Raw genomic sequence first — 57,671 nt, 5'->3', positions numbered from 1 at the left:
ATATTCACAATGAAGCCTTTTTAGTATTTACTGCGCATCAAAAAGTATTCTTAAAACATATAGATAGGATTGAATTTGTACATATTTTCAAATGTGCAAAACTCAGCTTTTCCCAAGGTGACGCTTTTATCTTCCTGTGTTAACTCATCATAAAAGCCAGAAAGCATCATTGTTAATTCGTCATTCTGTTTCTCATTAGGTATTTTGCAAAAATAAGCTAATGTAATATGGAACTTATATTCATCATGCCCTGGATGTTTGATATTAGTTAATTGAGATAATTTGTCTCTCAGATGTCTCAAAGGTTTTTTAACTAAATCTTTTTCAACTAAGCCAAGGCCAATTGTTCCAGAGGCAAATTTTATGGATTCAACATACATTTCTTTAGGAGCAGTCGTTAATTTACTTTCTTTTAATGCATTTATAATAAAGGTATTTGAATCATCGAGTGATTCAATTCCTTTTCCTTTAGGAAAATTAAACTTACCCTCTATTTTTGAAGTACTATCAAAGATAGTCATGTGATAACTATCTACGGGCAGCTGCGCAATTATTTGATTGTGGTTATTAAATGATTCTAATACGTCATAAAATTTTACTAATTTATTAAATAGACTAGATTGCCTATCGAGATGGCAGATAATTGTATTTCCCGGAAAAAAAAGGACATCGCCTTCTGCATTAAATTTGTCTGTAGAGAGTGTAATCGAATCTGTAATCAACATATATTACCTTTTAAGATAAGTTACTCAAAAACTAAATATATAGCATTAGCTTTTGAGTAGTAAAATAATTGAATAAATTTAAAGTAACAGGCATTTCCACTGAGACTAAAATTATTTCATCATGACTTTGGTAACGAACTGTTTTTTCAGTTCAGCCCCATATTCAGCGGAAAATCCTAAAACTTGATTATTTGGGTCAAGTTGATTTTTGATCATTGGTACGGTACCAAATTCGGTATTAAGCTTTTTCTGAGTTGCTTCACTAGTCAACCAATTGATAAACACTGCAGCAGCAGCTGAATTCTTCGCATTAGCTGGCATTGCAATAATGTTACCTCCACCGAGCATGCCAAATTCTGGTACGTAAAATTTAAGTCGTGGAGTAATTGCTCCTGCCTTTTGTAGACCTGCTAAATGGTCTTCCCAAGCAGGCACAAGAATAAACTCTCCATCATTTAAGCGAGTGATGCTATCCGCACCTGAGCCTGTTAAGACTATGTTTTCTTTATTGTCTACAAACCATTGCCAAGTTTTAGACCAATTAGTAACAACTTTAGGATCTACAGTAGTACTAGAAAAATCAAATTCTCCACTTGTTAAAACAGTGGCTCTTTGAATAAATGCATTACCTGCTCCACCATTATTAGGATCGTTATACCCAAACATATAAGGGTTATTTTTGATCCAGGAATTGAGTTCATCAAAAGTTTGCGGAAGTGACTCTTCAGATATTCTGTCAGGATCGTAAGCAATGCCTGTTTGATTTCCCCAAAATGCTACGGCATATTCACCTGTATCAAATCCTTCTATGAAATTGACTTTATCACTATATTCAGGGATCCAATTGAGTCTGGCGATGGCTTCATTTTTTTGAACAATAGGAAAGCGGCTAGTGGCTAAAGCGATTACATCAATTTTTCCTATCTTATCATTTTTTTCCGAGAGCAATTTGTTGAATTGAGCATCGATTGTACCTTCAGCAATGTTAACTTTGATACCATACTCATTTTCAAATTCTTTAACGAAATCTCTCCATCTTGGTTGTAAATACCAAACATTAAAATTTATTTCTCCTTCATCTTTAGCCTGGCTAACTACTTCATCCCAACTTTTGTTTGCAAGAGAGTCTACATTTGCTTGTGAAGCTAGTGGAAATAATATGGTTAATGTAATCAATGAAATTGCCTTTTTAACTATTTTCATAAAAAAACTCCTTTGGGTTGAAAAATACGCAATATTTAGCCTTTACCTGTCGATTGAGCTAAGTAGTTACCTTTTAATAGACGTTCAATAAAGATCATTAAAATAACATTTGGTATGACTAAAATCATAGAAACCACTGCAGCATCAGGCCTTATAAATGCATAACCAAGAAATGAGTATAAAATTGTGGGAACAGTAATCAAATCTGGTGAACCAATAACAAAAGAGATCCCAAATTCTTCAAGGCTAATGACTAGGCAAAAAATCAAAGCGGCTAAAAAACTTGGCTTAAGAATTGGTAAGTAAGCAGTTTTGAATGTTTCAATGGGTCCTGCCCCTAAATTTTTACTCGCATCAATTAAATCTTGAGGTACTGATTTAAATCCTGCTGATAGTATACGAATTGAATAGGGCAGCGTAAGAACCGTATGCCCGACAACAATCCCAATAAAAGGATTTGTTATATGCAGTGCTTTGAGAATAGAGTGAAAAAATATAGCGATTATCATTGTTGGGATCACTAAGGGGATTAATGTGATTAATTCCGCAATATGCTTGCCCTGAAAAGGAATCCTACCAAGCGCGTAGGCGGTTGGCATAGCCAATATAAAACTCAACATAGCTACAACAGGCGCAATGGTATAGCTATTCATAAGCGCTGTTGATAAAGCCGTTTTATTCCAAACATCTATCCATCGATTAAACGAAAGCACTTTAGGAAAAAGATCAGGATAACTCCATGGATGATTAGGATCTACTAAAGACCATAAGACAGCCATGCCAAAGGGAATTACCAGCCAAATAATATTAACGACGATAAAAAATATCCAGACTATTTTGTTGACAAGTTGTCCATTTTTAGTAGCTGAGGTTAAACTATTATTCATTTAATCGCTCCTTTTTTAGTTGACAAAGGAGTAAATATGACTGAAATGAGGACGGAAACAATCGCTGTAATGAGCATGATTGTAACGGCGATAACAGCTGAACCATTCCAGTTATCATATTCCATGGCAGTTGTCTGCATTAATCTGGCTAATGAATAAGTACTTCTAGGTCCAGCGATGGCTGAAAATGCAAAATCTCCTAGTGCACCAATAAAAATTAGAATGAATGCTGCTTGAACAGCGGATAATGTCATGGGAAATATTACGTATTTGAAAATATTCCAACGTGTAGCACCTAAATTAGATGCAGCATCAAGTACATCTCCACGAATTGAATTTACAGAACCACTCACTAAAATAAGGGCAAAAGGTAAATTTTTCCAAATTTGTAAAATTATTACTGCCCAACCAAATTCATCATTTTGCATTCTTATTGGTCTATCAATAATTCCAATAAAAACTAAAAGCTCATTGATGATCCCATGGTAGGCAATAATATTAACAAATAAAAAAGCAGCAACCAGCCCAGGTACAAACATAGGTGCCCTTAGAGTGCCTATGATAACTTCTTTATATTTCATCGGTCTTCGCAACCAAATTGCCAATGGATAGGAAAAAATGATTGAACCCAGCGCACCAAGCAAAGATACTTTGATTGAATAGAATAGAGAACGATGGAATACAGTATCGCTCAACATGTTTATCCAATGATTGAAAGAAAATTGGTTCTCACCGGCTAGATTGAAAAAGCCAAGGCTTTGGGCTATCACTATATAAAATGTGCCCCCCATTAATAATAAGATCGCACCTAAACCTGGAAGTAGAAGAAGAAAAGTCTTGATTTTTTTCATATTAACTTCCTTGTCTTACAGGTTCTAAAAAATGAATGGCATTTTCTGTTAATCTAAAGCATGCTTTGTTTGACTGAGATAAGTTTGGTTTAAGTTGGAATTGAACTCTAAAGGAAGATAAACCTTCACCACATCGTCCAAATCCTTCAGTAGTACTGCCCATAAATGCTAATTTTTCAATATCGATATAGCAAAAATTTTCAGGCATACCACTTATATTTGCGACGGGACCATCTTCTATATAGTGAAGATTTTCAGGGCGCCAGCAAACATACACCTCTTCAGCCCTAGGTGATATATCCGAATAGACATAAAAATTACCTAACTCGCATGCAACGTGATAATAGTTTGCAGAGTTTGCTTTTTTAACTTTTGCTTTGACTATATTTGCAGCGCCTATGAAATCTGCCACAAAACGAGAAGTTGGCCTAAAATAAATATCTTCGGGTTTTCCCATTTGTTCAATACTCCCTGCATTGAGAACAATAATTTTATCTGACATAGCTAGCGCTTCTGACTGATCATGCGTAACATAAATAGATGTTAGATTATATTGTTTTTGCAATTCTTTGATTTCATAACGGACGCTTTCTCTTAGCTTTGCATCAAGATTAGATAAAGGTTCATCAAATAAAATGACATCAGGTTGTGTTATCATCGCTCTTGCAAGGGCAACTCGTTGCTGTTGTCCGCCTGAGAGTTGACTGGGCATTTTTAGTTCTTGTCCTTTAAGACCGACTTGCTGAATCACTTTTTCAAGACGTTTTTTTTGTTCACTAAGAGCAATTTTACGTTGTTTTAGGCCAAAGCAAATATTGTGTGAAACATTTAAATGAGGAAATAAAGCATAGGATTGAAAACACATGGCAGTATTTCTTTTTTCTGGGGTAAGATGTGTGACTTCTTTTTCTCCTATTTTAATTCGTCCACTGTCAGGTTGATGGAAACCACCAATCATTTTGAGTAGAGTAGTTTTCCCGCATCCGCTTGGGCCTAAAAGGGTAACGAATTCACCTTCATTTGCAGTAAAACTTATCTCTTTGGCCGCATAGAAGTCGCCAAAAGTTTTAGTCAATTTATCTACGACTAGTTTTGCCATTATTATCCCTCTGCATTATAAGTAAGTACCTACTCAATCTAATAACCTAATAATTAAATAATTAAATAATTAAACTATTAAGGTTTATTTTACTTTTAAATATATATTTAATTCATATTTTCAATATTAAGTTTAATGATTAAATATTAAATTAATGTGACAAAGTTAAAGTTTATGAGTTAAAGTTATTAAAAGATTAGAAATATTCAAGGGGTAATGTATCAATAATTTAGAAAAGCCCTGAACGAAAAATGGTATAATAAAAAGTGTTTCAACTATTTTATACCTAAGGCCAAATAGATATGCTGAATTTTGAATTAAGAACAAGTCAAAGATTATTATTAGATTTAATACGCAATTATGGCCCTGTGACTAGAGCTGAATTAAGTCGCATGTCTAATCTAACCGCAGGAGCAATTACTCAATATTGTCGAGAACTTATGCACCTTGGGTTAATTATAGAAGGTGAGCGAATTCTTGGTCAACGTGGTCAACCTTCACTTCCGTTGTCATTAAATCCAATAGGAGGATGTGCGCTTGGCATATCATTCAGTCCCAACCAATTGGATTTATCAATTGTAGATTTAGCAGGTAATAAGATCATTACCGTTTCTGAGAGCCATCAAGAAAATCAACCAATTGAATATACATTAAAAAAAATACGAATTATTGTTCATAATACATTAAAAAAAAGGCAATTATTACACTCAAGAATTTTAGGTATTGGATATGCTGTTCCTGGATATTTAAAAAAAGATGGTCGCAAACGGTATTGTGTATCTTGGTTATCCTCTTGGCGTGATCATGATTTGACTGAGCTGTTTACTCAAAATTTAAATTACCCTACTTGGGTAGAAAATAATGCCAATGCTGCTGCAATAGGAGAGTATTATTCTAAGGATTGGGATAAGATTAAAGACATGGCTGTGATTGATTTAGGATATGGTATCGGAGGAGGTGCTATTCTAAATGGACACTTAGTCTATGGTGGATTTTTAAATGCAGGGGAAGTAGGAATGGCGTTTCCTTTAGGTACACCGAGGCCTTCGCTTAAAAATTTGATACAGTATTTGGTTGATAATGGATTAGAGGCATCGAAAGTGAGTGAATATGTAGAGTCTGGTCATCCTCTAGTGGAGAAATGGCTAATGGCAAGATTACCCCAAGTTGAGCAAGTTGTTTTAGGTTCTTTGCAGTGGCTTGATCCAAAACTGATTATTCTTGGTGGGACCTTACCAATTCAACTTATTGATAGGATGACTATGCATTTAAATGAAAAATTTTCGCACTCCTTTGAAATTGAAAAACCTGTCGCAAAAATTGTAACGTCTAAACAAGGTTCTAAAAGTGCATCTTTAGGTGCAGCAAAAATTCCCATATATCATACCCTAAATTCGATTAATCAATTTAAATAAGCTGAAATTAAATAGAAAAATTCAATGGGAGTAAACTAAATCGAATTTGTATATTTGATCTCATGTCTGAGTAGTTTTTCTTTTAAGTCTAGTCCCCCGGCATAACCTGTCAAGGAACCATTTTTTCCTATAACCCTATGGCAAGGAAGAATGATTGAAATTGGGTTTGCTCCATTAGCCGAAGCTATTGCTCTAATCGCTTTAGGGTTTTTTAACCAAATAGATTGTGTGTGATAAGAGATAGTTTTGGCATAAGGGATGCAGTTTAAACTTTTCCACACAGTCACTTGAAAAGCACTACCAATCAATAATATAGGTATATTAAATGTTTTAGAATTTCCACTGAAGTATTGATCTAATGCTAATCGGGTCTTTTCGAGAACTGGACTCTTTTCATTCTTTTTTGCTTCTTTCTTATACAATGTAGTTAATGTTTTTTCACTATGCGAAGTAGTTTCATTACAAAATCCAACATAACAGAGATGTTCATCTAAAGAGGCTAATAGCATTTTGCCAAATAAGCCCTCATAGTAGCAATAATCAAAAAGTCCATTCACTTCATTTTTTGGGATAGAATGAATGTTTTGAATTAGAGCATTTTGTGGATCTAACCCTATCTCACTGGGAGTGAGTGTGAATTTTTTCATTAGTCTCTCCAGTTTAAACTTTTTCCTATTATAGAATAATTTATGCATGAAAATTAACATTATCAAGTGGAGCAAGAGTTTATGACGCAATTACCAAATGAAATCATTTTTTTATTCTTCTTGATTAACTAAAGGTCGCAGTTTTTTTGCAAGGAATTCTCTGAAATCTCTCATTAGACTAAAAAGAACTGGGACAAAAATGAGACTGAGTAAAGTTGAAGATATTAAGCCGCCAACCACTGCAACTGCCATAGGTGCTTTAAATTCTGTATTGAGTCCTATTCCTAAAGAGATAGGGATCATCCCTGCAAGCATAGCAAGAGAGGTCATAATGATAGGTCTAGCTCTTACTTGGCAGGCTTTGAGGATGGCTTCTTGCTTAGTATAGCCACGATCTAAAAGTTCAAGCATATAATCTACAAGTAAAATTGCATTTTTATCTGCAATACCCATCAGCATAAGCATTCCTATCATTACTGGCATACTAAATGCAGTATCAGTGATCAATAATAAAAGGAAAGCGCCTCCAATAGATAGAGGCAACGCGGCCATACGTGTTAAAGGTTGTAGCCAATCTTTATAGAGCAACACCTGAACAATATAGACAAGCAGTAAACCTGCACCGATTGCTAAGAAAAAATTACGTAGTAGTTCAGCAAAAACTTCTGAGTCCCCACTTCTTGTCAGAGTTATTCCCTCTGGTAAGTTTTTTACACTTGGTAATTCAAAAAACTTGCTTTCTGCTTCACCTAAAACGACGTTGTTTAAATTGGCCTCAATAGCAATTTTTTGAATACGATCATAACGCTCAATGACTGTAGGGCCTAAATTAAATTCAAATGATGCTATTGCAGATAAAGGTACACTGTTGCCATTGGCTGTTTTGATAGGTAGATTATGGAGGATCTCGATATTTTGTTTATCTGCAGCAGGCAAACGTACTCTAATCGGTAATTGTCTACTTCCTTCGCTAAATTTACCTAAATTAGCTTCAATGTCACCCAAAGACGCAATATTTAATGCTTGCCCAATTTGGACCGGGGTAATACCTAAGGAAGCCGCCTTTGCATAGTCAGGCGTTACTGTCAGTTCAGGTTGTCTTTCACTGGCACTGGTATTGACACTGATAAGCTCAGGTAAAGTTCTCATCTCTCTGGCTATATTCTGGGCAGTTATGGTTAATAATTCACTGTTGCTACCAATAAGATTATAGGAAAGATCTTTTCCCCCCTCAACTTTACTAAATTCTACTTTGACATCAGCTAATGCTAATAAACTGGGTAAAACATCACTTTCAAATTCACGCTGTGATAGCGTTCTTTCGTCAGCTGGTAATAGTTTGATATTGATTTCACCACGATTGACATTTTGCGAAGAAACACTCGTGATGGTCGAGACAACCTCTTCCCGTTTCTCTAAAATGGCAGAAATTTCTTGCATGATTGCATCGGTATCTTTGGCACTTACTCCTCTCGGTAATTGAACTGATAACCTTGATTGCCCATAATCACTGGCAGGAATAAAATCAGAAGGAACATATTTCGCTAGCCCAAATGAAAAAAACATTACCAAAAAAGCAAGGCTTACTGTTTTGGCTCTATGGGCTAGTGTCCAACGCAATATTGATTGATATCGCTTCATGATAAAACCTTGCTTTTCTTCATCATGTAGATATTTAGGCATTTTTAAGAAATAGGCACAGAGCATAGGCGTTAAAAGTCTGGCTACTACTAAAGAAAAAAATGCGGATATGGCCACGGTTAAACCAAATTCTCTAAAATACTGCCCCGCAATACCATCCATAAAACTTACTGGTACAAATACTGAACAAATCACCATGGTGGTCGCAACAACAGCAAGACCAATTTCATTTGCTGCTATAACAGAAGCTTTAAAAGGTTTAAGACCTTCTTTCATGTGTCTATGAATATTTTCAATTTCTACTATTGCATCATCAACAAGTACCCCTGTGACTAAGGAAATCGCAAGAAGACTGACCATATTTAAAGAAAACCCCATCATATTCATAAAGATGAAAGTGGGTATAATAGATAAGGGGATAGTAATCGCAGCAATAAAAGTTGCTCTGATGTCTTTTAAGAAAATAAAAATAACTAGAATTGTCAGTATCGCTGCTTCAAAAAAAGTATATATGGTTGAGTCATAGGTGGTTTGAGTAAACTCAACCATTGAGAGGGCCAGTGAAAATTTAAGGTTAGGATTTTTGGCACTCAACTCACTGATTTTTTTTGCAACTGCATCACCAACATTAATATCACTAGATCCTTTAGAACGTGTGATACTGAAAGTAATTACTGGTAAGTTATTCTGACGAGTTAGGTTACGTTGTTCAATAGTACCATCAACTATATTACCTAAATCAGTTAATTTTACCTGTTGATCATTATTAAGATGAATCCAAAGATTTTCCAGTTCTTCAATTGTTTTCTGGCTACCAAGTGTTCTTAATGTATATTCCTGATCGCCAACATTAAACCTACCGCTTGGCATATTAATATTGGTACTTGAGATTTGCTGGCTAACTTGAGCTGCGCTGATGCCATAGGCTGATAATCTTTCTGGGTTAAGAACTAAAATAATCTCTCTATCAATTCCTCCATTTCGGCTTACACTTGCAACGCCTGGTATTGCAAGTAGTTCTCGGCTTAGCGTATCATCAATATACCAGCTAAGCTCTTCTTGATTTAGTTCTGAAGAACCTAGGGTATAAATGAGGATAGGCTGAGATTCCGCTTCAAGCCTTTCGATAACAGGATCTAACACATTATTAGGTAGTTCAGAACGAATCTTACTAATTGCATCACGGGTATCATTTACCGCTCTATCAATTTCGGTGCTCATATAAAATTCAATCATAGTGCTTGATGATCCTTCACTGATGGTTGAATTGATATGCTTTACTCCAGTTATACCTGTCACTGCACCTTCAATTTTTTGCGTAACCTGCGTTTCCATTTCAGAGGGGGCAGCCCCTGGTTGATTGACATTCACCACCACAATCGGAATTACAAGATTAGGTAATTGGGTAATAGGTAAAAACTTAAAACTGATGGACCCTGCGACGATAAGGACGAGAAAAAGCACCAAAGGAGGAATAGGGTTTCTTATTGACCAAGTAGATAATGGCATTGGCATTGTATTTTTCCTTTAGTTCAGTAAATCAGTATTTTTTGTAGCTGAGTTAACAGGTTGAGGAGTGATTAAATCGCCTTCATTCACTAATGACCCCGCTCTAAGTAATATTTTAGATTTTGTTAAATCATATTGATTACTATTTAATTCATCAGATAAAAGAGATTTATCCAGTTCGATGATAGTTTGTGTATCTTGTCTTAATATTTCTTTTACATAAATTTTTTCAACGCGATTTTTATTATTTACAGTCCAAAGATATTGCCCTTTTTCATCTAAAAGAATAGATGTAGTTGGAGCGATAATGCCTTTTTGTTCTGCTAAGTTAATGCGAGCTGTACCAAACAAACCAATAGGATGAAATTGAGACTCATCAAATGAAATATAAATATTTGCTGTTCTTGATGTATTGTTAATGAGTGGCTCAATTCGTCTAATTTTTCCTTTAAGTAAAGAATTATGGCCACTTAGAGACAGGCTAACTTCTTGATTGATTGCAAAACGTGTTAATTGATTTTCAGGAATATTTGCTACAAATTCCGTTTCTTGGTTAACAGCGACTGTGAACATTGCTTCATTTAGGCTTGTAAGCGTGCCAATATCTTTATTTCTAGCAATAACTATTCCATCCACAGGTGATGTCAATTGAGCCTTTGAAAGCATAAGTTTTGCATCATCTAAACGGGCTTTTGCTGATTTGAGTGCAATTTGTTTACTAGAAAGTTCTTCTTGACTTATTCCACCATTAATTCCTAGGCGACTTTTTCGATTGTATTCATCGAGTGCTTTATCGTAATCACTTTGTGCTTGTTCTTTTTGATAGATAAGTGACTGATTGTCTAAATGAGCGAGAATATCTCCTTTAGAAATTTTATCACCTACATCCACTTCAATAGATAAAATTCGTACTGAATTAATTTCAGGCGAAAGTTGTGCTAATTGTTTTGCTCTAACTTCACCGATAAATTCATAACTAGGTGTGATAGAGCCTTCTAGAAGGGAAGATACAGAAACTTTTATTGGCGGCGGTAATGGGGATTCGTCTTGTGGGCGATTATCTAGATATCTAAAGATCATAAAAATAATAAGGAGAAGAATAGCCATTACCCCGGACCATGAAATAATTCTGTATGTGAGACTTTTGGGTTTAGTCATTGGCAAGGTTTTTTGGGGGGATTTTTGGTGCATGATGAGAAAACATCCTTTAGTAGTGTAAGTAATTTTTTGTCATATTTGTCATAAATGTTTAATATTATAAACCATTATTGCATATTATACTCTTCTTAAGTTTGATTTAATAATTACAATTGCATTAAATAGTTTTTAAAGAGACTTTTTAGCCAGCTTAGCGGATAACTTAGTAAAAAGCCTTTAAACCCTCGCTCAATAGAGCAAGGATATAATGACGCTAACTTTGTGAATCTTATGGTTGCAGATATGATTTAAGCTTTTCCATTATTACATTTTTAGCACTACAAGCAATGATAGGATCGTGACTAGAGTAGACCAAAATTACACTTTTTGCGTAAATGTACATTTAAAAGATGTACAAGATGGCTACTAGTTGATTTCAGATTATTCACTATGATATTTACTGAGCGTTTCAGCGGATAAAGCAAGCTATATGACCCTAGCTGGCTTTTGCATCCATTTCTAAGATGTCAAACGGTCATAGGAAAGCGCTAAGCGCCATTAACAGAACAGGTTATTACGGAGGTGATCAGGTTGGACATTGGCTTATCTCATTACCTTACCACTTCTAATGGCGATAACATACCCACTCCATGCTAAGCCCTAGAAGGCCTGAAGCATGTTGTAAAAAGTCGAACAATGGTTCGCAAGTTTTAAAACAAGCCATTGTTGCGGTCATATGAAGACTAATAATCCCTTGCATAATAGTTGCTGAGTTTTCCCTTTTTGCGATAAAGAACTTGAAAGGACTTCAACGAGACGTCAGTAGTCACTAGAGATTTGTGCTTGAAAAGTGATGTATAAATTGCAGGTAAAAATAAATTCAGGAAATTTAGTTGTTGCTTGCATGAATAAATATGCATAAAATGTGGGTAAATATATTTTTAATGTTGTGTGTTTTAAATGTATCAAGATATATAAAATAAAGATATAAAGTAATCAATTCAATAATTTCTAAGCATAATGACAAAAAATTTCTTAAAGAGGCTTTATTGTGAAAAATAAAATGTATCGTGTAAGAAGTACGGAATTAGTTCAAGGATTTAGACATTCTGTCCCCTATATCAACGCTCATAGAGGGAAAACCTTTGTCGTTATGCTCAGTGGTGAAACCTTGATGAATAAAAATTTTGTGAACATATTAAATGATATAGGTATGCTGCATAGTTTAGGTATTCGATTAGTGATTGTTTATGGTGCAAGACCACAAATTGAAGCTAATATAAAAAAGCAGGGAGATATACCGCACTATCACAAAAATATTCGGATAACAGACAGTAATACCTTAGAAATAGTAAAACAAACAGCTGGAATGTTGCAATTAGACATTACCTCTGAACTATCGATGAGTGTTAATAATACTCCTCTACAAGGTGTTCATATTAACGTAGTGAGTGGAAATTTTGTTATTGCTCAACCGATTGGAGTGGACGAGGGAGTAGATTATCAGCACTCTGGAAAAATCAGGCGAATAGATACCGAGGCGATTAACCATCAATTGAATAATCACGCAATTGTCCTTATTGGCCCTGTGGCGGTTTCAATTACAGGGGAAAGCTTTAACTTAACAGCAGAAGAAGTTGCCACTCAGATTGCGATTAAACTAAATGCGGAAAAATTAATTGGGTTTTCCAATCAGCAAGGAATTAGTGATGAGCATGGACATGTTATTTCAGAGATTTTTCCTGATACGGCACAAAAATATCTTAGCCTACTCTCAGATGAAATAGAGTCATTAAAAACACAGATGGATTCCTTTGAAGAGTTAATGCACAAAGAAAATACGCTAAGATTTCTTAATGCAGCTGTTGCAGCATGTAAAAAGGGGGTGAGGCGTAGCCATCTTATTAGTTTTCATGAAGATGGTTCTTTATTACAAGAATTATTTTCTAGAGATGGTATCGGTACCCAGGTAGTTGAGCAAAGTGCTGAGCAAGTACGTCAAGCAACGATTCATGACATTGGTGGGATCTTAGAATTAATTCGACCGCTTGAAGATCAAGGTATTTTAGTTAGGCGCTCACGAGAACAATTGGAAATTGAAATTGATAAATTTACTGTTGTTGTTCGTGACAATTTAAGCATTGCTTGTGCAGCTCTGTATGGATTTGAAGATGAAAAAATGGGGGAAATGGCTTGTGTTGCAGTTCATCCAGAATATCGTAACTCCTCACGGGGAGATATTCTTCTAGAGCATATAAAAAATAAGGCAAAAAAACTGGGATTAGAGAAAATTTTTGTATTAACAACAAGTAGTATTCACTGGTTTCAAGAGCGGGGTTTTAAGCCAGCTGAAATTGATGATTTACCCTTTGAAAAGAGAAAACTATACAATTACCAGAGGCGTTCAAAAATTCTCATATTTGATTTAAATATTGAGATATAATTATTCATCTTTGCAAAGTGTAAGTATACTAAATAATATTTTTATTGGGCCAAAATTTATTTACTTTCGCTCTTTTAATATTTAAACAAAGGGATAATTTTATGAATAATATTGATATTGAACAAAGAGAAATGTTTCTTGAAAAAGTCATACTAGATGCAGGTAAACTTGCCTTAGAAGGTTTTAATTCATCGTCAGAAAACAGTTTCACTTTAAAAAAAGGACAAGATTTCTTAACAGAAACTGATTCGAAAGTAGAACAATTTATTCGAAATAGTATTCATCAGACATTTCCAGATGATTCAATATTAGGTGAGGAGCTTGGAGAGGATAGCAGTGCTCGCAAAAATGATAATCTTTGGGTTATTGATCCTATTGATGGCACTGCGAATTTCGCAAGAAAAATCCCTCATTTTTGTTGCACCATTTCGTTTGTCTATAAAGGCAATACCGTGCTTGGTGCAATATATAATCCTTGCTCAAATGAATTATACTTTGCGAAAAAAGAGGCATATTGCAAAAAAAATGGTGAATTAATAACAGTCTCAAATATCAGTGATCTTGATGCTGCGACGATAGAGTTTGGTTGGAATCGCAATGTCTCTTTTGCAGATTATTTGTCTACTTATCAGCAACTTCTTGAAAAAGGGTTTAATGTAAGAAGGGGTGGTTCAGGTGCACTAGCTCTCGCATGGGTTGCTGAGGGACGGACAGATGGCTATCTAGAATTGAGTATGAATTCTTGGGACTGTTTAGCAGGACTATTAATGATTCGTGAAGCAGGAGGGGTGACGGGTGACTACCCAAGTTCATTAGAACAAATTTTTTCTCCAAGTGTCGTTGCTGGCACAAATGTACATATGATAACTCATGTAGCTGAAGTATGTATAAAGCCAATCAAACTATTCAATTTAAACTCAAAAAATTAGTCTTGGTAGGGTTTTTACTGTCATCAGTTTTATACAAGTTAGCGGAGAAAATTAGCAGTTGAGAAAGGTGTTATTAACTCCCTTATTCAGCTATCGTCATATGAAATGAAAATAGCTGTCTTTAAAATCAATTGTTTTTAATTGACTTTTTTCACGAACTCAGACTTCAGCATCATTTGACCATGCCCATCAACTTTGCAATCAAGATCATGATCGCTATCTACTAAACGGTAGATTTTAGCTTTAGTACCAATTTTGATGACAGTTGAGCTTCCTTTTACTTTAAGATCTTTAATAAGGGTTACCGTATCACCATCATTTAATTGAGTTCCATTAGAGTCCTTAATGATCAAAACATCTTCATCTGTTTGAGTGCTATTTTCATCCCATTCATAAGCACATTCAGGGCATACGAACATATTGTTGTCTAAATAAGTATATTCTGAACTACATTTTGGGCAATTAGGTAAAGTATCTGACATTATTTATTCCTTTTTACTTAAACATTTAAAAATGTAACTTGAAATTAAGTGTATAGTCTAAGTCTTTAAGCTTAATAAGTAAAGCTAACCATAGATAAGGCCAGGTATTACTCTTTTATTTTGCGCGCTTACTGGGTGAGCATTAATATATTTTATCTATTTATACGTTAATATTAAAAGCATCAGCTAATTTTTTAATATAATTTGTATCGTTACACATAATTTTTCCTGGTTCATCAGAAATTTTAGCCACAGGCTTTCCATTGCAAGTGGTTAATTTAATGACAATATTATGTGGTTTTATTGTGGGTATATTACAAGTTAGTCTTGTGCCTATGCCAAAACTGGTTTGTATTCTACCTAAAAAATGGCGATAAATAGAAAGTGCTTTCGTGAGATCTAAATTATCAGAAAATACCAATTTTTTATTTTGGGCGTTTATGCTTAATTGTTGATAATGAGCAAGTGCTTTTTCTCCCCAAGTAATAGGATCACCAGAATCATGCCTTAATCCCTGGAATTGACTTGCGAAATTAGCATCAAAATCCCTTAAAAATGCATCCATATTGATACAATCAGTAAGCGCAATAGGAAGCTGTGTAGGATAAATTTTAAGCCATTGACTTAATGCAAATTGTTGAGAGGTTTCTAGACTTGGGGCAAGTTGCTGATGCGCTTGAAACCATTCATGAGCTTGTGTGCCCACCGCGTTAAGATTATGTTTAAAAGCGAAGAATAAGTTACTTGTTCCACTGAAAAAATTAGGGCTATTTTCAATCTCAAACTCTTTTAGGGTTTCAATAATGGTATTTTGTACTTCAAAAGAATATCGCCTTCTAGTTCCAAATTCTATCAACTGAAAGTCAGTCAGTGGAATATTTTCTTTAGTGGATTCATCGACTAATTCATTAAGATTATTTATCAACTTGTCTTTAGCGATTAAAATTATATCATTTTGATTGATTGTCTGGACTGCCTTGTGGGCAACCTCGCTTATAATAGCTAGTAGAGGGACTTCCCACAAAATGGCTTCTACCCATTTTCCTGAAATGGTAAGAATTAACTTACCTCCTTGGTTAGCAATTTTTATTTGATTGGGGTTAAATCTAAATGATTTTAACCAAGTCAGATACTCGTCATTAAAAATATTTAGAGAGAGTAAATAATGATATTCTTCTTCATTCAAATGGACATCGGCCAAAAAATTGATTTGCTCAATTATTAAATTAACATATTCACCTAAATTTTCATTATTGCGACAGCGAAATTCAGCGGTGATAACTGTGTCAGGATATAAATGATAAACAGCTTGTTGCATAAATAATTTATAAGCATCTGTATCAATTAGAGATTTAATAATAGGAAACATAAGCGGTTTTTTGGCTCCAAAAAGTTTACTCAATCAAACAAAAGCCTATTATCCACTAAATTAAGCTTGAATACCATCAAGTAAGTAAAAAGTTTTATGTTTATTTAATTATGCCCATAAGTCTAAGTCGCTTCTTTCATGAATTTTGATTATTTTTCCTAATTCCATTTCAATGGCGTAATCACACATATGAGCGATAACATCTCTGTCATGACTGACCAAAAGATAGCTCATATTCAGATGAGCTTTTAATCTATTTAGTAAATTAAGAATGCTTGCTTGAACAGGCATATCTAGAGCTGACGTGGGTTCATCAAGCAGGACTAGTTTTGGTTCTAATAGAATGGCTCTTGCAATTGCTATACGTTGCCTTTGTCCTCCTGACAGTTGATGAGGGTAGTATGCTAATAATTTAGAGGGTAGTTCAATAATGTCTAAGAGAGATTGTATTTTTTCTTCTAAATTTTTCTTATTAATACCTTGCACTTTTAGGGGTTCTGTGAGAATAAAATTAATAGTATGGTTAGGATGAAGGGAGCTATAAGGATCTTGAAAAACCATTTGGATATGATGAATGTGTTGACCAAGCGTTGGTTTATAGAGATTATTTTCGAAAAAAAACTGGCCTGAATAGTTTTTATAGAGTCCAGCTATTACTCTTAAAAGTGAGGATTTACCGCAACCTGAAGGGCCAAAAAGACCTACTGTTTGTCCTTTATTTATGGTGAAATTTATGTCGTGTACCTTTGGTTGATCATCATAAAAAATATTAATGGATTGGGCGCTTAAAATCGGCATAATGTCTTTGTATTCCTATTTTTTTATCTATTTTTAAAGTGTATCCAAAGAGGTGGGAAGTGATTTTTGGTAAGTTTGACTGCTAGGTTTACAAGCCCAAAGGAGTTTAGTGTAGTGATTTTGACTTTTTACTAGTAGGTTTGCATCCCCACTATCGACAATAGAGCCAGATTTCATTATATATATTCTATCAGCATATTTTTTTACTGAAGGAAGATCGTGACTGATAAGTAATAAGCCGATATCATTTTTTTTGCATCGGTTAACAATGAGTTCTAATATCTGGTATTTTAAATCATAATCTAGCGCTGAAGTTGGCTCATCTGCAATAATCAATTGTGGCTTATTTAATAGGGCCAAAGCTATCATAAATCGCTGTCCCATTCCTCCAGACAATTTATGTGGTTTTACATGTAATATTTCATGTGATAACCCAATGTCATCTAGTAGCTGATAATAGTAAAGAAGTTTATTTTTTCCTGTAAGAGAACCTAAATAAGCATAATCAAGTTGTGTTAATAAATTTAAACTGGGATTTAATGCATATTTAGGTTCTTGCATTATCATCGATATTGTTTTTCCTCTTAACTGACTAATTACATTCTCTTGAAGTAAATTCACAGCATGATCTTCAGGAGAGCTAAAATATTCAATTTGTCCATTATAAACACTAAGTGCTGGATTGAGAATTCCAATTAGTACTTTAGCTAAAGTCGATTTCCCAGAACCTGATTCACCAATGAGACAAACAATTTCTTTGCCAATATTCATTGAAACATTATCGAGGATAAGTGAGGAAGAATGACTACTCTTATAAGTAGATTTAATACGATTGATACCAATAGAAAGGTTAGAAATAGAAACAAGATTAAAAGTATTTAGTTTGTTATCTTTAACATCATTATTAATTCGGTTTTCCATAAAAAATTATTCCTATTGGGTTACAAATCGACTATCGATACGGTCTCTTAAAGACTCTCCAATAAGCACGCATAGCAGACTGGTGAGGATGATAAATAGACTTGGAAACATAACTACCCACCAATGGGATGTTAAGAATTCAGCATTTTCAGCTACCATCCCTCCCCAATCAACATTAGGTGGTTTAACTCCTAGTCCCAAATAACTTAAACCCGCGCAAGTGATTAAAATAGCTGCTAAATCAATAGCTAATTTCACGAATATTTGCGGTAGGCAAAGAGGAAGTAAATGAATCCAAAAAATTCTATGGGCTGAAATACCCAACATTTTACTGGCTAAAATAAAATCACTTTGTGAAATATTTTTTATAAGTGTGTTAGCTAGTCTAGCGTAGGAAGGCCAACTAGTCAGCACAAGGGCGATAATAACATTGAAAACACCATTACCTAATATTGCGACAAAAGCGAAAGCAATTAATAATCTCGGCAGAGCCATTACTATATCCGTGAATCGCATTAACAATCGACCAACCCAAGATGTTGATTGTCCACTATAGACACCAATCACTACACCGATGAACACAGTAAAAATACCTACGGTGAAGAGTATGATTACCGTCGGCCTTAATCCAAAAATTATTCTAGATAAAATATCACGCCCAAAACCATCAGTGCCTAGCCAATGGGTTAAATTAGGGGCACTTAATCTGGCTGATGCATCCTGTTTTAGAGGATCGAAAGGTGCTACCCACGGAGCAAAAAAGGCTATAAGTATTAATAAACCTAGCAAAGAAAGATACACATAAAGTGGATTTAAAGGGATATATTTCATAAGTTATAAAGTCATCATTTAGAGTTCGCTGTTAATTTTTCAGTTGTCATATTTATCGCAATAAAGCAGCCACCAATAATTAGGGTCCCGCCAATAATCGCATTATGATTACTAGCCAAGAAAGCCTCTTTAAGGTAGCGTCCCATTCCTGGCCATGAAAAAACGACTTCTGTTAGGACTGCTCCTTCCAATAAATGAGTAAAATGTAATGCGATGATTATAATGAGTGAATTTTTTATATTTGGCATAATGTGCCTAAATAAAATTTGCCAATTCGTATTTCCTGTCACTTTAGCGAGTACAACATACTCTTTGGATAATTCTTCTAGGGCAGCACTTCTTGTCATACGACAAACTGTACATAAGGTAAAATAACTTAGCAATGAAACAGGAAGGGTAAGATGAAGTATAGCATCCATAAAAGCGCCTTCAACAGGACTTCTGAGACCATCAATTAAACTGATATGAGTCCATCTAAAATCAGTGGGAAACTGATATTCAATTGACATGGACCATTTACCACCAATAGGAAGCCAATCTAGATGAGCATAGAAAAGCGTGATAAATATCACACCTAGTAAAAATGCTGGCATAGCGATACCAGGTAAAATGAAAAGACGAATTAAATTATCTACAAAATTATTTGCTTGACGAGCGCTTAGCAATCCTAAACCTATTCCGATTAGAGAACCGATTATTACGGAGAGAATTGTGATTTCTAAAGTTGCTGGAAAAACTTCAAGAAGTTCTGTTAATACTGGTTTTTGGCTGGTATTTGAAATCCCGAAATCTCCAGAGAGAATCTGAGTTAAATAATTATAAAATTGAACAACCAACGGCTTATCCAAGCCTAATTCTGTTTTGACTTGATTATACGTTTCCTCACTGGCCTTATCACCAACAATTTTGATGATCGGATCAATGGGAGATGCCTGTTGTAGGGCAAAAGTAAAAGCAAGCAAACCTAGTAAGGTGAGACATAAAATTCCCAGTTGCCAAAAGGATTTTTTAATCAAATTTAATAAGCTTAGCATGCTTTACTACCTTTATATTAAAGCGTTAAAAGAGATTAGTTACTATATAACTATTCTTTCAATATTTTATCGTAATAGACCATATCTGCATTCAGGCCTTGATAATAACCTTTCACGGATGGATTGATGGCAACACTGTTATTGGCTTGGATAAAAAATAAGAATGGGGAGTTATTTCTAACTTCATTTTGAATTTCTCTATATAAGTTGTTTCTCAATGAATTATCAGATGTTTGGACCGCTTGAGCAGTTTTTTTGCTTAGCTCAGGTATTATCCATCCGTTGGTTTTAGCAGTGCTTGAAACATTTTCATCATAATATGCAAATGTACTGGCATTAGAATGTGCATCGAAATAATCAGGAATCCAGAAGCGAATTGCCGCTTCGTGCTCTTTATTTCGTATTTTTGCATACAATTGATTGGTTGCAGCAGGTAATAATTCTAAGTCAATGCCACCTTCCTTAAAACTAGCCTGCAGGGCTTGTCCAATTTGTAAAAAAGGTGGTCTATTTTCTACATCTAATTTGATGCGTATATTTTCGAGATTAGCAGCCTTTAAGATCTCTTTTGCTTTTTCTGGATCGAATTTGAAAGGTAATTCATTAGAAGCAAAAGGAAATCCATTCGGTAAAAATGATTGATGAGCTTCATATTGTCCATTTAATAATGTTTTTGTTAACCCTTCATAATCAATAAGATATCTGCTTGCTTCCCAAAGTGCGGGATCATTAAGTACAGGATTTTGACTATTGCCCGCATTAAAAGCGATATAATTCAATTCTGCAGAAGGAAATTGTAATATGGTTGCACTTTTAGTTCGTTCAATTTCAGCATACTGATCTGTAGATAGATTACGGGCAATATCAGCATCTTTTTTTTCTAGTAGAAGCTTTCTAGCTGTTGCATCGGGTACATTTTTAATGATGATGGTTTTTAATGTAGGTTCATTTTTAGATATCAATGGACTATTTTCAAAAACGATGGCACTTTGTGGATTGTAAGATTTTAGAATGAAAGGACCACTTCCAGCTGCATTAGCATTTAGCCATTCATTACCATAATCATTTCCTTTCGCATTTTGACTGACTATTTTACTATCAACTATTGATGCAATAGGGGAGGTAAGCACGGATAAAACCACGGGTGCACCTATGTCTGATTCCCAATGCAATTTAACGGTTTTATCATCTATTTTAGTGAATTGTCTATCGATATTATCTGGAGTATAGCCCAATACTCCTAAAATAAAAGCCGGTGCCTTGTTGAGTTTAACTGCACGTGTCAAAGAATAAATTACATCATCAGCTGTGATAGGATTATTGGACGCAAAATTCGCATTTTCATCCAAATAAAATGTAATTGTTTTATTTTGTGGATCTACATCGTATTTTTTTGCTAAGTCTAATTCTAGTTCATTTGGATTTTCTCGACTTGCATTAACTAATTTTTGATAGAGGCTAGGTAGTGTTTGAATACTAGATAATTCGAAGCTCTGAGCAGGATCGATACTGATAATATCATCTAACGGTTGAACAATAATCAGCGTATCTTTGGGTGTGTTGGCATATGCAAAATTGAAAGTGAATCCACTTATTATTAATGAGGATAAAATTAGGTTGCGAAAATGTTTAGTTGTAATTTTATTTTTTGACATAAAAACCTCTGGTATATTGTTATGAATTAATCGATTTAATTGATGTTCGAATGACTATAGGAAATTAGGCGAAGAATGTGAAATAACTTAATTTCATCTATTAGAACTAAAATTCATGTTATTGTGCAAAAAAATAAATCAAGTCAGTTAAAGTCACAATAAGAGTAGACAACTCATTTCATCTACAGGTGGGTATGTTACAATAAGCTGACAAAATGGACCTATATTTCATTTAAACGCAGTGCTAAGAGAATGCCTGTTACAATAATACAAACGAATATCAAATGATATATCATAAGATATTCACCAAGAGTTCAGCGAGAAAATTCCAACCAGATAAAAGGTTATCTTATAGTTTCTATCAATTACCTTCTTATCATTTGGATAATTCACTAAAAAGAGAGAGAGTCATGCAATCTAAAGTATCCCAGCCAAAATATAGAAAGGATTACCAAGCGCCTTCTTATTTTATCAATGAAGTTTATTTAACATTTCAATTAGATGCCAATTTAACGCAAGTTTGTTCCTTAATGCGGATAAAAAAAAATACTTCTGCCCCATGCGATTTAGTATTAGATGGTGAGCAAATTCAGTTAATCGAAGTTATTATTAACGATGAGATATTCACAGGATATACAAAAACAGCTGAACAGCTAATTATACCTGCTGAAAAATTATCAACGTTAGGGGATGAGTTCGAGTTATCAATTCGTAATCATATTGCCCCTGCTGCAAATACTTCTCTTGAGGGACTTTATCAATCAGGTGATGCTTTATGTACTCAGTGCGAAGCAGAAGGTTTTAGACGGATCACCTATTATTTAGATAGACCAGATGTATTAGCTAAATTTACAACTCGCATAGAAGCCGATAAAACGTTATATCCTTATCTGCTATCTAATGGAAATTTAATTGATTCTGGGCTTTTAAATGAATATCAACATTATGTCGTATGGGAAGATCCCTTTTTAAAACCAGCTTATCTGTTTGCTTTAGTTGCAGGAGATTTTGATCTGCTTGAAGATAAATTTTTGACCCGAAGTGGTAGGAGTATTGATCTTCAACTTTTTGTAGATAAAGGAAATTTGGATAAAGCTGATTTTGCGATGCAATCCCTTAAAGCCTCAATGAAATGGGATGAAACACGTTTCTCATTAGAGTATGATCTAGATATTTATATGATAGTTGCTGTTGATTTCTTTAATATGGGAGCTATGGAAAATAAAGGATTAAATATATTTAATTCTAAATTTGTTCTGGCCAAAAGAGATACGGCAACAGATATAGATTATCAAAATATTGAAGCGGTTATCGGGCATGAATACTTTCATAATTGGACAGGAAATCGTGTCACCTGCCGTGATTGGTTTCAACTCAGTTTAAAAGAAGGCCTGACTGTCTTTCGTGATCAAGAATTTAGTGCTGATATGGGCAATAGATCGCTTAAAAGGATTAATGATGTAAGACTTCTTCGTACTGTGCAATTTGCGGAAGATGCAGGTCCTATGGCTCATCCAATAAGACCAGATAAAGTGCTGGAGATGAATAATTTTTATACTGTTACAGTTTATGAAAAAGGTGCTGAAATCATCAGGATGCTCCATACTTTACTTGGAGAAGCATTATTCCAAGAAGGGATGAAAATTTATATAGCTAGGCATGATGGCCAAGCGGTAACATGCGTTGATTTTTTAAATGCAATGCAACAAGCATTAATAAATGCTGGACGTAAATTAGATTTGTCTCAATTCGAATTATGGTATAGCCAAGCAGGTACTCCAGAAGTGAATGTAGTTGACTCATTTGATGAAAATTCTGGTGTTTATCAAATGACAATCACTCAACACATTCCTGATACGAATGATCAAATCAATAAGCAACCAATGATGATCCCTCTAGTAATTGATTTTTATGATGAAAAAGGAGAGCAGATTGCTATAAACCCAAAAGGAGCAACACAAGAATCTTATATATCTCAAAGTAAATTATTACTTGTAACGCAAAAAAGTCAGGTATTTACATTCACTGGATTAAATACCAAACCCACTGTAACTTTTTTGAGGGATTTTAGTGCACCGATTAAGCTTCATTACGCCTATACCCATTCACAGCTGTTGATGTTAATGCAAAATGCCGTTAATGCATTTGAGAGATGGGATGCAGGACAGAAGATTTTTTCAACGATTATTAAAGATGCCTTGAGAAGTGCAGAGCAGGGCAAACCGTACGTAATCCCTGAATCTTTAATCACTATTTTTAAAGGCGTGCTTCTGGATGTAAACCTTGATGTAGGATTAGCAACCGAATTATTAACTCTACCTACAGTAAGTGAAGTAATACAATGGTTTGATGTGGCTAATCCGTTGCTCATAGATAAAACTCTACTCTCAATACAAAGTCAGTTAGGATTTGCATTAGAAGATGAATTTTTGGCACTATTCCATCGGTACCGACTAGAAAATTATCAAATAAATGCAAAAGATGCAGCGCAGCGTGGATTTGTCAATCTATCACTAAGATATATAGCATATGGTGTGGTACTTGATTCTGAAATTAAAGCACATTTAAACTACTATCATCAAATTAAAGACTGTACGATGGGAGAGGATGACGACTCAATTAATCAACTTTCTCTTACTATCATAGATAATTTAGTAAAACTGCATTTTAATAAAGATAATATGACAGATAGAATAGCGGCACTTAATATAGCAGTGCAATGTCAACTTCCTTGTCGAAAAGAACTTTTAGATACTTTTGAACATATGTATTTTGAAGAAAGTTTAGCAATGGATAAATGGCTATCAGCTCAAGCATTATCAAGAGATAAGAATGTATTGACTCAAGTAAGAGCATTAATGAATCATCAAGCATTTTCAATGCAAAATCCTAATCGCATCAGAGCATTAGTTGGAGTATTTAGTCAGTATAATCACCAAGGATTTCATGCAAATGATGGAGAGGGATATCAGTTTTTAGTTGAAGTTTTAACTACACTAAATACTACAAATCCACAAGTGGCTTCAAGGTTGATTGAGCCTTTATTACATTTCAAGCGTTTTGGCGGGGAACAATCATTTTTGATGAAAAATGCTTTAGAAGCGTTGGCAAAATTAGATAATTTATCTAAAGATTTACAAGAAAAAATCTCTAGTGCATTATTAATTTAGATATTATTATCTGTGACACCAGTAAAAATGTGTCACAGATAGATAATTGTAGTCTAAATATCAAACATGAATGTAAGTAGTAAGAAAACAATTTAAATTATAGTCTTATTTCTTTGTTAGAACTTAAGTAAAGAATACTCGAGTTCTTTGATATGAGGTTTAAAGTAGTATTTTTCTGCTGGTGTTGAAATAATAGCATTACTTTACTGCTTATCTAAATTTTTTAAATCTGGATTCTAGAGCTATTAACTGATTAATTCTTGCTTGAGCCCTTGCTTTATCATTTTTACTTTGCTCATAAGTTAAAGATTGCTTCAACAGTGTGATCGCTCCTGATAAATCACTTCTTAAAGCATAATTTTCAGCTCTTGCCTGCAATTCCAATGAACGATTATGTATTTTAGCTGCACTCTGCGCAAGTAATTGCCAAATATTAGGATCGTCTGGTGTCTGACGGGCTATTTGAAATAATAACTGATTGGCTTTTGCATATTGTTTTTGCGATAAATAGGCGTTAGCCAAATTAATTTGTAAGATATGATTACTCCGCAATGAAGGTGTTTTAAGAAGTGATTCTATTCTAGTAACAGCCCTTTGACTTTCTCCAAGGCCAATATCAATATCTGTCATCGCATCAACAAACCATAAATTTGTAGGTGATGCTTGATACATAGGATTCAAAATATCATAGGCTTTTGCAAATTGATTCTTGTCCATTAATTTAAGGGCTGAACCATAGCTATGGGCATTTTGCGAAGCTACGGAACCTTGTGCTAGTGTATCAAAAGCAGTTTTATTCTGTGGATTATTGCCTGCATAAATAGCGAGTACTTTTGCTTTAGCAAAATAATAATCTTCGGATGAAGGTCTATCTTGTTCAGGTAATTGATAAAGTCTACTTCTAGCATCAGCAAGACGACTGTCGGGTAATGGATGTGTCAATAAAATCTCTGGTGGTTTACTGGTAAACCTAGCATTATCAGCCATTTTTTGCATGAAATTATTCATTCCTCTGGCGTCAAAACCAGCCTTTTGTAGGATGTTTACTCCGATATTATCTGCTTCTCGCTCATTGCTTTGTGTAAAAGTTAATCTTGATTGTTGACTACTGGCCATACTACCAGTCACTGTAGCCATTCCCGCATTAGGATTTGACATACCAATAAGTACGCCTCCTAATACACCAGCCCAAGTCAGGGGAGCTTTTCTTTTTTCATCTTCCATCGCTCTCGCTAAATGGCGCTGGGTAACGTGGACAATTTCATGTGCTACGACTGAAGCCAGTTCATTTTCATCGTTAGTTTCTCTAAATAGAGCTGAGTGCAAAACAATATGTCCACCGAAAAAAGCAAAGGCGTTGATATCATCATTTTTGACTAAATGAAATGTAAAATTTGCATTATTACTGTCTGCATGACTAGCTAGTTTATTACCTAACTGATTAATGTAAGCGGTTAACGTCGGGTCATAAATTAATGGGGTGTTAGCCCTTAGCAAGCGAATATAAAAGTCACCCATCTCATTTTCTTGATCTTGACTGAGCGTGCTAGTCGCAGCAGTACCAATTTCAGGCAGCTGCTGGTTTTGAGAAAAAACGATGAATGGATTAAGTAATAAGCCCATGATACCAAGTGAAAAAGTGATTTTTTTTAGGCTGATGCGATTAATTTTCATTTCAGACTCCTTATATTTCAAAATGTAAAATGGGATGTTTAGAACATTTAATTACTTAATAAAAGACTGTCATCATCAAGTGTTTCACCCCTTACTTTTTCAAACATCTGCAATAAATCATTTACCGTGAGTCCTTTGCGATCCTCTCCGGCTACGTCGAGCACAACTTTGCCTTGATGAAGCATAATCGTTCTATGACCATGATCTAATGCTTGCCTCATACTATGAGTTACCATCATCGTCGTAAGGCCACTTTCATTTACAATACTATCCGTTAAAGCAAGAACGAATGCTGCGGTTTTAGGATCTAGAGCCGCTGTATGTTCATCGAGTAATAAAATTTTAGAGGGGCGCATTGTCGCCATAAGAAGACTTATGGCTTGTCGTTGTCCTCCAGAAAGCAATCCTATTCTATCTGATAATCTATTTTCTAAATTAAGTTCTAAGCGAGAAAGGATTTTTTTAAATTCTTTACGAAGTGTATGGTTACTTGCAGGACTCAATCCTCTGGATTGATTTCTAGCTGATGCAAGTGCAAGATTTTCTTCAATAGTTAATCTTTCACAGGTGCCGGCCATAGGATCTTGGAACACTCTGGCTACTGACTCACTTCTTTGCCAGCTGTTTTTTTTAGTCACATCCTGGCCATCGATTTTAATTGTTCCACTATCTACTTTTTGTTCTCCGGAGATGGCATTTAAGAAAGTGGATTTTCCTGCGCCGTTTGAGCCGATAACAGTTACGAACTGGCCCTGAGGTATGTTTAGTGTTAGACCTCTAAGTGCTTTAGTTTCTATTGGTGTGTTTTTATTAAATGTTAACGTTAAGTTATTCGCGTCTAACATGGGATTATCCTTTAGAAGATTTAAAGAGCAAGGCCAATTTGGACTTAATTTTGAGTTGAGGTAAAACTAAGGCTACAGCAACCAAAAACGCAGTGATAAGACTTAAATCTTGTGCTTGTAATTGCAAAAATTTAGGGAGAAATGATGCATTCAAAGCAAGAGCAACAAAAATACGGTAAACAACCGCACCAACAATCACAGCAAGAGTCGTTATCCATAGTCGTCTTCCAGGCAATAAGTTTTCACCCAGGATTACAGCTGCTAATCCTATAACAATAGTTCCTGTCATTGAATCATTGGCACTTCCGTTACTTTGAACAAAAAGGGCGCCTGCCAAAGCAACAAGGCCATTTGAAATAGCCATGCCTAGAAGCACCGTAATGTTAGTATTTACACCATGTGCGCGAGCCATTTTTGCATTTACACCCGTAGCACGTATGGCTAACCCTAAATTTGACTTGAAAAAATAGTCGATAAGAATTTTAACAATGATAACAACGACTAATAAAAATATAGGCTTAAATAAGAACTCTTTCATTCCAAAAATATTCGCTAACGAAAAAACAGATTCTTGGTTAAGGAGTGGAATATTAGGTCCCCCCATAATTCTTAAATTCACTGAATAGAGAGCTGTCATCACGAGGATACTAGCCAGTAGTGGCAATATATTTAATTTAACATTAAGCCAAGCAGTGACTAGGCCCGCTAAACATCCTGCTACAATTGCCCCTAAACAAGCGGTAAAAGGATTAAACCCTAATACAATCATGACAGCACCCACTGCACCACCTAAGGGAAAGCTACCATCCACTGTTAAATCCGGGAAGTCTAGAATTCGAAAAGAGATAAAAACACCCAACGCAACCAGAGAATAGATTAAACCAATCTCAATTGCGCCTGCAAAACTGAATAGACTTAAGCCTAAAAAATTCAAATCAAACATAATAAACCCATTTAAGCCTTATTTAAGGCGAAATTAAATACTTTTAAAAAGTTGCAACGAGAATGCAAACTTGGAGAATTAAAAATTGATTTTAACGTAAAACTTTAAAAAGATCATCGATAATCATCTAATTTATTTTAAGACTTTCACCGGTTAAAGTAATCGAATTCAAAGGGAACATTTAGCAAAGGTAAAGCCATCTTTTCTTTTTTAAGTGCTACAAAATAGCATATGACTGATTTTTTATACCTGCTAAAAGGAGGAACGTATCAATTATCTAGACGTTTATTTCGGGCTCTCGTGAATTTATTTTTTTTAACCCCGATGAGTACAGTGCAGACTCCATTAGTCAATATTATCTTAAATGAATTACTATTTACATAGACTAGCTGGTTATCTATCTAATTGTGATTTAAACTCCTTTGAATTTTTATAAAACATCAATTAAACAAAGATCCAAGCTCAAATCTTTACCTCATGTATTTTCAAAGTCTTGATTCGATGGGTTTATGTTACTAACATGAGGATGAATATCTCAATAAATTAATACGAGTTTAAAGAAGTATTCACATCAGATGCACAGTTAGGCAAAATCTACAACTTCTCACATATACTAAAGTTACATCAAGTTGCAGGTGCAGATATTTTCCAACTGTTCATTTAGAGGGCCTTCGGTATTACCAACACTGTCACATTGATTTCCATTAGCTATCACTACATTTTATTTTTTTGAAGAATATTTCCAGTAAATCCTGTACGAAGATAAAAACCTAAAGGAAGTGTGTTTATCAATTTGCCAGAACTATCATAAGCATGAGTTCTAGATTTTCTGTTTGCCCCTTTAGGGCGTAATTGCAAAACTTCACCAATAGCGGCATTGATCTTGTCGAATTGTCCAAGCGTAATTAATTCTGTGAGTTCTTCCCAATCTTTTTTTAAAGTGATGCTCTCTTGTAGTGAAGGTTCCCAAAGTATAGGTTTACCAATAAGTCTATCTTTAATAGGAATATCTCTATTCCCCTGAATTGGCATCCACAGTACCCGCTGTAGTTTATTACGAACATGTGATGTATCCCATGTCACACCTACATTACCCGTTAAAGGAGCTAAGGAAACAAATGTAGTCTCCAAAGGAAAATATTTATCATTTACAGGAATGGTTTTAAGTTCAATTTTTAATTCGGTAAAATCCTGTATTGCTTTACTACCAGCATCGGCACCTAGTACATGCTCAATAAAATTACCAATCCATCCTTTATGACGCTTTAAGTCCGCTGGAACACTCAAATTAAATGCATCTGCGACTGTAGAAATTGAATACCCAGAAAGATAGTTAGCTCTGGTTAATAGTTCATTCAATGAATTTGGAACACTAATCACTATATCTCCTTCACAAGACAAAAGTTAATTTATAGTTCAACCTTTGGTACTACCGCAATTTTAGAGTCATTGCTAGGGGGTATTTGGTTTATAGGTTGATAGTCCATATATGAAGCGATAATAATGGCTGGAAACTCTCTTAATTGGGCATTATACTGATTGATTGTTTCAATTTGGCGACTTCTTGCAACTGAAATACGATTTTCTGTGCCTTCTAATTGAACCATTAAATCTTGATACAAAGAACTTGCTTTGAGATCTGGGTATTGCTCTGATATGGCTAATAGTTTTGTAATAGATGAACTTAATTCATTCTGTGCGTTTTGATATTTGATCACTAATTTAGGATCATCTATTTGATCTGCATTTATATTAATTTTCCCTACTGAACTTCTTGCCTTAATTACGTTTTCTAAGACTTCTTTTTCATAGATAGTGTAGCTTTTAACGGTATTAACAAGATTCGGAATTAAATCATAGCGTCTTTGATATTGGTTAAATACTTCTGAAAAACTTGCATTTACCGCTTCGTGTTTTTTTTGAATGCTATTATATTGTTTAATTAAAACAATAGAAAAAATCATTAAAAATAAAATTACAATGGCTAATATTTTTTTCATGTAGTTCCTTTAAATTTAGACTCTTAGTAGGAAAGATCTTAATGTGTTTTAAAATGGATTTATGAGGGCATGTGATTTTTTATAAATACGTTTTATTGTATTAGCCCCATATTGAACACTTTTATTTAATCATTTAATGTTACCAACTTCCTGAAGCACCGCCTCCACGACTAGAGCCTCCACCTCTACTGCCTCTTCCTTTCGAAATACTAGAAGAACTGGAACTCCGCGAAAAGCTGCTTGAATAGCTTCGAAGCAATATCGAATTTTTCGGACTATTCATTGCAATAATCTTGGCATCTTTTATTTGCATTTTAAAAGGTTTCCAAAAAATAGTTAAAATCAAATAAAAAAGTAATAAACTAAACATATTATAAAAAAATGCAAGTGTGAAGCAAAAAAATACATTTTCAAAATTAATTGGATATCCATGAATAAATAAAAAAATAGTTATTAAAATGAAGCAACTTGGTAGCATAACAATAAAAGTAACTTTATAAGGAGGGTAATAAAATTTATATTTTGAATATTCCACTATTCGTTTAATATGTTGAGCCCACGTATCCCTAGATTTTTTGGTTTGAAGGTTATCATAGGTATATATTTCTTTTAATATTGCTGACTGAATTTGATTTGTCTTAAGATAAGTTAATATCGCGAAAACAAAAATCAAGAGGCAAACATGCATTATAATAACAGGAAACTTAGCAAGGTGTTCAAAAGGATTTTCCAAACTATAAACTGTTTGATTATAATCTGTGAATTCATTTGAAATAGATGAAGAATGAAATTTTGGATTAATTATGTGGATTGTTTTTATTACGCCATCCATTATACCATTAAAATATTCTTTCATTTTGAATTTAGGCAAGATAATTCCTCTAATAATTCTACCTGCTTGAACATCTGTAATAATGGCTTCGTAGCCTAAACCGATTTCTATTCTTACTTTTCGGTCATCAACGGCCATAACAATTAAAATACCGTTATTTAATGTTTTAGACCCTATTTTTATAGTATTGAAAACCCTATAAGCGAATTCTTCGATTGTTTCATTTTGTGTTGAATTAACAATGTACACAAAAAATTGTGAGCCATCATTTTGTTGCTTCTCAAATTCTAGCAGGGTAGTGTTTAGAGTTATTTTTTCTGCTTCCGATAATAGATTTGCTTTATCCATTACCCTCTGATTATGCTCAACTTGGACAACTTCTTGGGAGAAGGTAGGAAATGTGATGAAGAAAAAGGATACAAAAGTGATTAAATAAATTTTCATGAAGTATATTCACCTGCACTGGCTATGCTACAAAGTTTAAAAAAGTTTTATCAAGTAGGTGAAGTTACAAAAAAAATATGATTTATAAGCTAATAGGTTATGTAGCTAACATTACAGAGAGTAATAGAGTAATAGAGTAATAGAGTAATATTGTCTATTTTTATATATTTATTGCACTCTTTGGAGTATTCAATTACATGTTCGCAAAATTGATACCAAAATTTGAAGGTTTTGATGATCACTCTAAGCATATAAATTTTTGCATAAATAATTTATCCTAAAAGAGTAGTTTAATCAAAGCTTAATTTTTTAAATATGTGCTTAAATCACTTTTATAGAGTACAAAGTTTTACTCACTAATTGATAAAATCAAGCAAATTATTTAAAACGTTATTTGTGGTTGGCAAAAAGCTGAACTAAACTGAACTTTTTAACGAATAATTGATAATCTTTTAAAAGTTGAATTATTGTTCGTCAAATACATAAATACTATGTTAAAATACATTACCTAACCCATGTTAATCTCTCAAATAAATGAATTATCTTGATTTTACAGCATTGCACGTAGTTATGGTCGCAACAAAAAATCAGGATATAGAGTAATAATTGTTTAAAAGAGGGAAAAACCAAAACTCAAAGTGATTTTAAATCACTCTAAATTTAAAAAGAATGCAGTGAGTTTAATCATTGCAAAATTAGTCAAATTAAACGGTCAACGTAAATATGGAATCAGGACTTTTTCATTTGATTAATTATGTAGTTAAGTAAACAAAGTCATATTTAAGAGGATTAAATGGCAAAAGAAGACAATATCGAAATGCAAGGCACAATCATTGAAACATTACCTAATACCATGTTCAAGGTTGAATTAGAAAATGGCCATGTCGTAATGGCTCATATTTCAGGAAAAATGCGTAAAAATTACATTAGAATTTTAACGGGCGATAAAGTCAGTGTTGAATTGACTCCCTACGATTTTACAAAAGGCAGAATTATTTTTAGAAGTCGATAAAAAGTTTTATTCATTAACTGATTTAATGAATAAAAAGCTTGATAATTTGTACATTAATTATTAATATTCTTTTATTGCTCTAAGCAATTTATACAAGTTTAAATGTTATGTAAAGATGATATGATTGTTGTCCAAATATAGCAGTAAAACTTATCAATCACTCTTTTATTTAAGGTCTATTATGAAAAAGATTATTATCTCAGCAGCATTACTTCTTTCTTCCACTGCAGTTTTTGCTGATAACTGTGAAAAATATGTATCTGAAGTTGATTCAATGATTAGTGAAGCAAAAACTCATGTAACTGATCCTGCTGAAATTAAATTGATTGATGATCAAATTTCACAAATGAAAACAATGATCAACAGTTTACCTGAAGATCAACGTGATGCAATTTGTGGTCAAGCTCTAGAGCAAATCCCTATGATGAAACAAATGCTTGAAGAAGGCATCAAGCAAATGAAAGCTCAAGGCTAATTTAGTTTCCGAATTCTTCACAAAGGGCTTGAATTGTTTACAATTCAAGCCCTTTGTGTTTGATCAGCAAAGCTGGTAAAACCTTATGGTTGAAAAAGTGTAAACACTCTGACTAAAAGGAAGTTTACATGAATAATAAGAGTTACACCTAACTGCGGTTAGGTTCGAACTAACTCATAGTATGTCTTTACATAAATGCAAGTGAACCGGAGTCGCTATAATAAATAAGCAAGCGCCCTCCATAACGTAGAGCTTTATATTTAGTCAGCTCTATTATATGATGTAAAGCTTTTGTAGAAGACTGAATTATCCATGATAAAACACTGAATGCATTAAAAGAATAGGCAAAAGCTTTAAAAAAATGACCTCACCTTCAGCCGATAACATTTTTCATGCAAAAACTGAATCTTTTATAGATAGATTTTAGTGATATTTTAAAATAGCGAATTGTAAACGCAGCTATGAAACCCCGATGAGTAAGATAAATCGTAGATTCAGAGCATTTAATCTTAAAAGTTGGAAGAAAACACATAGACTACACCAATAATTAAGATAGCTTGAGTTCAAAGACCTATTTTAATCGGTCAAGATGAACAGTTAAAAATGCTTGCAGTTCTCTAGTACATTATGAATTGGTTAAGAACGTTTAAAAGAATGTTAGATATTCATTAGTTTGAACAATATGCGAGGGACGTACAAACGGTACCTTTAAAGGAGTAAGGCCGTAGCCTTAACCAGGTCGAATTTATCAACGAAAAAATTTTAGATTTTAAATATCTTAGATTTTAAATATCTTAGATTTTAAATCTTTTTATTATTAACATAACATGTAAACTTCTTTTATCAAGTAAACTTTAAAAGCGGATCCAGTTTAATAAAGTAGATCTAAACTTTTAAATCTTGATGTAAAAAATGCAACATTTTTAGTTGGACGTTTCATCCATTCTTTCAATAAACTAATTTAAGGTAGACTAGCTGTGTCAAATGATTTAACTAAAAATAATGGTCATCACGAACTATATCCTGAAATGAAACAAGGTATTATTTATGCTTTAGCCGCCTATATCATTTGGGGGTTAGCACCTATATACTTTAAGATACTCGAGTCAGTTCCAGCTGAACAAATTGTCGGGTTTAGAATTATATTCTCCTTATTCTTTATGATTTTACTTGTTACCTCCTACAAAGGATGGAAAAATTTAAGGGCTATATTCAAAACACCTAAAAAATTTTTCTGGCTATTTTTAGCATCTCATTTGATAGGGGTTAATTGGTTTATATTCATCTGGGCTGTAAATAATCACCATGTACTTGATACGAGTTTGGGGTATTTTATTAACCCTTTAATAAACATAGTTATTGGCACACTGTTTTTAAAAGAAAAATTACGCAAAATGCAGTGGATTGCAGTAGGAATAACTTTTTGTGCAGTGGGGTATCAAGTATGGCAGTTTCATGCAATCCCTTTTATCGCTCTGAGTTTAGCTATCACTTTTTCAATATACGGAGTTGTTAAGAAAAAAATTGCTATAGATGCTCAGACCAGTATGCTTATTGAAACTTTTATGTTACTCCCTGCTGCAATGATTTTATTCTTCTTTGTCATAGATGATATAGCAGCTGTTGTAAATAGTTATTCATTGGGTTTTATATTTACTTTAGCGCTATCAGGAATTATAACAACTGTTCCTTTGATATTTTTTTCTGCAGCGGCGAGTAAAATTCCGTTTTCCTATCTAGGTTTTTTTCAGTATATAGGCCCATCTATGGGGTTTATTCTTGCAATTACGTTATTTGAAGAAGATCTAAGCCCATCAAGATTTATTACTTTTGCTCTTATTTGGTTTGCTCTCGCATTAATAATATTAGATAGTTTGAAATCAACTAAAAAAAGATAAAAATATTGATTATTGATTATTGATTATTGATTATTGATTATTGATTATTGATTATTGATTAATTAAGGATGATGTTTTATTCCCAATTAAAATCAAGATGCAGGTTCTAACACAAGGTAATACTTACAATTGCAATCAGAATACTGTCTACCCCTGCAACTTGAAAATACTTCGGCATAACTAGAGGCTCTTGACATTTAGAGAGTATTTTTTAGACATACATGGAAAACCACATCATAATAGCAATTGCAATAGTGCTTCTAAAGAAAGTTTCTAATTTTTCATACCTTGTTGCTATTGATCTGTAATGCTTTCAATGAGCACAAGCTTTTTCTACCAAGTGCCGTATTTTGTAAAAGTATATATCAGTCATATTTAAATTGAACTACATACTGATTAATTGTCAGTCATAACCTTGTTTATCCGTTCTTCAATTGCAAGGATGCCTTTTTTTCTATTTGAACTTAATTTATGCAAAACACCAATTTGCTCAAATAAAGAGGTGAAATTCATATTTGCTATATTTTCTTTTGTATACTCTGAGCAATAAAGTTGGATTATATACAAGATACCTCTGAGTATTTTGCTGTCACTGTCAGCAATAAAAATTATTTTTCCGTCAGATGTTTTACTGATGTCTAGCCACAGTTTACTTTCACAACCAGGTAGAAGTAAGATCTCATTTTTTTGACATTCTGGGATTGTTAGAAGTGATTGAGATAGTTGTATCAGTGCACGATAACGGTCTTCCCACTGAGCAAGAGAAGCAAAATAGGAAAGTAATTCTGTTATCTGAGTAAAATGTGTCATGGAGTTTTCTTAAAGTTGTTAATAGTAGAAGATTGATTAATAATATAATACCACGGAGCAGAAATGAATCCCAAATGATGGTTACTGATTATTCATATTTATGCTTTTTTATTTAATACCGTGCCCCGTTTTACCATCTAATTCCATTTCCTTAGACTAACCAGCAGAAAATGAATGGAGTTGAATTGATTCAATGGCCGCTTGAATAGGATGATGCATTTTATAAAATACCAAAATACAGTATTGTATTAATCTAGTACATGGTAATTAAATCTTCGTTAGACTACTAGTTTACGTAAAAAGTTCGAAAAATAAGCCTAATTATCAACATAAATTGTAAATTATCAGTAGATTATCAGTAGATTAAGTGGTTATTAAGGCTATATATTGTCTGAATTGTTCATGATGCCTCAGTTCAATCCTAAAGCTTTAAAATATTTTAATCTCAATTGAATATCTTTAACAAAAAATTAAAAGAGTGAAAAGGGCAGAAATTAAAGAATATTAAGTTATTGTAACACAATAAAAAACTTTTATTGAATAGATACAAAATTACATAGTCGTTATGCTATTGGTATTAATAGAGTTATACCCAAAATGTACTATCAACTACGTGAAAGTATAGAGAAAAAAAACAAATTATGGCATAGTATAGAAAATAAAAACGATCTTGAAAAGGTTATTAATTTTGAATTTAGTTCTCTTATTACCTAAAAAAAACAGATGCAATGAAAACACCATCAAACGGAAAAATATTTTTTTACGTTTAGGTGTTTTATTGTCTATTATTTTTTTATCTGGTTGTCAGTTGTTTTCGAATGATGAGATTAACAATCAAGTGGATCCTTCATCAAAAAAACATCAAAGAACCATTCGTATCCAACTTACCGGGCTAGAAGGTGAGCTGCAAAGAAATGTAAGAGCCCGATTATCTCGCATTCAAGAAGCTGAAATAAGTAGTGATGGACGATTTCAAGCAAGGCTGAGAAATGAAATAGTACTCGGATTAAAAGCGCTCGGATATTACTCACCTGAAATTCAAATTGAATTTGAAGATAAACTCGCTCCTGCAAGACCAATTTTACATGCTAATGTTTCTCCTGGTAAACCCGTTCTTTTAGTTCGTTTAGATATAAACATTAAAGGAGAGGCTAAGGATGATGAAGCATTTCAACAACTTATCACTCGTCTTTCACCTGAATTAAATAAGCCTATTAATCACAGCCAGTTTGATGCTTTCACTGCAGGACTGACCAATTTAGCGCTTAATAGAGGGTATTTTGATGCTATTTTTATCCAACAAAAATTAGGTGTCTCCGTAGAAAGAGGTGAGGCGATTTGGTTCATTGAGTTTGATTCAGGTGAACGCTATCGCTATGGTAATATTACCTATGATGGTTCACAAATTGATACTCTCTTTTTAGATAATCTAACCCCATTTGAACCTGCTGTAGGTTATCTAGCTGATGATATCATAGAATTTAATCGTAGATTAAATCGCACAAATTGGTTTAATTCCTCAATAATGACGCCAAGACTCGAGTCGCTTAATAATGATAAAACAGTTGATATAGGTGGAGTACTTACACCTAGAACAAAAAACTCTGTTGATGTTGGGCTCGGCTTTTCAACTGATGTTGGGATCAGAGGTGTTTTTTCATGGCGTCGTCCTTGGTGGAATCGATATGGTCACAGCTCAGAAACTAATTTGAATATTTCCACAAAAGAACAAATCATCGATTTCAATTATCGTATTCCTTTAGTGCAAAATGCCCTAGATCATTATTATATTATTCAAACAGGTTATAAACGGCAAGACTTAAATGATACACGTTCAGATGCTGTTTCTATTAATTTTGCAAGATTTTGGGGGAGAATTTTAGGTTGGCAATTTTCTACCAATATCCGCCTAAGCTATGATGATTTTATTCAAGGCGCAACCCAAAATAGTACCCTTCTTGTGATGCCTGGCATTACTTTAAACAGAACGCGTACAGTAGGTTCTGGAATGCCTGAATGGGGTGATACTCAACGCTATTCGTTAGATTTTTCTGACAAAGTATTAGGATCAGATGCTGATCTTGCGATTATGCAAGGACAATATGCCTTAATAAGAACACCTGCTGCAGGACATAGACTACTAGGTCGAACTAACATAGGATGGATAGAAACCAATAAGTTTGATGTTATTCCACCTTCTTTACGTTTTTTTGCTGGAGGGGATAGAAGTATAAGAGGGTACAAATTTAGAGGGATTTCTCCTAGGGATGAGGCTGGAAAATTAGCTGGAGCATCTCAGCTCCTTACAGGAAGTTTAGAATATCAATATAATTTTACAGGTAATTGGTGGGGAGCTACTTTCGTTGATGCTGGTAATGCCAGTAATAAAGTACTAGAAGATGATATTAAAACAGGGACTGGAATAGGAGTGAGGTGGTCATCTCCTTTAGGGCCTGTCAGATTTGATATAGCTACTCCTGTAAATGATAGAGATACTAATAACGTGCAGTTCTACATTGGTCTTGGACCTGAACTTTAAAATTCTTTAGTGATTTAATCAACTGATCAACTTATGAAAATATTTAAACGAATCATTTATTTTTTTTTATTACCCATGGTAGGTTTAATTTTAAGCCTAGTGCTTTTTATTCTTACGCCTACAGGTATTGGTATAACAACAGATCTTGCCAATAGGCATCTGACGTTCATATCAATCAATAATGTAAAAGGTGGTTGGGGCGCACTCAGTATCGATTCTATTTCTGTATCTCTTGATGGAATTGATGTAAAAGTTGATGATGTTAAGTTGTCTTTATCGTTACGTTGTCTTTTTAAACTTAACCTTTGCATAAATGACCTAAGTGTTGCAAAGATAAACGTAAATATTAATACGCATTTAATTGAAAAGAATAGCCAGCTTAAAGAAACCAATCCCCCAGCTCAGATTAACTTACCTTTTGGCATTCATTTATCACGATTGATGGTCTCTGATATTGCTGTTCGAGTTGATAATATGAGATTTAGTGGTAATGGTCTAAAAACCCACGGATCATGGTACGATAAAATCATTTTAGATGAATTTTTATTAGATTCTATGAATATAAATATGGACACTGATTATTCACTGACTAAAACAAGCTCTAAATCTATAGACCCGATTCAAGCAAATGATAATACAGTACAGACAAATTTTTTTAATGTAGATGAACTTAGACAAACAATTGAAGACGTAAAATCTAATCTAGAAAATCCTGTGCTAACCAAAATTTCAGATGTGTTGATGCCGATGGACTTTGTTGTACCAAATTTCAAAATAAACCATTTATCATATGAACATTTTGATAACAAAATAACAACAGATGAGCTTAATATTGCATTTGATATACAAGGGTATTTGATATCAATATTGCATTTAAATACTGAAATTGGATATTGTGATTTGCGTGACAGTAATAATCGCATATGTGCTAATGGGAAACTTAATTTGAATGGTAGCCTTCAAATGAAAGGAAATTGGCCGCTTACTACTCATTTGTCCATTAATATCGACAAAGATGAAAAAGCATTTGAGAAATTTGGATTGCAGTTAGATAATCTAAGTCTTTTATTTAATGCTAAAGGCGCTTTGATAGGAGAACTTATATCGGAAGCCACCATCCAGAAAAACTCACTTGCTCTACTTGATCTTAAACTAACAAGCAATTTTGCTAAACCAAATTTCCCACTTTCGATTAACTTAACAACGGAAACGATTGCTTGGCCAATGATCAATTTTGAATTAACCCAAGCCAATAGAATTGAAAATAATGAGCCTCTATCATCAGAGGTAGAAAATATCTCAGCTATCAAAAAAATAACTAAGGAAAGTTATCGTTTACTGCCTACTGAAGTAAAATTAGCAGGAGATATCAAACTTTACTCATTAACAGTTACATCAGCTATTGAGATCCCGCAATTACCGCCTACCGAAATAATGTTAAATGCTGAACTGTTCCAAAATAAGGCGGTTGTAAATGAATTTTCTTTAGTGCAGGCTGATAAAGCAAAATATCTAGGGGTTAATCTCCTAAAAATGTCAGCCATTTTAGACTGGTCAAAAGATGTCTTTGTATTAACATCAAATTTAGATATAAATAATTTTCAACTCAATGATAAAAAGCAAGGCATTGACTTAAAAACATCTGGTAGGGTAGGACTAAATGGAAAATTATCTAATGATAGCTATTTTGTTGAATTGGCTGATACAAAATTAACGGGTAATTTAAATAATTATCCGATAGATATCGAAGCTCAACTATCCGGTTCTTCATTGTATCACTGGACCGCAAATAAATTTAATTTTGCTGTCGGAGAAAACAGTATCAATTTATCTGGCAGTATAAGTGATAAGGTAGATATTAGCCTACTCATAGACGCACCTAAATTAAGTGGTATTGTCCCTAATTTAAAAGGCAATGTGCAAGGTAATGCAAACATTACGGGGACAACTGAATTAATTAATGTAAACAGTGATATAAATATCAACGGTTTTAATTTAGATTCAATTTCAATTAGTTCAGCGAATTTAAAGTCCTCTGATTTAGAAATCAATTGGAAACAACTGACTTCTAATACTCAAGAATTAGGAGAATTTATTTCTGGTGAGATAAGTCTAGGGGGAGCTGACATAAAACTACCTTCAACACAAATAAATACAATAGATACCCAATTGGTTGGCACAAATGAACGTCATGAATTTAGTCTAAATCTTAATGCTGACCCTATCAGCGCTCTAATGAAATTATCAGCACAATTTGACTCTCCAAATAAAACTTGGAATTCTACAATAAAAACTCTTGAATTAGATACACCAGAAGGTGCTATTAAGAATAAAAATCCTATCGAGCTACTTCTTGGTGTCGATAAATTTTCTCTTTCTTCTCACTGTTGGGTTCATCAGGCTGCGGAAGTTTGCTTAGCTGAAGATTTTGAATTGAAGCAATCTACTCCGATGAAAATAGCATTCAATAAGATTGATATTGACTATCTTAATAAGTTTTTAACTCCTGCCACTGTGCTAAAAGGGACTATAAAGGGTGAAGCACTTCTTTATTTATCTGATTTAGAAGCAATTCGTGCGCAAATGAGTTTAGATAGTCAGACATTAGGTGTTGTACAAAATGTTAATGAAGCAAATATTAATTTGGATTTAGAGGCTTTCTCAATTAAAGCTGATTACGAAGCGGAAAATTTTTCCTCAACATGGGATCTTAAGATAAAGAACAATGGCTCCACTTCTGGTAATATTGAAATTAATGATATTTTAAATTCTAGGCAGCTATCTGGTAATTTAAAGATAGCTGATTTCAATTTATCACTCTTATCCCCTTTCTTTGCTGATAATGAAAAAATACATGGAGTTATTAATAGTGGACTTATTTTTTCTGGTACCACGCTTAATCCCTTAGTTACTGGGGATTTTTTATTGAGTAACTTACTGGTTGTTAGTCATCAAATTCCTTTCGATATTAACGATAGTAGACTTGCTATCAGATTTAATGGAAAACAATCTAATCTTGATGGTGAAATTGTTACTAATGATGGTATTTTATTGTTAGATGGAAGTGCTAATTGGGAGAATACAAATAACTGGAATACCGTGTTGAACGCAAGATCTGAAGGCATTGGTATAGTGATGCCTCCACAGGTGCAAATTAAAATTAAACCAGATATTCGCTTTGAAGCAAATAGCCAGCTATTGAGTTTATCTGGGAATGTTTTAATTCCTTGGGCCAGAATTATTGTTGATGAGTTACCACAATCCGTTATTGATGTTTCTGATTCGCAAGTATTCTTAGATGAAAATATGCAACCTATAGAAAAACAAACAAATGCAATTCCATTTAAAACTGACTTAAATATTAAGTTAGGGGATAATATTTTGTTATCAGCATTTGGTTTGAACACAGCACTCTTAGGTGAATTAAATGTTAGGCAATCAGAACAAGGTATTGCGCTTTTTGGGGATATTGTAACCCAAAATGGTAGCTTTAGGGCATACGGGCAAGATTTAGTACTTAGGAAAGGGGTAATTTCATTTGCAGGAACACCGGATAGACCTAAGCTAAACGTTGAAGCTGTTCGAAATCCTAATAACATCCGTAATGATGTAGTTGCAGGTGTACGGGTAACAGGTTTTGCTGATGAGCCAAGATTAGAACTCTTTTCGATCCCGTCAATGAGTCAGGAAGAAATACTTTCTTATATACTTAGAGGGGAAGGTCTCGATGCATCAGGTGCAGACAGCAGTTTAATGACGACTATGCTCATTGGCATGGGTACATCACAAAGTGGCCAATTAATCGGCAGAATAGGCGAAACATTTGGAGTTAAAAATTTATCTCTTGATACGCAAGGTGCGGGTGATGAGTCTCAAGTAGTGGTATCAGGAGAGGTATTACCAGGACTACAAGTAAGGTATGGTGTAGGGGTATTTGATTCACTTGCAACTATTACTCTAAGATATCAATTGTTACCAAGACTTTATCTAGAAGCTGTTTCTGGTATGGATCAGGCCATTGATCTTTTATATCAATTCGAATTTGATTAATTGAGCCATATTATTACTATGAGACAAGTTGGATTATCCGTCCTCAAGACTATTTGCTGCTTTTGTGCCGTCACTTTTTATTCGGCAAGTCAATTATGCAATGAATTTTGTTTTGTAAACAACCATTTTTTGAGTATATTATATTTCTTGTCTATAGTTGCTACACCTCTATTTTTTCTCATTAATGGCTATAGTGATCACAAAACATATTCGACTCAAAGGTTATTTCAAATAGATTGGTCCAAAATTTTATCAGTTCTATTTATATTCGCTTTCTGGAATGCTGTTTCATACTTACTTTTTAGTAAAAATGGGTTTAATAGTTATTTTCTACAATCTTGGTTACTTATTTCTTTAGCCACTATTTATGTACTTAATCCTATTTTTACTATTGTGCTTTCACATTATCGTTGGGCTTATTTAGCATTACTTTTATTTGTAGTATTTATCGCTTTTTTAGATATTCTTACTTTACTCAACTTAAATGGCCAAATTGAAAAAGTGCCAAGTCATTTTAGGATTTGGACATGGTGCTTTTATTATTATATAGGCAGGTTTTTAGCGTTAAGAAAAATAAGATTAATCAGTAAGAGAAAAAAAGTAAGATATTATGCAAAACTTTTTTGCTTTCCATTAATGTTTAGTTTTTATTTATATGAATTACTTTTATCAAAATATGTCTTTAAAGCATTTAATGCAACTTATTTTTTAGACAGTGTTCTTCTTATCGCCATGACGTTAACTATTTTTATTATTTTTGATAACATAAAGATTAAAACAAAAATACTCACAGAGATCTTTCATTTTATTGCGCCTGCAATGATAGGCGTATATATTTTGCATGATGCCATTTATTTTTATCTGCTTCATTGGTTTCCAACATATGAACCAACTATAGCAACACTTTACTTTTTTATTGTTTTTACACTATCAGTAATAATATCAAGGCTTCTACTATTAAATTCAGTTACATCAAAATTAATTAAGATATAATACTGTTGATAAATACTAATTTATACCAAAAGGATTTACAGTATGGGATTTGTTGAAAAGAAATTTATAGCCTGTGAAGCACTAGCGCAAAAAATTGGTGAGCTACTTGTTGTTAAAAAAATGACCGTATCATGTGTTGAGTCTTGTACAGGGGGCCTGCTTTCCAGTTTTATTACTGCTATTGCGGGATCTTCATCTTATTTTGAACAATCATGGATTACATACAGTAATGAATCAAAAGAAAGAAATGTTAATGTAGCGAATCAAACACTTGTGGCACATGGTGCAGTTAGTGAACAAGTTGCAAAGGAAATGGCGATTGGTTGTTTGAAAAATGCAGGTTCATCCGTATCAGTATCTATTACTGGTATAGCAGGACCTAGTGGTGGAACTCAATTAAAGCCAGTAGGTATGGTGTGTTTCGGCTTCGCTTTTATTACTTCAAAAAAAGTATTGGATTTTCAATCTTCACTAAATTCTGTTGACGTAAAAGGCAATATTATTATTGATTTTAATGATAAAATTATTTCAACACATACAGAAACACAAAACTTTACAGGTAACAGGACTCAAGTCAGGTTAAAAGCAGCAGAACATGGGTTAAAAATTCTTTTGCAGGAAATTGAAAAAATTAGTTGATACTGTATATTTAAACAGTATAATGTTGTTATCAAACTATATAAATAAAACTTACAATAATTAGGGGTAAATATGAGCAAGATGGATGAGAATAAACAAAAAGCCTTAGCAGCTGCAATAGGCCAAATTGAAAAGCAATTTGGTAAAGGTACTATAATGCTTCTAGGTGAAGACAAAACAATGGATGTAGAGACAATTTCAACCGGATCTTTGGGGCTTGATGTCGCTCTAGGAGCTGGTGGTTTGCCCTTAGGTCGTATTGTGGAAATTTTCGGACCTGAATCATCGGGTAAAACAACGCTCACATTACAAGTCATTGCTGCAGCTCAGAAAAGTGGTAAAGTGTGTGCATTTATTGATGCTGAACATGCGCTTGACCCTATCTATGCTAGAAAACTAGGTGTAGATATTGATAATTTATTGTGTTCTCAGCCTGATACAGGCGAGCAAGCTTTAGAAATTTGTGATGCCTTAGCACGATCCGGCGCAGTTGATGTAATCATTGTTGACTCAGTTGCAGCATTGACCCCGAAAGCAGAAATTGAAGGGGAAATAGGTGACTCACATATGGGGCTTGCTGCAAGAATGATGAGCCAGGCAATGAGAAAATTGACGGGTAATCTTAAGAATTCTAATACACTGCTTATTTTTATTAACCAAATACGTATGAAAATAGGTGTAATGTTTGGTAACCCAGAAACAACAACGGGCGGAAATGCACTTAAATTCTATGCCTCTGTTCGACTAGATATTAGACGTGTAGGATCAGTAAAGGAAGGTGAAGAGGTCATAGGTAGTGAAACTCGTGTCAAGGTAGTTAAAAATAAAATTGCAGCACCTTTTAAACAAGCGGATTTTATTATCACATATGGTGAAGGGATTAATGTGGAAGCAGAACTCATTGACCTTGGGGTAAAACACAATATAGTAGAAAAAGCGGGCGCATGGTATAGTTATAAAGGTGATAAAATTGGCCAAGGTAAAGCAAATTCTTGTCGCTTTCTAAAAGAAAATCCAGAAATTGCGAAAGAAATTGACACTAAATTACGAGAATTACTTTTAAATCCTGAGACGATTAAAGAAAGTCAATCACAAGCTGAAACAGCAGATGATTTAACAGAAATTGAGCCAGAATAATACTTTTAAATGTAACAAAAGGTATTGTAGGTAAAATAAACTAGAATACCTAATTTTGAGAAAAAAATATGACCACTTTACGTATCGCCACCAGAAAAAGTCCTTTAGCTCTCTGGCAAGCTAATTATGTTAAAGACTCACTAGAACTACATTTTCCCAATTTATCGGTTGAATTGATCACCTTTGTTACTAAAGGAGATATTATACTTGATACTCCACTTTCCAAGGTTGGGGGAAAGGGCTTGTTTGTTAAAGAGCTTGAAGTTGCACTACTAAATGGCGATGCAGATATAGCAGTTCACTCAATGAAAGATGTGCCTGCTGAGTTTCCAGAGGGGCTAATTTTATCAACTATATGTGAACGCGATAATCCTTATGATGCATTTGTATCTAATCGATATGATTCATTAATTTCTTTACCCAATGGATGTATAGTGGGCACATCAAGCTTACGTCGTCAGGCTCAAATAAAACGCGTAAGACCTGATTTGATAATAAAAGATCTAAGAGGCAATGTAGGGACTAGACTTTCAAAGCTAGATGCAAATGAGTATGATGCTATCATACTAGCAACTGCCGGCTTAAAAAGGCTTGGCCTTGAATCAAGGATAAAAGAGGTGATTAAACCATCTTTATGCTTACCTGCGGTAGGCCAAGGCGCTGTTGGAATTGAGTGCCGGAAGTCAGACAATAACACACAGAAAATCTTACAGGTATTGAATCATGAAAATACATCAATATGTGTAACCGCTGAGAGATCTTTTAATCATTTTTTGGAGGGAGGCTGTCAGGCACCAATCGCAGCACATGCTACTCTGAAAGATAGTCACTTGTTAATTGAAGGACTTGTATCTTCTCTTGATGGCCAAACGTTTTTACATGATACAGTTGTTGGTGATAAAAAAGAAGCAGCTCATCTAGGGATTGAGTTAGCAAAAAAACTCATAGCAAAGGGTGCTAAAGAGTTACTTGACACTATTTATGCCAGAGCCAATTTATAATTTGAGGTGACTATGCTTGATTCTTGGCAAGTTATTGTTTGTCGTCCGATAGATAAAGCTACTGAGTTGTTAGAACTATTGCAGTTCAATTCTGTCCAAGGTATTGCTGCCCCACTGATCTCAATTGAACCGGGCCGTGATCTAAATGTTATGCCGAGTATGCTGGCATCATTGAGCAGGGGTTCTTTGGTTTTCTTGTTATCTCCTAATGTTTTTTTATTTGAGCGGCATCTATCTGATGCACAAATTGCCAAAATAAAATCTTCCTTTAGTCCCAATTTACAATATTACGCAATAGGCCAAAGTACTGCTGCCAAATTTTTTGATTGTATCGGGTTAGAAGCTGAGTACCCTGAGGGTAAAGAAATAAGTGAAGAATTGATAAAATTACCGTCTTTAATTGAATATATACAAAATAAGCATGATAATCATACCACTCGTGAAGCCTTAATAATACGTGGAAATGGAGGACGAGATATTGTTGCAAATGTTTTAAAAGAAAACCACTTTTATACAAGAGAAATAGAAGCATATCACCGAATTGAGAATCCTAGCAGTTTACTTCAATTTAAGAAAAGCATAACTCAATCAATAAAAAATATAATAGTGATCACTAGTGGTGAGATGCTGGAAAATTTAATTCGTTATTTAAAAAATGAAGATGTAATGATCCGTCAAAAGACGTTAAGTAGTTATTTAATAGTGGTCAGCGAGAGAATTGCCAAAATAGCCAATACCCAAGGTTTCAGCAATATTGTTATTGCAAAAAAAGCAAATAACCAAGCGCTTATGAAATCTATCCTAGAGACAATTCAACATGCAAAAAATATATAAATACATTCATATTGATATGGATTGTTTTTTTGCAGCGGTAGAGATGAGAGACAACCCTAAATTAGCCACAATACCATTGGCTATTGGTGGACAAGCTGATAGAAGAGGGGTAATTTGTACAGCAAATTATGAAGCCCGAAAATTTGGGGTGCGAAGTGCAATGTCGACTGCTAAAGCATTACAATTATGCCCTAAACTGACTGTTTTACCCCCAAGACATAGTTATTATAAAGAAATATCTTCTAAAATTAATGAAATTTATAAGCGCTATACTTCATTGATTGAACCAGTTTCTCTTGATGAAGCTTATCTGGATGTAACGGATAATACTGAATTTAATGGCTCTGCAACATACATTGCTCAAGATATAAGACGCGCCATTCAAAAGGAAATAGGTTTAACCGCATCCGCAGGGGTTGCCCCTTTAATGTTTCTTGCTAAAATTGCCTCAGATATAAATAAACCCAATGGAATTTTCACCTTAGCACCAACAGATGTCCCTGCCTTCATAGAACAATTAGAATTAAAAAAAATTCCAGGTGTAGGAAAAGTGACACAAAAGAAATTAGCTGATCTTAAATTATATACTTGTGCTGATCTTAAGAATGTTGGGAAAGATAAGATAATTACGTTACTTGGCAAGTTTGGACATACCCTATTGAATTATGCTGAGGGTAAAGAAGCTAGACGTGTCAATACAAACCGTATTACCAAATCTATAAGCGTTGAAACAACCTTTAATATTAATTTTCATCAGATTGATCAAGCAAAACAAAAATTAGATGAACAATTAGTTGAATTGGAGAAGCGAATTTCTGAAAATAAAAAACAGCAATATATTCAGAAAATTCAAGTAAAAGTAAAATTTGATGATTTCAAACAAACTACATTAGAGGTAAGCCAAATAAGTTTATCCAAATCAAAAATACATGAATTATTTGATTTTATTTGGGTGCACCGCCGAGAACAAAGAGGGATAAGAATGATAGGTGTTGGGGTGGCTTTAAAAGATGAAAATAATTTGGCAAAAGAGCAACTCTCTTTATTTTTAGACTAGAATGAAATGAAAGATAAAGTGTTTAAATAAAGTTGATTATTTAGTGAATGAACTTACTTCATGATAATTCAGCTCTCTATACTCTCCCTCATTCAGTGTATCATCAAGAATAACACTGCCAATTTGAAGTCTTTTTAGAGCTACAACTCTATTGCCTACAGCGCCAAACATACGCTTAACTTGATGATATTTCCCCTCATAAATTTGCACTAAACACTCATATTCATTTAAATAAGTTAAAGTAGCGGGTTCAGTAGGCTCTCTTTCTTGTTTGAGCAATATTCCTTTTTTAAAACTAACCGCATAATCTTCAAGTAAAGGATGCTTTAGTGTTACATGATATATTTTTTGACATCTTTTTTTAGGGGATGTAATTGTATGTGACCAATCACCATCATCTGTTAGCAAGACCAAACCAGTTGTGTCCACGTCAAGCCTGCCTGCACTATGTAAAAGATACGCACTAGGTTCATCTAAAAGAGATGTGACACAGGGATAATTTGCATCATTATTAGCACAAACATATCCCTGAGGTTTATTAAGCATAAAATAGCGTTTTGATGAAGAAAGAACAATTACATTATTTTCATATAAAACTTCATCAGATGAAGAAACTTTCAATGAACCAGATTTAACTAATTCTCCATTTACGGTAATCATTTTATTTCTAATGAGTCGAGATACATCACTACGACTGATACTTAATGCATGTGCTAATAATTTATCAATGCGTTGCACTAGATTACTCCGAAGTTTGACCTGAAATAAATTCATTAAGGCGTATTAAATTTTCAGGTGAAATGAGTCCAGTCTGTCTCAGTGAGACAAGAGAGATGAATTCTAAAAATTGATCTCTAGTATAGGCGACACCATTTAATACATACCTATCATTAGTATAGGAGAAAGCAAAATTAATCAAATCATTTTGACGAGTAATGATCCCTGTATTGATGAGTAAGTCAATATTTTTTTCAACTATCAAATTATTTTTTTCTTTAGCAACCAATTGTTCTATACCATTTATCTGATCAATTTGGGTCATGAGATAAGGCAACATACCGTTTTCAGATGACACATCAATATGAAAAGAGTTAATTTTATCATAGGCTTGCTGATTGTTAATTTGACCATTTGGATTGCTAACTAAGCTATAAGTTAATGGATTAGAAAAGATAAGTTCACTATTAATAGTTAGGGTGCCAAGGCTATTTTTCCATTGGAAAGGAATGATTTGATAACCAGGATTTGAAACTAATCTTCTAGTCAATGCTTGAGCAGAAAAGATAAAATCAGTAAGAGATAATTCTGTATTAAGAGTTGTTCTTATATATTTACCTAATTTGATATCCGAAATAATACTATTATAAAAGGTATCAACAGCTTCAAAATTTCTGTGTAGAGAAATAAATGTTGAATGACCAGAACCCATATTCAGGCCATAAGTATTTAAGTCAGAAAGTTTAAAATTATTTTCAATTTCAATAATATTTGATCTATCTATTTGTTCCTGATCTAAGAAAAAATTTGAAAATTTTAAAATTGGGTACTGTAAAATAGCAAACGAAAAATCTTCAACTTCGAATGATTTTTTTGAAGTGAAAAAATTTAACGTGCTAGGATTGATAGTGTAGTTTAATTTGATTCTTTTAAATTTAAAATGATGCCTGGTTGACTCTTCTGTTTGTTTGATTACATTATCAATAATGTGTCCAATAGGAATCCAAGGTGAATTAAATTTAGCATCTAAATTATTTAATTCAGCGGCAAAAGAAGAAATGGTTTTATCATTCAAAGAAAGCTCAATAATCCCACCATCAAAAGTAAAAGGAAATTTTTGATCTGTATATTTGAGAGGCCTTATGCTCGCTTTAATGTGAATGCTTTCATCAAAACGAGTAGTAAATAGTATATCCGCGAGCGGAACACTCTTATCAACATCTCCCCTATCTAAAAAGTCTTTCGACAATAAATTAGCAGGAAATTCAAGAGTCATTTTGTTAACAACAGGCGAAAAATTAAAATTCTTCAGATTTGACAGAGGAAATAAACCATTTTCGGAAGTAAGGTTCAAGGTCAGTCGTTTTCTTGCATTTCTATCATTTGGATTAGCATTATTATCAGAAATTTCGAAAGTTAACTTATAAACACTTTTGAATAGACTTTTTTCTTCTAAACTGGTTTTTAATGTGATGGTTTTATTGAGAGAGGTAATTCTTTTATCAGAAGAAAGAAAAACATTAATTTTTTCTGATGTGTCTTCAATTTTCTGTTTGGAGACATGATTAGCATAATATCCAAATCCAAAATAAGCACTAAAAAGTATAAGAATGAAAATTGATATGAAGGTAAATTTTTTCATGAAGTCACTTTGTCTATTTATTGGATGTGAAAAATCTGATAAAAAAATCATCGAGCTAGTTATGGTAAAATATAACCACATGATTAAAAAGTATAAATAATCCATGCGATTATTTTTTAATGGTTTATTGTATCAAATTTTCTAATTTATATGCGATAAAATTATTACTAAATTTGATTTATTACACAAAAATGAAGAAAAAGAAGGGCTAAAACTTAGTTCAACGTATACTATTTGTTGGATAAATTTATCTAATATTTAATTTTTAATAATTGATAAACTGATTTTTTTATAGATGATATACGCAATATATATCATTTAAGTGTGTGATATGATATTTTGAAAAAAGAGAAAGGTGAAGTTATACTTTATTGTATTAAATTCTAAAGTAGTCATGCTTGATTAAAGCCGTTGTTTAAAGTATTGGTGTTAAACTATATTATATAGGCATTACTAATATAAAAGTTTTGATGGCATGATTATCAATTATATCGTGTAATAAATGATAAAAATAACCAGAATTTGGTTATGGTTCCAAATTCTGAAATTAAATTAGGTATTAGGTGAAAATATGAGTAAGTCCCTAGTTATAGTGGAATCTCCAGCAAAAGCGAAGACCATAAATAAATATCTTGGAAAAGAATTTATTGTAAAATCTAGTGTAGGTCATGTGCGTGATTTGCCTACGAGTGGGAGTCTTAAAAAAGAAACAACCGCAAAAAACAAAAAAGAGAAAACTGAAAAGAAAATAATTAAAAGTTCTCCGACTGCTGCCTTAATTCGTAGAATGGGTGTCGATCCTTACAACAATTGGAAGGCTGACTATCAAGTTTTACCTGGCAAAGAAAAAGTTGTTACTGAACTTAAACAGCTAGCTAAAGAAGCTGATCATATCTATCTTGCAACCGACTTGGATAGAGAAGGAGAAGCAATAGCGTGGCACCTCCAAGAACTTATTGGGGGAGATGATTCTAGGTTCAGTCGTGTTGTATTTAATGAAATTACAGAAAATGCCATTCAGCAGGCGTTTAAAAAACCTAGTGAAGTAAATACTCATCGTGTTAATGCCCAACAAGCAAGACGTTTTATGGATAGAGTAGTCGGTTATATGGTATCTCCATTGCTTTGGAAAAAAGTTGCTAGAGGGCTCTCTGCAGGAAGAGTTCAATCTGTTGCTGTTAGACTTGTTGTAGAGCGTGAAAAAGAAATTAAAGCCTTTACTCCTGAAGAGTTTTGGCGAGTGCATGTTGATTTAAATGTTAAATCAGCACATATTCCTTTAAGTGTTGAGCTTTTGCATTTTAAAGATAAATTACTCAAAATAGAGAATGAGTTACAAGCGTCTAAAATTGTTGAGACTCTTAAAAATGCAGATTTTAAAGTTTCCGCCATAGAAGCTAAGCCAACCAGTAGTAAGCCCAGTGCTCCTTTTATAACATCTACTTTACAGCAAGCTGCAAGTACCCGATTAGGTTTTGGTGTCAAAAAGACAATGATGTTAGCTCAAAGGCTTTATGAATCAGGCCATATAACTTATATGCGTACGGATTCGACCAATTTAAGCCAAGATGCGATTGCTATGGCTAGAAATCATATCAGCAAGTTCTATGGTGAACTTTATTTGCCAGAAAAACCCATCATTTATGGAAATAAAGAAAATTCGCAAGAAGCCCATGAAGCTATAAGGCCTTCTGATATTGAAAAATTAGCAGGCTCTTTGACTGATATGGAAACTGACGCGCAAAGATTATACCAATTGATTTGGTGTCAATTTTTAGCCTGCCAAATGACAGCCGCGCAGTATGATTCTTCAACAATTACAGTAACTGCAAAAGACTACTCGTTAAAAGCTAAAGGACGCACATTAAAATTTGATGGGTGGACAAAAGTATTACAAGTCATTCGCAAGTCTGAAGAGGATAAAACATTACCTTCTGTGCAGTTAAATGAAATATTAAATTTAAAAGAAATTTTACCAGAGCAACATTTTACTAAACCACCATCGAGGTTCAGTGAAGCCTCTTTAGTTAAAGAATTAGAAAAAAGAGGAATTGGCAGGCCCTCGACTTATGCCTCTATCATTTCAACTATTCAAGACAGAGGATATGTTCGTGTTGAAAACCGTCGGTTTTATGCTGAAAAGATGGGGGAAATTGTTGTCGATAGATTAGAAAAAAGTTTTAATGAGCTAATGAGCTATGATTTTACTGCTAAGATGGAAGATAACTTAGATAAAATTGCTAAAGCTGAGGCTAATTGGAAAAAAGTACTTGATACATTTTTCACTGATTTCTCAGCCCAATTAGCAATCGCAGATAAAGATGAATCAGAAGGAGGGATGGAACCTAATAGTGTCGTATTAACAAGTATAGATTGTCCTATTTGCAATAGAAAAATGGGAATACGTACAGCAAGTACAGGTGTCTTCCTAGGTTGTTCAGGGTATGCATTACCTCCAAAAGAGCGCTGTAAATCTACAATTAACTTGATAGCTCAAAGTGAGTTATTAAATATCTTAGAGTCAGAAGATGCAGAGACTAAAGCATTATTGGCACGTAAACGTTGCCCAAAATGTGACACTGCAATGGATAGTTATTTAGTTGATCATAATAGGAAGATACATGTTTGTGGAAATAATCCAAATTGTGAAGGCTATATAATTGAAGAAGGTGAGTTTAGGATTAAAGGCTATGATGGTCCTGTTGTGGAATGTGATAAGTGTCAAAGTGACATGCACTTAAAATCTGGCCGATTTGGTAAATACATGGGATGTTCAAATGATTCTTGTAAAAATACTCGAAAAATCCTCAAAAATGGCGAAATAGCACCACCTAAAGAAGATCCTGTGCATATGCCTGAATTGCTCTGTGAAAAATCTGATGCATATTTTGTTTTAAGGGATGGTGCTGCGGGTATTTTTTTAGCTGCACATAATTTCCCAAAATCTAGAGAAACTCGAGCTCCGTATGTTGACGAACTAAAACGCTTTGAAGATAGATTGCCTGAAAAATTTAAATATTTTACCTCTGCGCCTTTAAGAGATAAAGATGGCAACAGGACTTATGTTCGTTACAGTAGAAAAAATAAACAACAGTATATTTCTTCTGAAGTGAATGGTAAGCCTAGCGCCTTAGCTTTATATTATGTTGATGGTCAATGGATTGATAACAAAGATGAGGCCAGTAAATAGTATAAATAGATTTTTTACCAGGAATATAAGTGAAGAATTTCCTGGTAAAAAAGAACAAATTTTTATGATTGTATAGCAAATTAATCTAGAAATATTGAGCTTTATAACAAACAATAAATTGGTGAATTTTGCTAGTCAAGCAAGAATATCTAACCATTCTGAAACGACCTGCTCACTCCACTTTTCAATTCTTTGATCCGTTAATTCATATTGGCTATCATCATCAAGCGCTAATCCGACAAATAACTGTTTATCTTCTGTTATCGGTAAAACGCTTGTAAAGTTGTATCCATCTGTTGGCCAAAAACCACACCAGTGAATAACGAATTGATTTAATTGATTGTAGAGTAATCCCATTGCATCTAAAAACCAATTACCGTAGCCTTCTTGATCACCTAGACCAAATAGTGAAACAATTTTATTATCTAATTTAAGATTACCAATTTCATGCCATTGTTTGAGCCAATCCTCTTGTATTTCACCAAAATCCCATGTTGAAATTCCTAATATCAAACAGTCAAATTCTTCTATTTTTTGGAGTGGAGTTTCTTTGGTGTTAAAAATAGAAACAGAAAAATTTTCTTTCAAATCTTTATTTTTAAGTGTTTTTTCAATTTCATGTGCAATTTTTTCTGCAGCAATTTCAGTATAACAAGTTGATGAACCATAAAATATACCCACAGAAAACAAAGTTGAACCGTCCCTCATTACAATCGCCTTATTTTTTAATTTATTGAAAATATTTAAATTTAATGAAAGTAGATGAATTTACCTTTCTAATTTTAAGATCTAAGCCTAGCAGTTGTTTTCCTCTTAAATGCAACTAGAAGATCTGCAAACAAAAAATTGTAATTTCTTAAAATATGAGTTTATACTTATTTTTATACAATTCCCAAATAAATAAATAAATTTTTATATTAATATTTATACCAAAACGCTGGTGTTTTGTATGCGTTTTGTTTTTAAATCATTAAAATGATGATTAAACGCGCGAGTTTAAAATTTATACAGAAATTCAAAGTACTCTTATAATAAAATTATTTATTTAATAGCCTACAGTGATTGTCATGGTTATGCGATTAATTACATTCGATGTAACAATAATTTTTAGCCAGTTTTGTATATCTATTATATTCCCCTTTACCATAAAAGCCATAGCATGATGATGTTACTTATGGCATTCAAGTTTACTCATTATAAACACTAAGTGCTGGATTGAGATTATCAATTAAGCAATATTTGTACATAGTTAAGCTTTTTCTGTTTATATTGTTATTTTTCAGTTTACCTTGTCGTCTAATTCTATAAATTCCAGCCAATTCCAGATGTTCATCAAAATTCATAAATATAATCGTAATTACTAGATGTGCATTTACCAGAAATAAATTTATCTCTATTTTTCTAAAGACTACTGATTCGTTTATCCGCTGATCATTCATGTAGAGAAACTTAATCAAAAATAGTGAAGAAATGATTTTATGCTCAATATTTTTTTAAATATATTATTGATGTGTCAGATGATTACTTTATTTGTAACAACATAATTGACCTTAGATATTCATAGATATTTTTAAAGTTGAAATAAACATTCAAAATAATTAGCTTATAAGGTCTTTAGAATCAATTTGATGGGCCAATAATAGCTAATTCAAGGCAGAAATATATAGACATTGCTTTTAAAACCTATAATACAATGTGAGTGTTAAATGTACATGTAGTACAAAAAATAATCAACAATGCAAATAATTCTGTAAATTTCCTTAATTTTTGTGTATATAAAAGTTACAATATATAATGAATTTCTATTTTTATTACATAAGGAATCATATTTTTACTATTTAAAATTATAATCCACACATACTTTTCACTATTTGAATATTAAGGAAAAATCAATGCCAGATATTAAAGTGATCAAAACGAATCCCGTACAAAATACAGTTTCTTCTAAATTAGTTTCAGGTAAAACTAATATCAGTGTTGCTAATGGAGACGTTGTCATCATCGGCAAAACGACATCAACTCATCGTTTACCCAATAAAACCATTAAGGCTGTTCGTAAAGGAGATGATTTAGAGCTAATCGTCAGCGAAAATCCTTTAGAAGTCATCGTCCTTGAAAATTATTATTTAACTGATGGCTCAGTAAAAATTACTGCTGTCACCAAAGCAGGTACAGTAACTGAGCTGGCTTTAGCTGATGGAGCAAAACTGATAGATTTAGCACCAGATCAAACAGTAACTGCTTCTTTCACTGGAGCTAGTTTTGCTGTAGACACCAGCGCATTTGGTCAATTTGAAGCCGACTCGCATGATGCCGTCCTTCTTGCCACATTAGTGGGTATCGGAGCTGCTATCATTGGAGCTGCATTTTATGTAGTCAATGGTAAGGATATTGATACCAATAATGTTGAACCACCTCCTGCACTTGAAGACATTGTCATTCAAGGCCGTCATCCTGATGGGGATATCGGTACTTCAACACCGACCATTACAGGTAAAGGTAAACCTGGTAATAATGTGGTGGTGGAAGTTGATCGTGATGGTGATGGTAAAGCAGATGATACTTATGTATTTTCGCCTAATCCTAAAGATGGACAATATCCTGGAACATTTAATCCAGATGGTTCATTTGAAATACAATTGCCAGAAAATGGTTCAATCGGTGAAGGCGATGCGAACATTACAGTAAAACCACAAGATAACTTTGGTAATAATGGTCCAGGTACAGATTTTCCTCTGATTGTAGATACTACGCCACCAAGTGCATTAGAAAACTTAACTATCCCAGGCCGTCATCCTGATGGGGATATCGGTACTGATACTCCAACAATCACAGGTAAAGGTAAGCCTGGTGAAAATATTATCGTGGAAATCGACCGTGATAATGATGGTATACCTGATGATAAATTTGTCTTCTCAGCCGATCCTAAACGTGATGGCGAAATAAAAGGTGATTTTGACGAAGAAGGCAATTTTGAGTTGACTTTCCCTCCTGATTATAAACTCCCTGAAGGTGATTCTACTATCACTGTTCGTCCTGAAGATAAAGCCGGCAATATAGGCCCTGAAGTCAAATTCCCAATGAATGTGGATAAAACTCCACCTGATGAATTTGAAGATGTGTTGATTGATGGACGTGATCCTGAGAGCGGTGATTTAGGTACAGGCACACCGATTATTAAAGGTAAAGGTAAGCCAGGCGAGAATGTCGTGGTCGAAATCGACCGTGATGGTGACGGTAAAGCCGATGATACCTATGTATTCTCTCCTAACCCTAAACGCGATGGCGAATTAGGCGGTAGTTTTGATGAAAATGGTAACTTTGAAATACAAATCCCTGAGAATGGCAAGTTGCCAGAAGGTGATTACAACATCAGCGTAAAACCACAAGATAAAGCGGGCAATACAGGTAATGGTCAATCATTCCCTGTGATTGTAGACACCACCAAACCAAATACTCCGCTAGTTGATGAAAATGCAGGTGATGATCAAGGTGATGTTCAAGGTGCACTTAAAAACGGCGACTACACTGATGATAATAAGCCAAGCTTCGCAGGTCAAGGTGAGCCAGATGGTACGGTTAACGTGTATGTTAATGGTCAAAAACAGACATTTGGTCCGAACGATGTAGTGCCTAAAGTAGATGCTGATGGTAACTGGAGTTTTGAATTACCTCCGTCTATTGAGTTAGGTGATGGTGAAAATAATATTCAGTTCAGTGTAACCGACAAAGCAGGGAATGAGAGTGAATTAACCCCACCATTTATCTTAAATGTTGATACACGTCCTGCCCCATCGGCCCTGTCTCCTGACAGCTGGCAGGTGATAGATGATGTGAATGAAAGCACAAGCCCGAATGGTAAAAAAGCGGTGACAGCGAACAGCACAACAGATGATAATTTACCTACTGTACAGGGTGTTGCACCTGAGGGTGTGTATGAAGTGGCCATTTTTGTGGGTGATACTGAAATAGGGCGTGCGAAAGTGGGTGCTGATGGTCAGTGGAGCTATCAATTGGTTGATGCATTACCTGAAGGTTCGAATACCATCAAAATCGCGCCAGTTAGCCGTACGGGTAACATGGGAGATAAGACATCGATTGATTTCATTGTAGATACTTATGTACCTAGCGCTGAGAATTCAGGCTTAAGTGACATTGTATTAACAGCAAACCAAGGCCAATTAGGCGGAAGT

Annotated in this window: 42 protein-coding genes; 17 read left to right on the top strand and 25 right to left on the bottom strand. The window is 33.8% G+C overall.

The window, feature by feature from the left end; all coding sequences use genetic code 11:
* Positions 1-50: 50 nt before the first annotated feature.
* The 5 genes from ACFFIT_RS03370 to ACFFIT_RS03350 form a co-directional block, all read right to left on the bottom strand.
* Positions 51-725, bottom strand: coding sequence for a DUF1868 domain-containing protein (locus ACFFIT_RS03370; protein WP_385876233.1), 675 nt, complete (start codon positions 723-725; stop codon positions 51-53).
* 111 nt (positions 726-836) lie between these two features.
* Positions 837-1,928 (bottom strand): extracellular solute-binding protein, encoded by a 1,092-nt coding sequence (locus ACFFIT_RS03365; RefSeq protein WP_385876232.1) that lies wholly within the window; start codon positions 1,926-1,928, stop codon positions 837-839.
* A 35-nt stretch (positions 1,929-1,963) separates the two neighbouring features.
* Positions 1,964-2,815 carry an ABC transporter permease gene (locus ACFFIT_RS03360; protein ID WP_385876231.1) on the bottom strand — a complete coding sequence of 284 codons (852 nt, stop codon included), beginning with the start codon at positions 2,813-2,815 and terminating at the stop codon, positions 1,964-1,966.
* Complete coding sequence (locus ACFFIT_RS03355) at positions 2,812-3,666, bottom strand: ABC transporter permease (RefSeq protein ID WP_385876230.1); 855 nt, start codon at positions 3,664-3,666, stop codon at positions 2,812-2,814. The genes ACFFIT_RS03360 and ACFFIT_RS03355 overlap by 4 nt, the downstream gene beginning before the upstream one ends.
* 1 nt (position 3,667) lies before the next feature.
* The gene (locus tag ACFFIT_RS03350) at positions 3,668-4,765 is read right to left on the bottom strand and encodes an ABC transporter ATP-binding protein (protein WP_385876229.1); all 1,098 of its coding nucleotides are present in this window, start codon (positions 4,763-4,765) and stop codon (positions 3,668-3,670) included.
* 302 nt (positions 4,766-5,067) lie between these two features.
* Here ACFFIT_RS03350 and ACFFIT_RS03345 point away from each other — a divergent pair, with 302 nt between their 5' ends.
* Positions 5,068-6,180, top strand: coding sequence for an ROK family protein (locus tag ACFFIT_RS03345; protein ID WP_385876228.1), 1,113 nt, complete (start codon positions 5,068-5,070; stop codon positions 6,178-6,180).
* A 35-nt stretch (positions 6,181-6,215) separates the two neighbouring features.
* Here the strand turns inward: ACFFIT_RS03345 and ACFFIT_RS03340 are convergent, their stop codons facing one another.
* The 3 genes from ACFFIT_RS03340 to ACFFIT_RS03330 form a co-directional block, all read right to left on the bottom strand.
* On the bottom strand, positions 6,216-6,827 hold the full coding sequence (locus ACFFIT_RS03340) for a methylated-DNA--[protein]-cysteine S-methyltransferase (RefSeq protein ID WP_385876227.1): 612 nt from the start codon (positions 6,825-6,827) through the stop codon (positions 6,216-6,218).
* A gap of 111 nt (positions 6,828-6,938) precedes the next feature.
* A complete protein-coding gene (locus tag ACFFIT_RS03335; RefSeq protein ID WP_385876226.1) occupies positions 6,939-9,983 on the bottom strand; it encodes an efflux RND transporter permease subunit in 3,045 nt (1,014 codons plus the stop codon).
* A 12-nt stretch (positions 9,984-9,995) separates the two neighbouring features.
* Positions 9,996-11,168 (bottom strand): efflux RND transporter periplasmic adaptor subunit, encoded by a 1,173-nt coding sequence (locus ACFFIT_RS03330; RefSeq protein ID WP_385876225.1) that lies wholly within the window; start codon positions 11,166-11,168, stop codon positions 9,996-9,998.
* A 1,009-nt stretch (positions 11,169-12,177) separates the two neighbouring features.
* On the opposite strand from ACFFIT_RS03330, the gene argA reads away from it, so the two are divergent.
* Positions 12,178-13,557 (top strand): amino-acid N-acetyltransferase, encoded by a 1,380-nt coding sequence (argA, locus tag ACFFIT_RS03325; RefSeq protein WP_385876255.1) that lies wholly within the window; start codon positions 12,178-12,180, stop codon positions 13,555-13,557.
* A 101-nt stretch (positions 13,558-13,658) separates the two neighbouring features.
* Positions 13,659-14,486, top strand: a complete 828-nt coding sequence (locus ACFFIT_RS03320) for an inositol monophosphatase family protein (RefSeq protein ID WP_385876224.1) — start codon at positions 13,659-13,661, stop codon at positions 14,484-14,486.
* Positions 14,487-14,623: 137 nt separating this feature from the next.
* Here the strand turns inward: ACFFIT_RS03320 and ACFFIT_RS03315 are convergent, their stop codons facing one another.
* The 7 genes from ACFFIT_RS03315 to ACFFIT_RS03285 all read right to left on the bottom strand — a co-directional run bounded on the left by ACFFIT_RS03315 (position 14,624) and on the right by ACFFIT_RS03285 (position 21,561).
* On the bottom strand, positions 14,624-14,968 hold the full coding sequence (locus tag ACFFIT_RS03315; protein WP_385876223.1) for a zinc ribbon domain-containing protein YjdM: 345 nt from the start codon (positions 14,966-14,968) through the stop codon (positions 14,624-14,626).
* Positions 14,969-15,128: 160 nt separating this feature from the next.
* A complete protein-coding gene (gene pncB, locus ACFFIT_RS03310) occupies positions 15,129-16,337 on the bottom strand; it encodes a nicotinate phosphoribosyltransferase (protein WP_385876222.1) in 1,209 nt (402 codons plus the stop codon).
* Positions 16,338-16,445: 108 nt separating this feature from the next.
* Positions 16,446-17,135: an ABC transporter ATP-binding protein gene (locus tag ACFFIT_RS03305; RefSeq protein WP_385876221.1), complete on the bottom strand. Its 690-nt coding sequence runs from the start codon at positions 17,133-17,135 to the stop codon at positions 16,446-16,448.
* A 33-nt stretch (positions 17,136-17,168) separates the two neighbouring features.
* On the bottom strand, positions 17,169-18,056 hold the full coding sequence (locus tag ACFFIT_RS03300; protein ID WP_385876220.1) for an ABC transporter ATP-binding protein: 888 nt from the start codon (positions 18,054-18,056) through the stop codon (positions 17,169-17,171).
* Between the two features lie 12 nt (positions 18,057-18,068).
* The gene (locus ACFFIT_RS03295; RefSeq protein ID WP_385876219.1) at positions 18,069-18,887 is read right to left on the bottom strand and encodes an ABC transporter permease; all 819 of its coding nucleotides are present in this window, start codon (positions 18,885-18,887) and stop codon (positions 18,069-18,071) included.
* A gap of 14 nt (positions 18,888-18,901) precedes the next feature.
* Positions 18,902-19,921, bottom strand: a complete 1,020-nt coding sequence (locus tag ACFFIT_RS03290) for an ABC transporter permease (RefSeq protein ID WP_385876218.1) — start codon at positions 19,919-19,921, stop codon at positions 18,902-18,904.
* 50 nt (positions 19,922-19,971) lie between these two features.
* Positions 19,972-21,561: an ABC transporter substrate-binding protein gene (locus tag ACFFIT_RS03285; RefSeq protein ID WP_385876254.1), complete on the bottom strand. Its 1,590-nt coding sequence runs from the start codon at positions 21,559-21,561 to the stop codon at positions 19,972-19,974.
* A 299-nt stretch (positions 21,562-21,860) separates the two neighbouring features.
* Between ACFFIT_RS03285 and pepN the strand changes: the two genes are divergently transcribed.
* Entirely contained in the window at positions 21,861-24,746 is a 2,886-nt protein-coding gene (gene pepN, locus ACFFIT_RS03280) for an aminopeptidase N (protein ID WP_446697444.1), read from the top strand.
* Positions 24,747-24,956: 210 nt separating this feature from the next.
* Here the strand turns inward: pepN and bepA are convergent, their stop codons facing one another.
* From bepA to ACFFIT_RS03250, 6 genes are all read right to left on the bottom strand, one after another.
* Positions 24,957-26,420 carry a beta-barrel assembly-enhancing protease gene (bepA, locus tag ACFFIT_RS03275; protein WP_385876217.1) on the bottom strand — a complete coding sequence of 488 codons (1,464 nt, stop codon included), beginning with the start codon at positions 26,418-26,420 and terminating at the stop codon, positions 24,957-24,959.
* A 47-nt stretch (positions 26,421-26,467) separates the two neighbouring features.
* Positions 26,468-27,265, bottom strand: a complete 798-nt coding sequence (locus ACFFIT_RS03270) for an ABC transporter ATP-binding protein (RefSeq protein ID WP_385876216.1) — start codon at positions 27,263-27,265, stop codon at positions 26,468-26,470.
* Between the two features lie 4 nt (positions 27,266-27,269).
* Entirely contained in the window at positions 27,270-28,208 is a 939-nt protein-coding gene (locus tag ACFFIT_RS03265; protein ID WP_385876215.1) for an ABC transporter permease, read from the bottom strand.
* A gap of 714 nt (positions 28,209-28,922) precedes the next feature.
* Positions 28,923-29,591 (bottom strand): DNA mismatch repair endonuclease MutH, encoded by a 669-nt coding sequence (gene mutH, locus ACFFIT_RS03260; protein ID WP_385876252.1) that lies wholly within the window; start codon positions 29,589-29,591, stop codon positions 28,923-28,925.
* A 26-nt stretch (positions 29,592-29,617) separates the two neighbouring features.
* Positions 29,618-30,208, bottom strand: a complete 591-nt coding sequence (locus ACFFIT_RS03255) for a LemA family protein (RefSeq protein WP_385876214.1) — start codon at positions 30,206-30,208, stop codon at positions 29,618-29,620.
* 139 nt (positions 30,209-30,347) lie between these two features.
* A complete protein-coding gene (locus ACFFIT_RS03250; RefSeq protein WP_385876213.1) occupies positions 30,348-31,484 on the bottom strand; it encodes a TPM domain-containing protein in 1,137 nt (378 codons plus the stop codon).
* 793 nt (positions 31,485-32,277) lie between these two features.
* On the opposite strand from ACFFIT_RS03250, the gene infA reads away from it, so the two are divergent.
* From infA to rarD, 3 genes are all read left to right on the top strand, one after another.
* Positions 32,278-32,496 (top strand): translation initiation factor IF-1, encoded by a 219-nt coding sequence (gene infA / locus ACFFIT_RS03245; protein WP_385876212.1) that lies wholly within the window; start codon positions 32,278-32,280, stop codon positions 32,494-32,496.
* A gap of 181 nt (positions 32,497-32,677) precedes the next feature.
* Positions 32,678-32,971 (top strand): DUF5339 family protein, encoded by a 294-nt coding sequence (locus ACFFIT_RS03240; RefSeq protein WP_385876211.1) that lies wholly within the window; start codon positions 32,678-32,680, stop codon positions 32,969-32,971.
* 977 nt (positions 32,972-33,948) lie between these two features.
* Positions 33,949-34,869 (top strand): EamA family transporter RarD, encoded by a 921-nt coding sequence (gene rarD / locus ACFFIT_RS03235; RefSeq protein ID WP_385876210.1) that lies wholly within the window; start codon positions 33,949-33,951, stop codon positions 34,867-34,869.
* 396 nt (positions 34,870-35,265) lie between these two features.
* Here the strand turns inward: rarD and ACFFIT_RS03230 are convergent, their stop codons facing one another.
* A complete protein-coding gene (locus ACFFIT_RS03230; protein WP_385876209.1) occupies positions 35,266-35,679 on the bottom strand; it encodes a SufE family protein in 414 nt (137 codons plus the stop codon).
* A 688-nt stretch (positions 35,680-36,367) separates the two neighbouring features.
* On the opposite strand from ACFFIT_RS03230, the gene tamA reads away from it, so the two are divergent.
* From tamA to dinB, 8 genes are all read left to right on the top strand, one after another.
* Positions 36,368-38,218 (top strand): autotransporter assembly complex protein TamA, encoded by a 1,851-nt coding sequence (tamA, locus tag ACFFIT_RS03225; protein WP_385876208.1) that lies wholly within the window; start codon positions 36,368-36,370, stop codon positions 38,216-38,218.
* A 33-nt stretch (positions 38,219-38,251) separates the two neighbouring features.
* Positions 38,252-42,268, top strand: coding sequence for an autotransporter assembly complex protein TamB (tamB, locus tag ACFFIT_RS03220; protein ID WP_385876207.1), 4,017 nt, complete (start codon positions 38,252-38,254; stop codon positions 42,266-42,268).
* Between the two features lie 18 nt (positions 42,269-42,286).
* On the top strand, positions 42,287-43,261 hold the full coding sequence (locus tag ACFFIT_RS03215; RefSeq protein WP_385876206.1) for an acyltransferase family protein: 975 nt from the start codon (positions 42,287-42,289) through the stop codon (positions 43,259-43,261).
* Positions 43,262-43,303: 42 nt separating this feature from the next.
* Positions 43,304-43,900 (top strand): CinA family protein, encoded by a 597-nt coding sequence (locus tag ACFFIT_RS03210; protein WP_385876205.1) that lies wholly within the window; start codon positions 43,304-43,306, stop codon positions 43,898-43,900.
* 81 nt (positions 43,901-43,981) lie between these two features.
* Positions 43,982-45,037 carry a recombinase RecA gene (recA, locus tag ACFFIT_RS03205; RefSeq protein ID WP_385876251.1) on the top strand — a complete coding sequence of 352 codons (1,056 nt, stop codon included), beginning with the start codon at positions 43,982-43,984 and terminating at the stop codon, positions 45,035-45,037.
* A gap of 68 nt (positions 45,038-45,105) precedes the next feature.
* The gene (gene hemC, locus ACFFIT_RS03200; protein WP_385876204.1) at positions 45,106-46,038 is read left to right on the top strand and encodes a hydroxymethylbilane synthase; all 933 of its coding nucleotides are present in this window, start codon (positions 45,106-45,108) and stop codon (positions 46,036-46,038) included.
* Between the two features lie 12 nt (positions 46,039-46,050).
* Entirely contained in the window at positions 46,051-46,872 is an 822-nt protein-coding gene (locus ACFFIT_RS03195; protein ID WP_385876203.1) for a uroporphyrinogen-III synthase, read from the top strand.
* Positions 46,865-47,929, top strand: a complete 1,065-nt coding sequence (gene dinB / locus ACFFIT_RS03190) for a DNA polymerase IV (protein ID WP_385876250.1) — start codon at positions 46,865-46,867, stop codon at positions 47,927-47,929. Before ACFFIT_RS03195 ends, dinB begins: the two co-directional genes overlap by 8 nt.
* A gap of 36 nt (positions 47,930-47,965) precedes the next feature.
* Here the strand turns inward: dinB and rsuA are convergent, their stop codons facing one another.
* Positions 47,966-48,703, bottom strand: coding sequence for a 16S rRNA pseudouridine(516) synthase RsuA (gene rsuA, locus ACFFIT_RS03185; protein WP_385876202.1), 738 nt, complete (start codon positions 48,701-48,703; stop codon positions 47,966-47,968).
* Positions 48,672-50,288 carry a DUF945 family protein gene (locus ACFFIT_RS03180; RefSeq protein ID WP_385876201.1) on the bottom strand — a complete coding sequence of 539 codons (1,617 nt, stop codon included), beginning with the start codon at positions 50,286-50,288 and terminating at the stop codon, positions 48,672-48,674. Before ACFFIT_RS03180 ends, rsuA begins: the two co-directional genes overlap by 32 nt.
* 571 nt (positions 50,289-50,859) lie before the next feature.
* Between ACFFIT_RS03180 and topA the strand changes: the two genes are divergently transcribed.
* Positions 50,860-53,478, top strand: a complete 2,619-nt coding sequence (gene topA / locus ACFFIT_RS03175; RefSeq protein WP_385876200.1) for a type I DNA topoisomerase — start codon at positions 50,860-50,862, stop codon at positions 53,476-53,478.
* Positions 53,479-53,613: 135 nt separating this feature from the next.
* Here topA and fldB read toward each other — a convergent pair whose 3' ends face one another.
* Complete coding sequence (gene fldB, locus ACFFIT_RS03170; RefSeq protein ID WP_385876199.1) at positions 53,614-54,186, bottom strand: flavodoxin FldB; 573 nt, start codon at positions 54,184-54,186, stop codon at positions 53,614-53,616.
* Positions 54,187-55,370: 1,184 nt separating this feature from the next.
* Between fldB and ACFFIT_RS03165 the strand changes: the two genes are divergently transcribed.
* Positions 55,371-57,671, top strand: a 2,301-nt coding sequence (locus tag ACFFIT_RS03165; protein WP_385876198.1) for an Ig-like domain-containing protein, incomplete at its 3' end; no start/stop codon positions are given.

The organism is Thorsellia kenyensis, assembly GCF_042432445.1.
Lineage (GTDB): Bacteria > Pseudomonadota > Gammaproteobacteria > Enterobacterales > Thorselliaceae > Thorsellia > Thorsellia kenyensis.
The sequence above is the reverse complement of the archived record's forward strand: the minus strand, read 5'-3'. Positions and strand labels throughout refer to the sequence as shown.

Bases quoted from the DNA above. Each gene is read 5' to 3' on its own strand.
- ACFFIT_RS03370 (WP_385876233.1), bottom strand. From the start codon at position 725: ATGTTGATTACAGATTCGATTACACTCTCTACAGACAAATTTAATGCA.
- ACFFIT_RS03365 (WP_385876232.1), bottom strand. From the start codon at position 1,928: ATGAAAATAGTTAAAAAGGCAATTTCATTGATTACATTAACCATATTA.
- ACFFIT_RS03360 (WP_385876231.1), bottom strand. From the start codon at position 2,815: ATGAATAATAGTTTAACCTCAGCTACTAAAAATGGACAACTTGTCAAC.
- ACFFIT_RS03355 (WP_385876230.1), bottom strand. From the start codon at position 3,666: ATGAAAAAAATCAAGACTTTTCTTCTTCTACTTCCAGGTTTAGGTGCG.
- ACFFIT_RS03350 (WP_385876229.1), bottom strand. From the start codon at position 4,765: ATGGCAAAACTAGTCGTAGATAAATTGACTAAAACTTTTGGCGACTTC.
- ACFFIT_RS03345 (WP_385876228.1), top strand. From the start codon at position 5,068: ATGCTGAATTTTGAATTAAGAACAAGTCAAAGATTATTATTAGATTTA.
- ACFFIT_RS03340 (WP_385876227.1), bottom strand. From the start codon at position 6,827: ATGAAAAAATTCACACTCACTCCCAGTGAGATAGGGTTAGATCCACAA.
- ACFFIT_RS03335 (WP_385876226.1), bottom strand. From the start codon at position 9,983: ATGCCAATGCCATTATCTACTTGGTCAATAAGAAACCCTATTCCTCCT.
- ACFFIT_RS03330 (WP_385876225.1), bottom strand. From the start codon at position 11,168: ATGCACCAAAAATCCCCCCAAAAAACCTTGCCAATGACTAAACCCAAA.
- argA (WP_385876255.1), top strand. From the start codon at position 12,178: ATGTATCGTGTAAGAAGTACGGAATTAGTTCAAGGATTTAGACATTCT.
- ACFFIT_RS03320 (WP_385876224.1), top strand. From the start codon at position 13,659: ATGAATAATATTGATATTGAACAAAGAGAAATGTTTCTTGAAAAAGTC.
- ACFFIT_RS03315 (WP_385876223.1), bottom strand. From the start codon at position 14,968: ATGTCAGATACTTTACCTAATTGCCCAAAATGTAGTTCAGAATATACT.
- pncB (WP_385876222.1), bottom strand. From the start codon at position 16,337: ATGTTTCCTATTATTAAATCTCTAATTGATACAGATGCTTATAAATTA.
- ACFFIT_RS03305 (WP_385876221.1), bottom strand. From the start codon at position 17,135: ATGCCGATTTTAAGCGCCCAATCCATTAATATTTTTTATGATGATCAA.
- ACFFIT_RS03300 (WP_385876220.1), bottom strand. From the start codon at position 18,056: ATGGAAAACCGAATTAATAATGATGTTAAAGATAACAAACTAAATACT.
- ACFFIT_RS03295 (WP_385876219.1), bottom strand. From the start codon at position 18,887: ATGAAATATATCCCTTTAAATCCACTTTATGTGTATCTTTCTTTGCTA.
- ACFFIT_RS03290 (WP_385876218.1), bottom strand. From the start codon at position 19,921: ATGCTAAGCTTATTAAATTTGATTAAAAAATCCTTTTGGCAACTGGGA.
- pepN (WP_446697444.1), top strand. From the start codon at position 21,861: ATGATATATCATAAGATATTCACCAAGAGTTCAGCGAGAAAATTCCAA.
- bepA (WP_385876217.1), bottom strand. From the start codon at position 26,420: ATGAAAATTAATCGCATCAGCCTAAAAAAAATCACTTTTTCACTTGGT.
- ACFFIT_RS03270 (WP_385876216.1), bottom strand. From the start codon at position 27,265: ATGTTAGACGCGAATAACTTAACGTTAACATTTAATAAAAACACACCA.
- ACFFIT_RS03265 (WP_385876215.1), bottom strand. From the start codon at position 28,208: ATGTTTGATTTGAATTTTTTAGGCTTAAGTCTATTCAGTTTTGCAGGC.
- ACFFIT_RS03255 (WP_385876214.1), bottom strand. From the start codon at position 30,208: ATGAAAAAAATATTAGCCATTGTAATTTTATTTTTAATGATTTTTTCT.
- ACFFIT_RS03250 (WP_385876213.1), bottom strand. From the start codon at position 31,484: ATGAAAATTTATTTAATCACTTTTGTATCCTTTTTCTTCATCACATTT.
- infA (WP_385876212.1), top strand. From the start codon at position 32,278: ATGGCAAAAGAAGACAATATCGAAATGCAAGGCACAATCATTGAAACA.
- ACFFIT_RS03240 (WP_385876211.1), top strand. From the start codon at position 32,678: ATGAAAAAGATTATTATCTCAGCAGCATTACTTCTTTCTTCCACTGCA.
- ACFFIT_RS03230 (WP_385876209.1), bottom strand. From the start codon at position 35,679: ATGACACATTTTACTCAGATAACAGAATTACTTTCCTATTTTGCTTCT.
- tamB (WP_385876207.1), top strand. From the start codon at position 38,252: ATGAAAATATTTAAACGAATCATTTATTTTTTTTTATTACCCATGGTA.
- ACFFIT_RS03215 (WP_385876206.1), top strand. From the start codon at position 42,287: ATGAGACAAGTTGGATTATCCGTCCTCAAGACTATTTGCTGCTTTTGT.
- ACFFIT_RS03210 (WP_385876205.1), top strand. From the start codon at position 43,304: ATGGGATTTGTTGAAAAGAAATTTATAGCCTGTGAAGCACTAGCGCAA.
- recA (WP_385876251.1), top strand. From the start codon at position 43,982: ATGGATGAGAATAAACAAAAAGCCTTAGCAGCTGCAATAGGCCAAATT.
- hemC (WP_385876204.1), top strand. From the start codon at position 45,106: ATGACCACTTTACGTATCGCCACCAGAAAAAGTCCTTTAGCTCTCTGG.
- ACFFIT_RS03195 (WP_385876203.1), top strand. From the start codon at position 46,051: ATGCTTGATTCTTGGCAAGTTATTGTTTGTCGTCCGATAGATAAAGCT.
- rsuA (WP_385876202.1), bottom strand. From the start codon at position 48,703: ATGAATTTATTTCAGGTCAAACTTCGGAGTAATCTAGTGCAACGCATT.
- ACFFIT_RS03180 (WP_385876201.1), bottom strand. From the start codon at position 50,288: ATGAAAAAATTTACCTTCATATCAATTTTCATTCTTATACTTTTTAGT.
- topA (WP_385876200.1), top strand. From the start codon at position 50,860: ATGAGTAAGTCCCTAGTTATAGTGGAATCTCCAGCAAAAGCGAAGACC.
- fldB (WP_385876199.1), bottom strand. From the start codon at position 54,186: ATGAGGGACGGTTCAACTTTGTTTTCTGTGGGTATATTTTATGGTTCA.